Source organism: Paraburkholderia sp. UCT31, assembly GCF_014397655.1.
In the GTDB taxonomy this organism is placed as follows: Bacteria; Pseudomonadota; Gammaproteobacteria; order Burkholderiales; family Burkholderiaceae; genus Paraburkholderia; species Paraburkholderia tuberum.
This window is the reverse complement of record NZ_VZQP01000008.1, coordinates 1-57337: the sequence shown is the minus strand read 5'-3', so window position 1 is coordinate 57337 and position 57337 is coordinate 1. Positions and strand designations below refer to the sequence as shown.

Genomic DNA, 57337 nt, shown 5'->3' with positions numbered 1-57337 from the left:
ACTGGGCGCGGATTTCGATGCGCGACAGCTCGTCGAGACGCTGCAGAGCCGCTACCGCGCCTTGCACGTCCTCGACGATATAGCCGGTCACGCCGTGGTCGATCACCTCAGGCACGGAGCCGCGGTTGAACGCGATAACCGGCGTGCCGCAGGCCATCGACTCGATCATCACGAGGCCGAACGGCTCGGACCAGTCGATCGGGAACAGCAGCGCCTTCGCGCCCGACAGAAACTCGGGTTTCTGCGCCTCGTTGATCTCGCCGACGAACTCGACATGCGCCATCGACAGCAGCGGCTCGATCTCGCGCTTGAAGTACTCCATGTCGACCTTGTCCACCTTGGCGGCGATCTTCAGCGGCAGACCGCTTTGCGCGGCGATCCTGATAGCTGTATCGACGCGTTTTTCCGGGCAGATGCGGCCGAGGAACGCGAGATATTCGGGCTTCTTGTGCGGCTGCGGCGTCAGCAACTGGTCCGGCAGACCGTGATAGATCGTGTTGAGCCAGTTGGCCTGCTGCAGCGGCAGACGCTGCGAATCCGAAATCGACACGACCGGCACGTGCGAGAACGCGTCGAACACCGGCTGTAATTCCGGCAGGTCGAGACGACCGTGCAGCGTGGTCACGAACGGCGTGTCCATCGTCGTGAACAGGGGGAACGGCAGGTAGTCGAGATGGAAGTGCAGCACGTCGAACTCGTGCGCGATCTTGCGGACCTTTTCCATCATCAGCACGTGCGGCGCCAATGCATCGCGAATCGTCGGATCGAGGCGCAGCGCACGCGGCCAGCATGCCTCGAGATTGGCGGACGTGACGGAGTCGCCGCTCGCGAACAGCGTGACGTCATGGCCGAGCTCGACCAGCGCTTCGGTCAGATACGACACGACACGTTCGGTGCCGCCATAGAGTTTCGGTGGGACAGCTTCGTAGAGCGGCGCGACTTGTGCGATTCGCATGCGTTTTCTCCTGTGTCGATCAGAGTTAGCGCTGTGGCGCCGACCCGGATCCCATGCGGATTTTTGATACTTACCGGGGCTTCGTACGACGGCTGAATGGCGCGTGGTACGTCTGCCTAACCGGACGGTTGGGCGCGGCTTGCCCCGCCCGAGGGTGCTCCGAAATAGCTATCGGGTAATCCCTTAGCCTTCATTATCGGGATCGACCGCGGTAATTCGAGTTATTTTTCAAACGCTTAATGTTGTTACAGCGCGAAACATGGACCGTTACAGCTGCCGCGCAAGGTCGAGCAGCCAACAGGTCCCCATAATCGGGAAGCGTAATTCCACCGACTCAATCAAGCTCGACAGGCGAAATGCACCGTAGCAAGCGGCGGACCCGAGGGTCGGATGAGCCGGGAAAGATCTCTAACCGAGCCAGATTGCAGCCGGGTGAAAACGTCTTATAATTCTTTTCCACCGTTTTACGGTGCGGCGGTGAAGTTCTGAAAACTCACCATCCGGTACACGCCGCAGCCGTATAAATTCCCAGCGCGCATCGTCAGTCCCGCCCCGCGCATCAATTCGGCCCAATTCGTGCCTCGCCGCAACCCGGGTTGTAGGAATAATTCCTACACAAATGACGGATTAATCCGTCACCCAGCTGGGGTGTCTCTCCGATTTTCGGCTGTGCCCCCTTTCGAGACAATGCTTGCAAGACCAGAGACGAGCGGATTCGCGCGGATTCAGCGCGCGCGTTCGAGCAAACGTTTCCGCAAAAATCGGCCTGACCAGCCGGGCATACGAACGGGGGAAATCATGAGCACGACTAGCCATATGCTCAGTGAGATCAGGGAAGTCAATCTTTCCTATCTGCTGCTCGCCCAGCGTCTGCTGCGCGAAGACAAGCCGATGGGCATGTTCCGCATGGGTATTTCGGACCAGCTGGCCGACGTGCTCGCCAATCTGTCGTTGGCGCAGACCGTCAAGCTCGCGGCGTCCAACCAGATGCTGTGCCGCTTCCGCTTCGACGATCACGCGGTGCTGACCGCCCTCGCGGACAAGGACAAGTCCAGCGCGATCGCGCAGGCTCATTCGGCGATCCTGATGGCGAGCCAGCCGGTCGAGCAGATCGGCTGATGGCCAGTAAGAGCGTCGTACTCGAAGTCCGGGAAATCACCCTCGCGATCGAGCTGATCGAACTGGGCGCGCGTCTGCAATTGCTGGAGGCGGAAACCAGCCTGTCGCGCGACCGGCTCGTCAAGCTGTACAAGGAATTGAAAGGGGTGTCGCCGCCCAAGGGCATGCTGCCGTTTTCGACCGACTGGTTCATGACCTGGCAGCCGAACTTTCATTCGTCGCTGTTCTACAACATCTACCGTTTCATGGCCGGTCACGGCGGCTGCCGCGCGATCGAATCGATCGTGAAGAGCTACCGGCTGTATCTCGAGCACGTGCAGTTGCACGACGACGAGCCGGTGCTCAGTCTCACGCGCGCCTGGACGCTCGCGCGCTTCTTCGACTCGGGCATGCTGCAGATGAGCGCCTGCCGCCGCTGCGGCGGCCACTTCGTCGCGCACGCGCACGATCCGCAGCACGGGTTCGTTTGCGGGCTGTGTCAGCCGCCGTCGCGCGCGGGCAAGACGAAGAAGGCGGCGCAAACGCGGGCCGAGCGGCAAATCGCCGTCGCCGGAGTCCCGGCCGGGGTGCCGCAAGTGACCGACGCGCGAGCTCACGAGGCCCGCTGCCCCGCCCCCACGTTCGATACCCTCGTCACCGCCGAAGTCTGAGCAGCACGCGTTGAGGCAGCGCAAGCCTCTGGTTTACACCGGACTCGAGCGCCGTCTTTTTCCCCAAAGTTTTCCGCCTCGGTGCCGTAAACCTGACTAACGACGGTAACCGTCGCTTTTTTGTGAGGGCTCGGCAGTGCTGATTTTCGTGGGAACACTCGTGACGCTGTTGTCCGTTTTCGGCGGTTACGCGCTCGAAGGCGGCCATCTCGGCGCGCTGCTGCAACCCGTCGAGGTGCTGATGATCGTCGGCGCCGGAGTCGGCGCATTCATTCTCGGTAACGGGATGAAGACGATCCGGGCGACACTGCGCGTCATTCCGACCCTGTTCAAGGGCGCGAAGTACAACAAGGACGTCTACATGGAGCTGATGGGGCTCCTGTACGTGCTGCTCGCGAAAGCGCGCAAGGAAGGCACGCTGACGCTCGAAGCCGACATCGACGATCCGTCGAAGAGCCCGATCTTCACGCAGTACCCGAAGATCCTCGCCGACAAGCACATCATCGAGTTCCTGACCGACTACCTGCGGCTGATGGTCGGCGGCAACATGAATGCATTCGAGATCGAAAGCCTGATGGACGAGGAGATCGAGACGCACCACCAGGAAGGCGAGGCGCCCGCGCACGCGCTGACCAAGGTCGGCGACGCGATGCCGGCGTTCGGTATCGTCGCCGCGGTGATGGGCGTCGTGCACACGATGGCCTCGGCCGACAAGCCGCCCGCGGTGCTCGGTGAAATGATCGCGCAGGCGCTCGTCGGCACGTTCCTCGGCATTCTGCTTTCGTACGGGCTGATCGGGCCGCTCGCCAGCGTCGCCGAGCAGCGCGTGACCGAGTCGACCAAGATGTTCCAGTGCATCAAGGTGACGATCCTCGCGAGCCTGAACGGCTACGCGCCGGCGATCGCGGTCGAGTTCGGCCGCAAGGTGCTGTTCTCGACCGAGCGCCCGTCGTTCGCCGAGCTCGAAGAGCACGTGCGCCGCGTCAAGGCGAAATAAGCAGGCGACGGGAACCGAACCGATGAGCAGCAAGGACAAAGACCGCGCAATCGTCGTCAAGCGCAGCACGCCGAAAAAGTCCGGTCATCACGGCGGCGCGTGGAAGCTCGCGTACGCGGACTTCATGACCGCGATGATGGCGTTCTTCCTGCTGATGTGGCTGCTGAGTTCGGCCTCCACCGTGCAGCTGAAAGGTATCGCCGACTACTTCAACCAGCCGTTGAAGATCACGCTGTGGGGCGGCGATCGCAGCGCCGAAGACTCGAGCATCCTGAAGGGCGGCGGTCGCGACATCTCGACCGACGCGCAGGGCGTGACCCGCTCGACCGACGGCAGCAGCAGCCGCGCCGAGCGCACCGCGTCGCATAACGACGACGACTCCGTGAAGCAGCTGACGGGCGCGCTCGAACGCCAGGAACAGGTGCGTCTGCACGACCTGCAGGTCAAGCTGATGGCCGCGATCGAGGCGAACCCGGTGCTGCGCCAGTTCAAGCAGCAGATCCGCATCGACTCGACGCTGACCGGCCTGCGCATCGAGATCGTCGACTCGCAGAAGCGGCCGATGTTCGCGACCGCACGCGACGTCGTCGAGCCGTACATGCGCGACATCCTGCGCGAGATCGGCCACACGCTGAACGACGTGCCGAACCGCATCATCGTTCAGGGCCATACCGACGCCGTGCCGTACGCGGGCGGTGAGAAGGGCTATAGCAACTGGGAGCTGTCGGCCGACCGCGCCAACGCATCGCGGCGCGAGCTGGTCGCGGGCGGCATGGACGAAGCGAAGGTAATGCGCGTGCTCGGTCTCGCGTCGACGCAGAACCTGAACAAGGCGGACCCGCTCGATCCGGAAAACCGTCGCATCAGCATCATCGTGTTGAACAGGAAGTCCGAGGAGGCGCTCGATCACGACGACTCCACGACGACGACCCTGTCGGACGACGCAGCGGGCTCGAAGCCGCTGCTGCAAAGACTTGCGCAGCCGGTGACGGCTGCACCGAAGTTGCCGGCGGCGGCGCCGCCGGCCCAGTAACAGACCGCGGCCGCCGGGCCGCGGCCCGCGCCCGACCGGCGCGCACCGCCCGGCGGCCCAGTGTTAAGCGCAGCGAGGTTTTCATGATCAGGCACATCCTGGCAATCGACGATTCGGCATCGATGCGGCAGATCCTCGCCGCGACGCTGACGGGCGCCGGCTATGAAGTCACGCTCGCGGCGGACGGCAACGAAGGGCTCGAAAACGCGCTCGCGATGGCGTTCGATCTCGTGTTGACCGACCAGCACATGCCCGGCAAGACCGGTCTCGATCTGATCACCGCGCTGCGCGGAAATCCGGCCTATCAGGCGACGCCCATCCTCGTCCTCACGACGGAATCGGGCGAACCCTTCAAAGAGGCGGCGCGCGCGGCGGGCGCGACCGGCTGGATCGAAAAGCCGCTCGACCCGGACCTGCTGACCGAGCTGGTGGCGGCGCTGGCCGAACCGGACCCGGCTTGATCCGCGTCATCAGCACCTTTAGACACAGTACAGATAGCTCTCGACGCGCCTCTACGGCGACTCACGCCAGACAGGCACTCTCGCGGTGAACCAGGCATGACACTCGACATCACACAGTTCTATCAGACGTTCTTCGACGAAGCGGACGAACTGCTCGCGCAGATGGAGCAATTGCTGCTCAATCTCGACGTGGCCCACCCGGACCCCGAAGACCTCGCGGCGATCTTTCGCGCCGCGCATTCGATCAAGGGCGGCGCGGCGACGTTCGGTTTCACCGCGCTCACCGAGACCACGCACATTCTCGAGTCGCTGCTCGATCGCGCGCGCAACAACGAGCTGGTGCTGCGCAAGGACATGATCGACACGTTCCTCGAAACCAAGGACGTGCTGTCCGGCCAGCTCGCCGACTATCGCGCGAGCGCCGAGCCCGATGCGGCGGTGGCGCGCGCGATCTGCGCGAAGCTGGAGCAGCTGCACGCGGAAAGCCGCATGGGCGGCGCGCCGGCAGCGGCGGCGAGCGCCGAAACCGCGCCGGCCGTGAGCGCCCCCGCGCCCGCAGCAGCGCAGGCGACGGCAACCCAAACAACAACACAAGCAACCGCGGTACAGCAGCAAGGCGGCACCCCGCCCGAGCACGTCGTCGAACAGGCGGTGCAGGCGGCGGGCGAATGGATCGACGGCGAACCGGCACAGACCGGACAAGCCGCGGGCACGGCCGACAGCGCCGGCCCACATCTGAAAATTACGCTACGGGGCGTGGGAGAGAAAGACCAGGAACTGCTCACCGAAGAGCTGGGCAACCTGGGCAACATCGTCGGGCAGGTCAAGAGCGGCAGCGATCTGACGCTGTGGCTCTCGAGCGACGTATCTTCCGACGACATCATCGCCGTGTGCTGCTTCGTGATCGACGAAAGTCAGATCACGATCGGCCGTGGCACCGCGCCGGTGGACGACGCGCAGCAGGGCGAACCTGGAACGCCCGACGCTGCCGCTCCGACACCGGCGCAATCCGCGCAATCCGCGCAGGTCGCGCCCGCCGCTCCCGCGGCGCAAGCGCAGGCGCAGCCGGTCCTTCACACGGAGTCCGCAGCATCGGCGACCCCGGCGGCCCTCACCGCTGCGCCCGCAAGCGCGCCCGGTCACGCGGACAGCATCGAGCCGCCGCCAGCGGCACCCGCGGCGGCTCAGGCGGCGGCCAAACCGGCTTCGGCCGCGTCCGCCGATCCGGACCGCAAGGCGGCCCGTCCGGCCGCCGCGGCGGCCGGCGGCGAAGGCAGCTCGATTCGCGTCGGCGTCGAGAAGGTCGATCAGCTGATCAATCTGGTCGGCGAGCTGGTGATCACGCAGGCGATGCTCGCGGAGACCACCAGCACGTTCGATCCGGCGCTGCACGACCGGCTCTTCAACGGCATGGCGCAACTCGAGCGCAACGCGCGCGATCTGCAGGAAGCGGTGATGTCGATCCGCATGATGCCGATGGATTACGTGTTCAGCCGCTTCCCGCGTCTGGTGCGCGATCTCGCGGCGAAACTCGGCAAGGAGGTCGAACTCGTCACCTTCGGTCAGGCGACCGAACTCGACAAGAGCCTCATCGAACGGATCATCGACCCGTTGACGCACCTCGTGCGCAACAGTCTCGACCACGGCATCGAAACCGTCGAGGCGCGGCGCGCGGCGGGCAAGGATTCGACCGGTCAGCTGGTGCTGTCGGCGGCGCACCACGGCGGCAACATCGTCATCGAGGTCAGCGACGACGGCGCGGGCCTGCGCCGCGACAAGATTCTCGCGAAGGCGGCCAAGCAGGGCATGCAGGTCAGCGACACGATGAGCGACGAGGAAGTCTGGAACCTGATCTTCCTGCCGGGCTTCTCGACCGCGGAGCAGGTCACCGACGTGTCCGGCCGCGGCGTCGGCATGGACGTGGTGAAGCGCAACATCCAGTCGATGGGCGGTCACGTCGAGATCACGTCGCACGCGGGCAAGGGCAGCACCACGCGGATCGTGCTGCCGCTCACGCTCGCGATCCTCGACGGCATGTCGGTGAAGGTCGGCAACGAGATCTTCATCCTGCCGCTGAACTTCGTGATGGAGTCGCTGCAACCGCGAGCCGAAGACATTTACACGGTCGCCAACGGCGAGCGCGTGGTGCGCGTGCGCGGCGAATACCTGCCGCTCGTCGCGCTGCACGAGGTGTTCAACGTGTCGGATGCGAAGCAGGAGCCGACCCAGGGCATCGTCACGATCATGCAGACCGAGGGACGGCGCTTCGCGATGCTGATCGATGAACTCGTCGGCCAGCAGCAGGTGGTCGTGAAGAATCTGGAAACGAACTACCGCAAGGTGCACGGCATTTCCGCGGCGACCATTCTGGGCGACGGCAGCGTCGCGCTGATCGTGGACGTCGCGGCGCTGAACCGCGAATCGCGTCATGCGCATGGGCATGCGCAGGCGATGAGCCTCGCCTAACGCACGCAGCAAACGCGGCACTGACAGACATCGCAACACAACTTCAACTCAATTCATCCCAACCGTTTGGGGGCTAACGTGGCAGAAGTCCAATCCATCAATTCGAGCGTCGCAAACGCGAGCGGTACGAATGGCCGCCGCGACGCGCAGGCGGACGCCGGCGGTCAGGAATTCCTCGTCTTCACGCTCGGCGCGGAAGAGTACGGCATCGACATCCTGAAGGTGCAGGAAATCCGCGGCTACGACAACGTGACGCGCATCGCCAACGCGCCCGAGTTCATCAAGGGCGTGATCAACCTGCGCGGCATCATCGTGCCGATCGTCGACATGCGGATCAAGTTCCATCTCGGCCGCGTCGAGTACGACCATCAGACCGTCGTGATCATCCTGAACGTCGCGCATCGCGTGGTCGGCATGGTCGTGGACGGCGTGTCGGACGTGCTGACGCTCGCGGTCGATCAGATCATGCCGGCGCCGGAATTCGGCGCGACGCTGACGACCGAATACCTGACCGGTCTCGGCACGGTCGACGGCCGCATGCTGATCCTGATGGACATCGAGAAGCTGATGACCAGCTCCGAGATGTCGCTGACCGAAACGCTCGGCGTCTGAGCGCAGGCAGTAACGGAACCAGGCACAAGGAGCATCGAAATGCTGAGCAGGTGGTCGATCCGCACGTCGCTGACGATGGTGGGGATTCTTCTGGCGACGCTGACCGTGGTGGTCGGCGCGCTCGGGCTGACCGCGCTGAATCGCGCGAGCGGCTCGCTCGATCGCATCGCACGCGGCGAACTGGTCGCGATTCATGCGCTCGACGATGCGTCGGCGTATCTGTTGCGTTCGCGCATCGCGATCGATCGCTTCAACACGCTGACGGCCGCCGGTAACGCGGACGAGGCGAAGAAGGCGCTCGATCGCGCGCAGGAGCTGCTCGGCAAGAGCAAGCAGAGCTGGCAGGCGTATCTCGACGCGCCGAAGCACCGCGTCGAGCAGGCCTTGCTCGACGATGTGCTCGCGAAGCATACGACGGTGATGCACGACGGCGTCGACGTCGAATTCGCCGCGTTGAACGCGAACAATCTCGACGCGTATCACGCGGTCGCGGACACGAAGATCAGCCCGATGTTCATCGCCTACGACGCGGCCGCCGCCGCGGTGATCCAGGCGTTGCGGCAGAGCGTGGCCGATCAGGAAACGAGCGCGCAGTCGAGCGCGTCGCTGATGATCATGCTGATCGGCGTGACCACGGTGCTCGCGCTGCTGGTGGTGGTCGGCATCCGTTTCGCGCTGCGCGGTCTCATCGTGCAGCCGCTGAACGACGCGACCGCGTGCTTCGAGCGGATCGCTGGGGGCGACCTGTCCACCCCCGTCGAGGTGTTCAGCAACAATGAAATCGGCCGCCTGTTCGCGGGCATCAAGCGGATGCAGGAAAGCCTCGCGACGATGGTGCGCGCAGTCCGCAGCGGCACCGAATCGATCGACACCGGCGCGCGCGAAATCGCGATGGGCAACACCGATCTGTCGCAGCGCACCGAGCAGCAAGCGGCGTCGCTACAGGAAACCGCATCGAGCATGGATCAACTGACCGGCACCGTGCGGCAGAACACCGAGAACGCGCGCCAGGCGAGCCAGCTCGCCGTCAACGCGTCGGACATCGCGACGCGCGGCGGCGACGTGGTGAGCCAGGTCGTCACGACGATGCAGCAAATCGCGACCAGTTCGAACAAGGTCGTCGACATTATCGGCGTGATCGAGGGCATCGCGTTCCAGACCAACATCCTCGCGCTGAACGCGGCGGTCGAAGCCGCACGCGCCGGCGAACAGGGCCGCGGCTTCGCGGTCGTCGCGGGCGAAGTGCGCAGCCTCGCGCAGCGCAGCGCGAGCGCCGCCAAGGAGATCAAGGAGCTGATCGGCGATTCGGCCGACAAGGTCAGGAGCGGCTCCGAGCTGGTCGGCCGCGCGGGCACGACGATGGACGAAATCGTGCAGGCGGTGCGTCGCGTGACCGACATCATGGGCGAGATCAGCGCGGCGTCGGAAGAGCAGTCGGGCGGCATCGAGCAGGTCAACCGCGCGGTCGTGCAGATGGATTCGGTCACGCAGCAGAACGCGGCGCTGGTCGAACAGGCGGCGGCCGCGGCGGCGTCGCTCGAAGATCAGACGCGGCAGTTGCAGGCGGTGCTGGGCGGCTGGAAGGTAACCGGCACGCCGGCGCGTCGGAGCGCGCCGCCGACGCGTGCGCAGACGCCCGCGCGGCTCGCCAGGGCTACACCGCAAGCGGCGAGCGCGGCGACTCCGGTGAACCCGGTGGGCGCGAGCAAGGAATCGAAGGCAACCGCGGCGAGCGCCGCGACCCCGACGCAGCACGACGCAGCCGCACGCGTCGAACCGGTATTGAAGCCCCGGCCGGCCGCAGCCGCGGCTCGCGTCACGACCGACACGCCCACGCGCGCCGCTCCGCCGGGCACGGCGAAGGCGAGTTCGGACGCGGACTGGGAAACGTTTTAGGCAACGGCAGGGTGACATGTGGTCAACCGGCATCGCGCCCGCGGATGGGCGAAGCATCGAAGCACGCACAGTACGCGTGTCGCGAGCCGGCCATATGGCGATGGTACTCGCGGGAGGGCGCGACCCCGCGACGACAATTCCTACCTCCCAGGCAGTCCGGCTGGGCGGCGAGCGTGATGGCTCATATCGCAGACAGGAATTTTCATGATGGCAACGCGCGCAACACAACGCCCCGCGCGGGCAGCACCTGACGGCACAGAGCCGGCCAGGTCCGTCGAGACGGGCCGCGATTTCGAATTTACGGCGGCGGATTTCGCCCGCATCCGCGAGCTGATTCATCGCGGGGCGGGCATCTCGCTGTCGGACCACAAGCGCGACATGGCGTATAGCCGCCTCGCGCGCCGCTTGCGGGCGCGCGGCATCGATACGTTCCGGCAGTATCTCGATCTGCTCGAAGCGGAAAACGATCCGGCCGAGTGGGAAGCGTTCACCAATGCCCTGACCACCAACCTCACGGCGTTTTTTCGCGAAGCCCATCACTTTCCGATCCTCGCCGAGTTCGTGCCGCGCCGTGCGCAACCGGTGTCCGTGTGGTGCTCGGCGGCATCGACGGGCGAGGAGCCGTACTCGATCGCGATGACGCTGATCGAAGCGCTCGGCGACAGCGGCGCGCGCCAGGCGTCGGTGCTCGCGACCGACATCGACACCCAGGTGCTCGCGAAGGCCGAGGCCGGCGTCTACCAGTTCGACCAGGTCAAGCACCTGTCGCCCGAGCGGTTGAAGCGCTTCTTCCTGAAGGGCACGGGCGCGCATGGGGGGATGGTCAAGGTGCGTCCCGAAGTGCGCGCGCTCGTGCGCTTCGAGCAACTGAACCTGACCAATCGCGATTACCAGTTGCGCACGCAGTTCGACGCGATCTTCTGCCGCAACGTGATGATCTATTTCGACAAGCCGACGCAGGCGCAGGTGCTGACGCGCTTCGAGCCGCTGATGAAACCGGGCGGCCTGTTGTTCGCCGGCCATTCGGAAAACTTCACGTACGTGACGCAAGCGTTCCGGCTGCGCGGCCAGACCGTCTACGAACTGACCCGCGACGTGGGCGGCATTCGCGCGCCGTCGCGCGCCAACGCGCCTGACGCGCATGACGCGCATCAATCGAGCGGGGTGGCCGCATGAGCAGCACGCTGCCGATCGCTTCGAACCTGTACTACGACAACCACTTCCAGCGCCCCGGCGTGAAGCTGTTGCCCAACGAGTTCTATACGACGAGCGAAGACATGGTGCTCGTAACCGTGCTCGGCTCGTGCGTCGCGGCCTGCATCCAGGACCGCACCGCGGGCATCGGCGGCATGAATCACTTCATGCTGCCCGACGACGGCGCCGACGTCGCGCAGGCCGCGTCGGACTCGATGCGCTACGGCGCGTACGCGATGGAAGTGCTGATCAACGAACTGATCAAGGCGGGCGGGCGGCGCGAGCGCTTCGAGGCCAAGGTGTTCGGCGGCGGCGCGGTGCTCGCGGGCATGACGACGATGAACATCGGCGATCGCAACTCCGAGTTCGTGCGCCGCTATCTGGCCACCGAAAAGATCCGCATCGTCGCCGAGGACCTGCAGGGCTCGCACCCGCGCAAGGTCGCGTTCATGCCGCGCACCGGTCAGGTGATGGTGAAGAAATTGCGCTTGCAACAGGAAGCGGGCGTCGCCGAGCGCGAGCAGGCGCTCGTGCTGCAAAGCGCCGAAGCACGCGCGGAGCGGCTCGCCGCCGCGCGCAAGCGGGTCGAGCTGTTCGCGAAGCCGGCCGCCGCCGCCGCGCGGCCGAGAATCGAACTGTTCGGCGCGAGCCCGCGCCCGACTCATTCCAACAACGCCAGAACCACAGAGGAGGCGTGAGCGCTGTGCAAAAGATCAAGGTATTGTGCGTCGACGATTCGGCGCTGATCCGCAGCCTGATGACCGAAATCATCAATAGCCAGCCGGACATGACGGTGGTCGCGACGGCACCCGATCCGCTCGTCGCGCGCGAGCTCATCAAGCAGCACAACCCGGACGTGTTGACGCTCGACGTCGAAATGCCGCGCATGGACGGCCTCGACTTTCTCGAGAAGCTGATGCGTCTGCGGCCGATGCCGGTCGTGATGGTGTCGTCGCTGACCGAGCGCGGCAACGAAATCACGCTGCGCGCGCTCGAACTCGGCGCGGTCGATTTCGTGACCAAGCCGAAGGTCGGCATTCGCGACGGCATGCTCGACTACGCGGAAAAGCTCGCCGACAAGGTTCGCGCGGCAGCCCGCGCGCGCGTACGCCAGGCGGCGCCGGCGCAGCATGCGGCCACCCAGGCCGCGCAGGCGCCGGCCGGCGCCGCGCCGCTCTTCAACAACCCGCTGCTGAGTACCGAGAAGCTGGTTATCGTCGGCGCCTCGACGGGCGGCACCGAAGCGATCCGCGAAGTGCTGGTGCCGCTGCCGCCCGACGCGCCCGCGGTGCTGATCGCGCAGCACATGCCGCCGGGCTTTACGAAATCTTTCGCGCAACGCCTCAATGGTTTGTGCCGGATTACCGTTAAAGAAGCAGAGCACGGCGAGCGTGTGCTGCCGGGGCACGCGTACATTGCGCCGGGCCATGCGCACCTGTTGCTCGCGAGGAGCGGTGCGAACTATATTGCGCATCTGTCCGACGACCCGCCGGTGAATCGGCATCGTCCGTCGGTCGATGTACTGTTCCGTTCGGCCGCGCAGCATGCGGGCAAGAACGCCGTTGGCGTGATCCTGACCGGCATGGGGCGCGACGGCGCGGTCGGGCTACTGGAGATGAAAAAGGCCGGTGCCTACACGCTGGCGCAGGACGAGGCGAGTTGCATCGTGTTCGGCATGCCGCGCGAGGCGATCGCGCTCGGCGCGGCCGACGAAATCGCCGCGCTGCCGGACATGAGCCGGCGCGTGATGGCGCGTTTGTCGTCGATGGGTGACCGCGTTCAGCGGGTATGATGCGTGCCGGATGGAATGACGCGGCCGAGCGCCGCAACATGGATCAAGCAAAGGGAAAGAAATGGACAAGGGAATGAAGATTCTGGTGGTTGACGATTTTCCGACGATGCGCCGGATCGTCCGCAACCTGCTGAAGGAACTGGGCTACTCGAACGTCGACGAGGCGGAAGACGGCGCGGCCGGTCTCGCGCGTCTGCGCAGCGGCAGCTACGAGTTCGTGATCTCCGACTGGAACATGCCGAACCTCGACGGTCTCGCGATGCTGAAGGAAATCCGCGCCGACGCGAGCCTCGCGCATCTGCCGGTGTTGATGGTGACGGCCGAGTCGAAGAAGGAAAACATCATCGCGGCGGCGCAGGCCGGCGCGAGCGGTTACGTCGTCAAGCCGTTCACGGCCGCGACGCTCGACGAGAAGCTCAACAAGATCCTCGAGAAAATGGCGAAAGCCGGGAGCTGACGTGACGCCGCCGACCCAAACGCCTGGCGCCGAAGCGGGCAACGACAGCGGCGACTTCGCGTCGGACCGCATCCTTGCCCGCATCGGACAACTGACGCGCACGCTGCGCGATTCGATGCGCGAACTCGGGCTCGACAAGCACGTCGAGCGCGCGGCCGAAGCCGTGCCCGATGCGCGCGATCGTCTGAAGTACATCGCCAACATGACCGAGCAGGCCGCCGAGCGCGTGCTGTCGGCGATCGACATCGCGAAGCCGATCCAGGAGCAGCTGCAGAAAGACGCGGGCACGCTCGACGCGCGCTGGGAGCAGTGGTACGCGGCGCCGATCGAGCGCGAGAAAGTGCGCGCGCTGATGAACGACACGCGCACCTTCCTGCGCGGCGTGCCCGAGGCGACCAGCGCGACCAACTCGCAACTGATGGAGATCATGCTCGCGCAGGACTTCCAGGATCTGACCGGCCAGGTGATCAAGAAGATCACCGACGTCGTCTATCTGATCGAGCAGCAGCTGCTCGGCGTGCTGGTCGAGAACATCGCGCTCGAGCGGCGCGAGCAGTTCGCGGCGAACGCCGCGGCTCTCAAGGCGGAGGTGTCGTCGACGGGCAGCCCGGAGCATCTGCTCAACGGTCCGCAGATCAATCCGGAAGGCAAGACGGATGTGGTGCAGGATCAATCGCAGGTCGACGATCTGCTCGCGAGCCTCGGTTTCTGAGCAAGTGACTCGGCCCGGCAAGCGCGCCGGGCCGGTGGTTTCTCCGCGATTTGCGCCAATCACGCGTTCAATGAGTACCGGCTACCCATCTTCCGTACGTTATCCTGCTAGTAATAGTCGGTAAGTCGCGCGCGTGGGCGCGCCTTGCGCCGGCTGAAAGAATCCGCAGGCATACTACGAGGTCAAAGCGGTACGGCACCCGGCCCGCGCAACGCCGGGCAGTCGCCCGGTGAGGCCATCCCTCAGCGTTGTGGCCGCGGCGGTGCCGTATCATCTGCCTATAAGCGGCCGCTTCGCGCAGTCGGCGAAGCGTGCCGCGGCTCGGGAGGAGCTTCTCATGTGGAGTCGTATTGGTCGCGCCGGAGTCACGGCGCTCGTATTGCCATGTTCGTTACTGGCCCTGACGGCCGCGCAATCCGCCCATGCGGCGCTGGGCAGCGCGCCGCTTACCCCCCCGTCCGACGCGTCGGTGTCCTCCCGCGTGGTGCAGCCCGCCAGCGGCACATCGCAAAGTGTCATGCGTTCTGAATCGAGCGCGGCGTCTTCCACATCTTCCATACCCGCTTCCTACACGGTACGCGAGACCACGTTCGGCAACGGCACCGTGGTGCGCGAATACCTGAGCACGAGTGGCGCGGTATTCGGCATTTCGTGGCATGGTCCGCAAATGCCCGATCTCAGTGATCTGCTCGGCAGTTATTTCCCGCAGTACGTGGCCGGCGTGAAGGCCGCGCGGGCCGCGCGCGGCAATGCGCGGGGGCCAGTCGCCGTCGACGAGAGCGGGCTGGTGGTGCGTTCGGGCGGCCACATGGGCGCGTTCAGCGGCGTCGCGTGGCTGCCCTCCGCGCTGCCGGCCGGCGTCAGCGGTTCCGACATCCAGTAACGGCGAGGACCACGATGCGAACCATGCTCACGACCGCGAACCTCAAAAGCTGGATGCAGGCCGCGCTTGCCGTGCTGCTCACGGCGACGCTCGTCGCCTGCGGCGGAGGCGGCGGTAGCGACAACAACTCCAGTTCCAACAATGGCGGCAGCACCTCGAACGGACTGAACGGCGGTTCGCTGCCGGCCAGCCCGACCCAGCAGCCGATCTCCGCGAATGCGTCGAACACGGTGCCGATTACGGTCGGCCGGGGCGTTTCGGGTGTCATCAACATCCCGACCGTCAGCGTGACGATCTGCGCGCCGGGCTCGACCAGCAACTGCCAGACGATCAACAACGTCCAGGTCGACACCGGCTCGTTTGGCCTGCGCGTGGTCAGTTCAGTGCTCAATTCGACGCTGCTCGGCGCGCTGCCGGTCAGCACGATCGGCAGCAACGGCGCGCAGCTCGCCGAGTGCGCGACGTTCGCGGACGGTTACACGTGGGGCTCGGTGCGTACCGCGATCGTGACGCTCGGCGGCGAAACGACGACCGGCAGCATCCCGCTGCAGATCATCGGCGACAAGGCCGCGAGCACGGTACCAAGCGGCTGCGGCAGCGGCCCGGCCGAAAACACGGCCGCCGATCTGGGCGCGAACGGCATCCTCGGCATCGGCACCGCGCCGACCGATTGCGGCGCAACCTGCGCGAACACGACGACCGCGGCGACCTACAGCAACTACTTCGCCTGTCCGAACGGCACGTCGTGCACGCGCACCGCGGTGCCGATTCCGCAACAGATCGCCAATCCGGTCGCGAACTTCCCGCTCGACAACAACGGCGTGATCGTACAGATGGCACCGGTGTCGAACACCGGGCAGGCGTCGGCGACCGGCACGCTGGTGTTCGGCATCGGCACGCAGGGGAACAACCCGCTTGCCGCTGCGCAGGTGTTCACGACCGACCCATACGGCGACCTCAACAACAGCACCTTCAACGGCACGACCGTCCAGGCGTTCCTCGATTCCGGCTCGAACGCCTATTTCTTCGCCGATAGCACGCTCACGCTGTGCGGCAGCCAGTTCGCGGGCTTCTATTGCCCGTCGTCGGCGCAGACCCGCACGGTCACGCTGGTCGGGAAGAACAACGTGTCGGCGGTCGCGAGCATCGGCATCGTGAACGCGCAGACGCTGTTCGCCAACGGCGGCAACTACGCGTTCAACACTCTCGCCGGCCAGATCGGCGGCAGCGCCAGCTTCGACCTCGGTCTGCCGTTCTTCTTCGGCCGCTACGTGTACTACCACCTCGATCAGACCGCGAGCGGCGGTCCCTCCCCCTTCGTCGGCTACTGAAGCCGCACGTCGATCCAATGCCGGACGGCTTGCGTGACAAACGCGCGAGCCGTCCGCTCATCCGTCGAAATACCCCCGTTTCTCCGCCCTTATCCGCCGATCGGCGCTTGCGTCGAGCAGGAATAATCGCTCTCACTGGAAAGAGGCGCCGTGCCTCGGCCGACTGGAGAGCTTTGTGGCAGAGGACAGCGACCTCGAAAAAACCGAATCCGCGACCCCTCGGCGCCTGCAGAAGGCGCGCGAGGAGGGGCAGATCGTGCGTTCGCGGGAGCTGTCGACCTTCGCGCTGCTCGCGGCCGGGTTCTACGGCGTATGGGGCATGTCGGGCAGCATCGGCGAGCATTTGCAGAACATGCTGCGTGCGTCGCTCACCTTCAACCACGCGAGCGCGTTCGACACCAGCCGCATGCTGATCGGCGCGGGCTCAGCGGGTCGCGAAGGACTCTACGCGCTCGTGCCGATACTCGGCGTCACCGGACTTGCCGCGCTGCTCGCACCGATGGCGCTGGGCGGCTGGCAACTGTCCGCGAAAGGGCTCGAGCCGAAGTTCAACCGGCTGAACCCGATCGAGGGCCTCGGCCGCATATTTTCGATCAACGGACCGATCCAGCTCGGCATGTCGCTCGCGAAGACGCTGGTGGTGGGGTTGATCGGCGGCACGGCGATCTGGAATCGCCACGAGCAATTCCTCGCGCTCGCGACGCAGCCGCTCAATCTCGCGCTCGCCAACTCCGTGCATCTGATCGCGGTGTGCTGCGGCATGACGGTGGCCGGCATGTTCGCGGTGGCCGCGCTCGACGTGCCGTACCAGCTGTGGTCGTTCCACAAGAAGCTGCGCATGACGAAGGAAGAAGTGAAGCGTGAGCATCGCGAGAGCGAAGGCGATCCGCACATCAAGGGCAAGATTCGCCAGCAGCAGCGCGCGATCGCGCGGCGCCGCATGATGGCGCAAGTGCCGAAGGCCGACGTGGTCGTGACCAACCCGACCCACTTCGCGGTCGCGCTGCAATACACGGACGGCGAGATGCGCGCGCCGAAGGTGGTCGCGAAGGGCGTGAACCTCGTGGCGGCGCGGATTCGCGAGATCGCCACCGAAAACAACGTGCCGCTGCTCGAAGCGCCGCCGCTCGCGCGTGCGCTCTATCACAACGTCGATCTGAATCGCGAGATTCCGGGGCCGCTCTATGGCGCGGTCGCGGAAGTGCTCGCGTGGGTCTATCAGCTGCGCCGCTTCAAGGCCGAAGGCGGCGACGTGCCGGTCGCGCCGACCGAACTCGACGTGCCGCCCGAACTCGACAAGGGCGGCGTATCGGACGAGGACGCCGCCGAGGAAGCCGCCAACACGCTGAACCCGGCCGACGACAACGCCAACGACGCCACTAGCGACGACAACAACGGAGCCTCCGCATGAACGCTCGCGCCGGTTTCCTCGCCCGACGGCCGGATGCGCTGAGCAGCACCAACCTGCGCGCCCTCGCCGGGCCGGTGCTGATCTGCATGATCCTCGGCATGATGATTCTGCCGTTGCCGCCGTTCCTGCTGGATCTGCTGTTCACGTTCAACATCGCGCTGTCGGTGATGGTGCTGCTCGTCAGCATGTACACGATGAAGCCGCTCGACTTCGCCGCGTTCCCGAGCGTGCTGCTGTTCTCGACGCTGCTGCGGCTGTCGCTGAACGTCGCCTCGACGCGGGTCGTGCTGCTCGAAGGCCATACCGGTCCCGATGCGGCCGGTCAGGTGATCGAGTCGTTCGGCCACTTCCTCGTGGGCGGCAACTTCGCGGTTGGTATCGTCGTGTTCGTGATCCTGATGGTGATCAACTTCATGGTGATCACGAAGGGCGCGGGGCGGATCGCCGAAGTGTCCGCGCGCTTCACGCTCGACGCGATGCCCGGCAAGCAGATGGCGATCGACGCCGATCTGAACGCCGGCCTCATCAACGAAGAGCAGGCTCGCACGCGGCGCAAGGAGATCTCTCAGGAAGCCGAGTTCTACGGCTCGATGGACGGTGCGAGCAAGTTCGTGCGAGGCGATGCGGTCGCCGGCCTCCTGATCATGGTGATCAACATCATCGGCGGGCTGATCGTCGGGATGGTCCAGCACGACATGAGTTTTGCCGCGGCGGGCAAGAACTACACGCTGCTGACGATCGGCGACGGCCTCGTCGCGCAGATTCCGTCGCTGGTGATTTCGACGGCGGCCGGCGTGATCGTGTCGCGCGTCGCGACCAACGAGGACATCGGCACGCAGCTGACCGGCCAGCTGTTCACGAACCCGCGCGTGCTGATGATCACCGGCTGCATTCTCGTGCTGATGGGCCTGATCCCGGGCATGCCGCACTTCGCGTTCCTGATTCTCGGCGGCGGCCTGATCCAGCTCGGCCGCACGATGAAGAAGCGCACCGAGGAGCGCAAGAACGCACCGGCGCTCGTCGACGTCGCGCCGGCCGCGCTGGCGCCGGTCGAAAACGCCGAGGCGAGCTGGGACGACGTGACGATGATCGACACGCTCGGCCTCGAAGTCGGCTACCGGCTGATTCCGCTCGTCGACAAGAACTCGGACGGCGAACTGCTCAAGCGGATCAAGAGCATCCGCAAGAAGTTCGCGCAGGAAATCGGCTTCTTGCCGCCGGTCATTCATATCCGCGACAACCTCGAATTGCGGCCGAACGGCTATCGGATCGCGTTGAAGGGCGTCGAGGTCGGCTCGGGCGAGGCGTATCCGGGCCAGTGGCTCGCGATCAACCCGGGCCAGGTATCGGCCGCGCTGCCGGGCACGCCGACCCAGGACCCGGCGTTCGGCCTGCCCGCCATCTGGATCGACACGAATCTGCGCGAACAGGCGCAGGTATACGGCTACACGGTCGTCGATTCGAGCACGGTGGTCGCGACGCACCTGAATCACCTCGTCGTCACGCACGCGTCGGAGCTGCTCGGCCGCCGCGAGGTGCAGTCGCTGGTCGAGCGGATGCAGAAGGACACGGCGTCGCTCGTCGACGATCTGGTGCCGAAGATGCTGCCGCTCACCACGCTGCAAAAGGTGCTGCAGAACCTGCTCGAAGAAGGCGTGCCGATTCGCGACATGCGCACGATCCTCGAAGCGCTCGCCGAACACGCGACCAAGCTCACCGACCCGCACGACCTCACCGCCGCGGTGCGGCTCGCGCTGGGCCGCGCGATCACGCAGCAGTGGTTCCCCGGGACCGCCGACATGCAGGTGATGGGCCTCGACGCGAACCTCGAACGGGTGCTGTCGCAGGCGCTATCGACCGGACCGAACCCGGGCCTCGAACCGGGCCTCGCGAACACGCTGCTTACCGAAACGCAGAAAGCGATGACGCGTCAGCAGAACCTTGGCCTCGCGCCGGTGCTGCTGGTGCAGCACGCACTGCGGCCGATGCTCGCGCGCTTCCTGCGCCGCAGCCTGCCGCAGCTGAAGGTGCTCTCGTATGCGGAAGTGCCCGATACGCGCAACGTCAAGGTGGTCAATCTGATCGGCGCGCACGGCTGACGAAGGTCGCTCGCCCGCGGCTGTCGATATAACGAACCGGCGCTCCAGTGGGGCGCCGGTTTGCGTTTGCACGGCTCTCCCGGGCTCGTCGAACGATGCGTCCGCCGTGTGTCCATCGCGCGAATTACCCACCTTTAACGGTCTTTATCCATCGATCGTCGCCCGACGCCTTTCGCAATAATTGATCGCAATGGGAAGCGGTGTATTGCCGGTCCGTCAGTCCGTATACCTCATCGGGGGTCCAGCTTGAACATTCGTAAATTTGTCGGTGCTACCAGTCGCGATGCGTTGCGTCTCGTTCGCGAAGCACTTGGCCCCGATGCGGTCGTGCTGTCGAATCGCACGATGGACGACGGCAGCGTCGAAATCGTCGCGCTCGCCGATAGCGATCTCGCCGCGATCACGCCGAAAGCGCGCGAAGGCGCGCAGGCCGCGGCGCTCGGCACGGGCTCAGGTGCGGCATCGACGCGGGCCCCGCGCGGCTTGTTCGCGGCGCCGACGAATCCATACGCGAGCGCAATGCCGGACGTGTTTTCGTCGGTGTTCGGCGCGAGCCCGGAAGCGGGTGGTGAAGCGACGCCGGCGATCGAGCCGGCGAATGCGGCTGCGGATTTCATGGCCGGCTCGGTGAACAGGACGGCGCTCAATTCGGCGGTCAATTCGGCCGTCAGCCAGGCGCTCAGCATGTCCGCGAATCAAGCAGCGTCCGCCGCCGCGTGGCCCGGCAATTCGCCAATCGGCCCGGCGACGCTGGGCGCGACCGGCGCGTCCGCGGCCATCGCGACAGGCCCCGCGCCCGCCGTGAGCCAGTCGGCGTCCAGCGCGGCCACATCGTTCAACGCACCGGCCACGCCCGCCGCTGCCGCCACGCCTTCCGGCGCGAGCGCCCGCGCCGCGGCCGCGCGCCTGTCGAAAGACATCCGCGCGGATTTGCTGAAAGCTGCCGGCGTGCCGGTACCGCCGGCAATCCCATCGAGCGAAGCCGCCGCGCCGCGCACGATGGCCGAGTCGAATCCGTGGCTCATCGATCACGCGCGCCGCCTCGCGGCCGAGCAGCAGCAACAGGGCGGCCAATACAGCGCACGCCCCGCCGCGATGACGCCCGCCGTCGCGACCGCCAAAGGCCTCGGCAGCGCAGTCGACGCGCGGCCGGCCGCCGTGCCGCCGGTGATCGACACGCCCGACTGGGCGCGCGAAGCCGCCGAAGCCGCTGCGCGCCGCGCCGCTCAGAAGATCGCGCCCGTGCCGTCCGCTACTGACGAAAGCCGCACGCCGTCCGCCGTCGCCGAAGCGATCAAGGGGCGCATGGAGCAGGTCGTCAAGGACACCGTGATGAACGAGTTGTCGTCGATGCGCGACATGATGGAAGAGCACTTCGCGGGTCTGCTGTGGGGCGATCGACAGCGCCGCAGTCCCGCACGCGCCGCGCTCACCAAGCACCTGTTCGCCGCCGGCTTTTCCGCGCAGCTCGTGCAGATGCTGGTCGACAAGCTGCCCGAAGATGTCGACACGATGGACGGCGGCATGGACTGGGTGCGCTCGGTGCTCGAGTCGAACCTGCCGGTGATGGAGGACGAAGACGCGCTGATGGAGCGCGGCGGCGTATTCGCGCTGATGGGGCCGACCGGCGTCGGCAAGACGACGACCACCGCGAAGCTCGCAGCGCGCTGCGTGATGCGCTTCGGCGCGAGCAAGGTGGCGCTGTTGACGACCGACAGCTACCGCATCGGCGGTCATGAACAGCTGCGCATCTTCGGCAAGATTCTCGGCGTTTCGGTGCATGCGGTGAAGGACAGCGCCGATCTGCAGCTCGCGCTCTCGGAGTTGCGCAACAAACACATCGTGCTGATCGACACGATCGGTATGAGCCAGCGCGACCGGCTCGTGTCCGACCAGATCGCGATGCTAAGCCGCGCCGGCCAGCCGGTGCAGCGTCTGTTGCTGCTCAACGCGACGAGCCACGGCGACACGTTGAACGAGGTCGTGCAGGCGTATCAGCGCGCGCCGGACCAGCAGCCGCTCGCCGGCTGCATTCTGACCAAGCTCGACGAAGCGACTAACCTCGGCGGCGTGCTCGATACGGTGATCCGCTACAAGCTGCCGGTGCATTACGTATCGACCGGACAGAAGGTGCCGGAGAACCTTTACGTCGCGACGAAGAAATTCCTGATCAAGAGCACCTTCTGCATTCCGCGCGACAGCTCGCCGTTCGTGCCGCACGACGACGACATCCCCGCTTTGCTGTCCTCGCTGTCCGCACGTTCGACGGCCGAGCTGCACGAGGTTCGCTTTGGATAAGTTCGTTTCGGATCAAGCCGAAGGGTTGCGGCGGCTGCTCGGGCGCGGCGGCGCGCGCGTGATCGCGTTGGCGGGTGCGTCGTCGGGCATCGGTAATACGACCGTGGCGGTCAACCTCGCGGCGGCGCTCGCACAGCAGGGCAAGGACGTGCTGGTGATCGACGAATGCGTCGGTGAGAAGTCGGTGAGCGCGATGCTTGGCGGCTTGCGCGGCGCGGGCAACTTCGCGGCGGTGATGCGCGGCGAGAGCCCGGTCGATTTTGCCGCCGCGCGTCACGCGCTCGGTTTTTCGGTGCTGTCCGCCTCGCGCAACAACCGCGAGGGGCATACGGAGGCCGAACTCGGTGTGCTGCTCGGCGGCTCGGCCGATATCGTGCTGATCGACGCGCAGCTCGACGACGAAGGGCATCTGTCGCCGCTCGCCAAGCAGGCGCATGACGTGATGATCGTCGCGCGCATGTCGGGCGAGGCGATCACCGAGGCCTATGCGTGCATCAAGCGTTTGCATTACGCGCACGCGATCGCGCAGTTGCGCGTGCTCGCGAATCACGTGCAAAGCGCCAACGACGCGCAAGCCGCGTTCGCGAATCTCGCCGGCGTGGCCGGCCGTTACCTGACCGTCGCGTTGGAAAACGCCGGCTGCATTGCGGCCGACGTGCGCATCGCCCGGGCACTCGAGCTGTCGCGCTGCGTGGTCGACGCGTTTCCGTCGACACCGGCCGCGCGCGACTTCCGCCATCTCGCCGCCGAATTGCAGTACTGGCCGATGCGGCCAGCGATGTCGTCGCAAACGCCCTGGCGGGCGCCCGCGACAGTTACAGCGGCGCACCACGCCGACCAACCGTCCGCGCATCACGCTTGAAAGGCGTGCACGAAGGACAAGGGGAGCACGATGTACAACGCTCAGGGAAAGATTTCTCAGGCCGAAGTTTTGACGAAGTACGCACCGCTCGTGCGTCGACTCGGCTTGCAGCTTGTCGCGAAAATGCCGGCGAGCGTCGATCTCGACGACCTGATCCAGGCCGGCATGATCGGTTTGCTGGATGCCGCCGGCCGCTACAAGGAAGACCAGGGCGCGCAGTTCGAGACCTATGCCAGCCAGCGGATTCGCGGCGCGATGCTCGACGAGCTGCGCAGCAACGACTGGCTGCCGCGCAGCCTGCGCCGCACGTCGCGCGAAGTGGAATCCGCGGTGCACAAGGTGGAGCAGAACCTCGGCCGCTCGGCGAGCGAGGCGGAGGTCGCCGAGCACCTGCAAATGCCGCTCGACGAATATCAGTCGATGCTGCAGGACCTGCATGGCAGCCAGCTGATCTACTACGAAGACTTCGACCGCTCCGCCGACGACGAACCTTTTCTGGACCGCTACTGCGTCGATCATTCCGATCCGCTCTCGGCGCTGCTCGACGACAGCCTGCGCTCGGCGCTCATCGAAGCGATCGACCGCTTGCCGGAGCGCGAGAAGCTGCTGATGTCGCTGTACTACGAGCGCGGCATGAATCTGCGCGAGATCGGCGCGGTGATGGAAGTCAGCGAATCGCGCGTGTGCCAGTTGCATAGCCAGGCCGTGGCACGCCTGCGCGCCCGACTGCGCGAAATGGCCTGGGCGAACGCCGAAGCGAACTGACGCCACCGCGGCGCCGCACGCCGTATTTCAAACGCTGCCTGCAGATGCGGCGGTGCGCCGATGCCGATGCGCGCCTGTGCCGCCTGCCGTTGCTCAGGCGTTCGCCATCTCATGCTCGGCGGCGAGCGCGAGAAACGCCGAGCGCGACATACCGCGCGCCTGCGCATACGCGTCGATCTCCTGCACCAGCACCTCGGGCAGCGAGATGTTGATGCGAACCGCCTTCTTCAACGCCGGAATATTGCGCGTCGTCACGAATCCCCATGTGAACCCCGCGAACTCGGGATTGCGCCGATGCTCGCCTAGCGTGAGAGGCTCGGGCAGCGGCAGCCCTTCGTCGAGCAAGGTTTCGAGATGCGATTCGATTGCCTCTTTCGCGTTCACATACGCTTGTTCGAGCGTGTCGCCCGCGGAGTAGCAGCCTGGAATATCGGGCACCACGACGCCGAACGCGTGCGTGTTGTCTCCGGGTTCGATGGCGATCGGAAAGATCAGATGCTTCATTTGAGCCCCGCCTGTTTCAGAATGCTGTTCAGGGTGCCGGCCGGCAAATCTTTTTTCGGATGCGGGACGGTCACGAGCCCCCGTTTTCCCGCGTGCCTGAAATGATGGTGACTGCCCGCTATGCGGACGAGCTGCCAGCCATTCGCTTGAATCAATTTGACGACCTCGGCACTGTTCATACATCATACCCTCCATTATACACACGCCTACACAAACTAACGAGCAAGCAAGATTCGGCCCGTCGAATTGCGGCCGCGTCGAAGCCGCGGCGTTGGCGAAAGCTCGAACGAGGTCACCATTTCAACGTGACGAGGTGGACTAGCGCCAGCTAGCCGAACGGCTAACGCAGCGCGGAACGGACAGGGAAGTGGGTGGAAAAGCGGCGGCGGAAAACGAAAAAGCCCGTCGATGACGGGCTTTTTCATTCATTTCGTAGATTGCTCGATTGCAGGCCGGGCAGGCGGGCCGATCAAAGTCCCGAATAAGTCGGAACTCGTCCATCCGGCCCGTACAGATTCGTCTTGCGCGGCACGTTGACTTGCAGCGCCTTTAGCGCGCGCTCGTTGTAGTCCATCCGCACGCGAATCAGCTCGCCGTTGTTGGTGTTGACGCGCCGCGCGCGATCCGCGGCTTTCTGCAGCAGCTTCCATTGCGTCGCGACGCGCGCGTCGGTGCTGGCCGCGAGCTCCATGCCGGACCAGCCGGTCGGAAAGCCGAGTTCAGCCAGATGCGAGTCGCGCGCGGCTTCGAGCCTCGCGAGCACGCCGATCAGCTCGGTTTTCTTCTCGACGATCGCCGGCAACTGCTCCAGCGGCGAGACCGCCGTCAGCGCTTTGGTTTCGAGAGTGAGGATCGAGGCGAATGCCTCGACGGTCGAATATTCTTCGATCAGGGTAGCAACGAGGGCGTCTTTCATATCAACAACTCGCTACGCACACTGGCTCGCGAACGGCGCGCGAACCGGGTTGGTCGGACGCCGCCCGGCAGATCACCGCGCGGCGAAATGCCGATCAGTTGCCGGTCGACGAGGTTTTGTTCTGCAACAGGTCGCGCGCCGTCTGCAGCACGCCGTCGGCGATCTTGCCGGAGTCGATCTGCAGCTTGCCGTCCTTGATCGCCTGCTTGATCGACTCGACGTGCGCGGTGTCGATGTCGGCCGAGCCGGAGGCCGCGAGGCTGCGCAGATGCTGCGACAGACCCGACAGGCTCACGCTCGTGTCGTCCGACGCGCTGCTCGCGGCCGGCGCGGCCGTGCTCGTCGCGCCCTGCGTGGTGCTGGCTGCCGGCGTGGCTTCGTCGCTCTGCGGCGAACGGGACAAAGCGTCTTTCAACGACGGCAGATTTGAAGAGGTGGTGGGATCGACTTTCACGATTGGCTTCCCTAACGATTTGATCCTGATAACGGCAACCGCTGATCAAAACTTTAGCGCAATCGCTCGACACCTGGCTCGCCGCCAGGTGGCCATCTACCGCTTTTAATCCCTGTTCGTCTGCCCTGGCCACCGGGGCGCCGGCCGTTTCGACGGTGCTCGTTGCCGCCAGCCCGCTCACATCGGGATCTCCACCGTGCCGCCGTCCTTGACGATGCCGGAGATGATCTGGCCGTTGGCGGTCTTCACGCGCACCTGCTGGCCCGGCGACGCGTTGTTCATCGCGCTGCCCTCGGACGAGATCGAGAAACCGTCGCCGGCCGCGATGACCCGCACGGTCTGGCCGAACACCACCGCCGACGCGCTCTTCAGCATGTCGCGGCGCAGCGGCATGCCGCCCGCGACGCGCACGAGCGAGACCGAGCCGACCGCTTGCGACGGGTCGGTGACGATCGCCTGCGGCAGGCCGGTCAGGTCGCCTTCGCGCGCGACGAGGTCGGCGGCCGTGAGCACTTCGCCCGGCGCCATCGCGCGGGCGGCGAGGTAGTAGGTCGCATGCAGCGAGATGCGCGCCTGCAGATAGATGGTCCACGGCCGCTCGCCCACGCAGCGCACGCCGACCGTCAGCCGGCCCCACAGGCGCGCGCCGGTCGGCATGAACGGTTCGAGCGACGTGCACGCGGCGAGGCCGCGCGGAAACGCGGACGCGACAGTGATGTCGGCCTTGCCGGGCAGGCCGACGGCCTGCTGTTGCAGGAACGCGAGCGCGCTCGCGTGAATCGCTTCCGGGTCCTGCTGGCCTGGCAGCGGCGCGGCTTGCGCAGCCGTCGCGGCGGTAGCGGTCTGCGGCGTTCTCTGTGCAATGACGGCCGCCGGCTGGCGCGAGCCAGGCGACGTCGCGGGTGTTCTCGCGATCCCGGGATGCGCCGGCTGCGCCGCAGCGGCCGCGATCGGCTTGCCATTCGCGCCGAACTCGGGTGGCTCGCCGCGCGCGGCGAGACTGTCGAAACCGTCGCCTTGCGGCGCATTGGCCGCGACCAGGCGCTGATTCGCGACGCTGGCGGCCGGGCCCGCTTCGACATCGACGCGCGCGACGCCCGACGCCCCAGTGCTGGCCGCCGGCGGAATCGTCACGACGCCGTTGGCGTCCGGTTTGAAGTTGGTGCGGATGATGGCCGGCGCGGCGGCAGCGGGCTCGCCCGCGCCCGGAATGACGATCGCGCCGCTTGCGCTCGCGGCACGCCCGAACGTATCGGTGTCGCGCGACCCGCTCGCGCGGCCGAGCGACTGTGCGGTCGCCGCCGCGAGCGACGCCGCCGACGCGCTGCGCTGCGCCGGCGTCTGAATCCGTTGCGCGAGATCGTTCAGCGCGGCGGGATTTTTCTCGGCGGGCCCGGCAATCACGATCGGGCCGCCCGCATCCTGCGCCTGGGTCGTAGCCGGCAGCAACACGATGCCGCCCGCAACCCATACCGCGACGTTGACGGCCGCCCGCGTCAGGCAATGCGCAAGGCAACGCGAGAAAGAGCGCGGCACCGGCCGGGCGAGCGCGCCCTCCGAACCATCGCCCCGTTCATCGGCCCGGCCACCCCCCACGCGACGCATCGTCGTGCCGCTCGCCGGCTGCGGCAAGGTGTTGGTGGGCTGGTCCATCGCGGGTCTCCATCGAATGCATCGGTACGCCTTGCATTCTAGTGAGCCCCGCTTTCGCGCAAACGTTGAATAGAAGCCCCCTTTCCCGGTTATTCGTCCGATTGCCGCTTGCGCGCGGCCCATAAGATGCATCACATGCAAAAAGGCCTTCGCACCCGCCGCGTGTCTCTCACGATGCGCACACGGGACGGCCTTGGAAACGTTCTCGGGAGATTCCGATGCTGGACAAGCTCGATGCCGAATTCGCATTCGGCCGGCAGGCGATGGATGTGCGCGCATACCGGCAGGAACTGCTGTCGTCGAATATCGCGAACGCCGACACGCCCGGCTACAAGGCGCGCGATATCGACTTCGCGTCGTCGCTCGCCGGCGCGCTGAAGAAGACGGGCGGCAGCACCGCCGGCCAAGGCGCATCGAACAGCTCGACGCTCGCGATGACGCAACCCGCGGGCGTGACGAGCGGCATGTCGATGAACACGACCGAGGCCGGCCACATGAGCGGTAAGGCCACGCTGACGGCGACGGGCGGCAGCCCCGACGATTACGGCAACCTGCAATACCGGATTCCGCTGCAGCCGGCGCTCGACGGCAACACGGTCGACGTCGACACCGAGCGCGTGCAGTTCGCCGACAACACGGTGCACTTCGAGTCGGGTATGACGGTCGTGTCGAACCAGATCAAGACGATGCTGTCGGCCATCACGTCGGGCTCGTCGTAAGCCGGGCACGAGCACGGCACCCAGGCAGGGCGCATAGCAGCTGAACACAGGCAGCATGCACGCACGAACAGAAACGCTACGGGACTTAACGTAAAGCCGGTGCGAACCGGCAGGAGAGGTCAGGAAACATGCCATCCCTGATGAACATTTTTGGTGTCGCGGGTTCCGCGATGTCGGCGCAGTCGGAGCGGCTCAACGTGACGGCGTCGAACCTGGCCAACGCGGACAGCACGACGGGCCCCGACGGTCAGCCGTATAAGGCCAAGCAGGTCGTGTTCGCGGTGAGCCCGCTCGGCGGCGCGCGCACACGCTCCGGCCAGCAGGTCGGCGGCGTGCAGGTGACGGGCGTGGTCGACGATCCGTCGCCGATGAAGACCGCGTACGAGCCCGGCAATCCGGCCGCCGACGCGGACGGCTACGTGACGCTGCCCAACGTCGACCCGGTGCAGGAGATGGTCAACATGATCTCGGCCTCGCGCTCGTACCAGGCCAACGTCGAAACACTGAACACCGCCAAAACCCTGATGCTGAAAACGCTCACGATCGGAACCTGAGGAGAGAGCCTTGACCACCAACACCACGATCGGCGGCAGCGGCACGACCGTTTCGCAGACGCTGCTCGACACGATGAACGGCACGAGCAGCAGCTCGAGCGCAACCAGCTCGACGAGCAGCACGTCGAGCAGCACGTCGGGCACGTCGGCGGCGGACCTGCAGACCACCTTTCTGCAGCTGCTCGTCGCGCAAATGCAGAACCAGGACCCGACCAATCCGATGGACAGCTCGCAGATGACCTCGCAGCTCGCCCAGATCAGCACGGTGCAGGGCATCAGCCAGCTCAATACGTCGCTCTCCTCGCTGTCGACTCAGCTGTCGGCGGGCCAGCAGTCGCAGGCCGCGCTGCTGATCGGTTCGACCGTGCTCGCACCGGGCAACTCGATCACCGTGGCGAGCGGCAAGACGAACGAGTTCGGCGTCACGCTCGCGAACTCCGTCAGCGACCTGCAGATCGTCGTGAAGAACTCGGCCGGCACGATCGTCAACACGCTCGATCTCGGCAAGCAGTCGGCCGGCACGATTCCGGTTGGCTGGACGCCGACCGATTCGGCGGGCAACCCGCTCGCCGACGGCACCTACACGATCACCGCGACAGGCTCGATCAACGGCCAGCAGGCGACGGCTACCACGCTCACCGGCGCGACGGTGCAAAGCGTCGTCCAGCAGAGCAGCGGCACGCCGGGCCTCGTGCTGTCGAACGGCTCGACGGTCGACCTGACCAGCGTCGCAGCGATCCTGTAGTCCGGATCCATTCAGTTACGACTTTACAGATACGGAGTACGTCATGAGTTACCAAACAGGTTTGAGCGGTCTGTCGGCGTCGTCGAGCGATCTCGACGTGATCGGCAACAACATCGCCAACGCCAACACCGTCGGCTTCAAGAGCGGCACCGCGGAATTCGCCGACATGTACGCCAATTCGGTCGCGACCGCGACGAGCCAGCAGATCGGTATCGGTACGCAACTCTCCGAAGTGCAGCAGCAATTCTCGCAAGGCACGCTCACGACGACGAACCAGGCGCTGAACGTCGCGATCAACGGCAACGGCTTCTTCCAGATGTCGAACAACGGCACGCTGACCTATTCGCGCAACGGCGTGTTTCAGCTCGACAAGAACGGCTTCATCACGAACGCGCAGGGCCTCGATCTGATGGGCTACGCGGCCAATAGCTCGGGCATCGTCAACACCGCGCAGACCGTGCCGCTGCAGGTGCCGACCGCGAACATCGCGCCGCAGGCGACCACCTCGATCACCGCGGGCCTGAACCTGAACGCGCAGGACAACATCATGCTCGGCGCGCCGACGGCGACGCCGGGCGGCACCAACGCCGGCACGCTGAGTACGACCGGCGCGACGATCACCAACGCGGCAGCGGGCACCAACACCGACCAGTACACGATCAACTTCACGAGCCCGACCACCTACACGGTCACGGACAACACGCTCGGCACGACCACGGCGTCGCAGCCCTACACGGCCGGCACCGCGATCACGCTCGGCAACGGCGAGAGCATCACGTTCAGCGGCACGCCGGTGGCCAACGACAGCTACACGATCACGCAGAACCCGACCGCGTTCAACCAGAACAGCTCGTCGACCTACAACTACTCGACGAGCACGACGGTCTACGACACGCTCGGCGGCTCGCAGACCGTCAATATGTACTTCGCGAAGACGGGCTCGGGCACATGGAACGTGTACGCGGGCCCGTCGACCGGCACCGCTTCCCTGATCGGCACGGCGAACTTCAATTCGTCGGGCACGCTGGTCAGCACGACCGACGCGACGACCGGCCTCGCGACCGCGACGCTCGGCGCGTTCACCATGTCGCTTCCGACCACCGACGGTTCGGGCACGCCGCAGAACGTCACGCTGAACATGGCCGGCACCACGCAGTACGGCGGCAAGGACGGCGTGAACAGCCTGTCGACCAACGGCTACGCGGCGGGCCAACTGACGAGCTTCACGGTCGGCTCCGACGGCACGCTGACCGGCAACTACTCGAACGGCCAGACCGCGGCGCTCGGCCAGATCGTGCTCGCGAACTTCTCGAACCAGAACGGCCTCGTCGACCTCGGCAACAACGAGTACGGCCAGACGGCTGCCTCGGGCGTCGCGCAGATCTCGACGCCGGGCTCGACCAATCACGGCGTGCTGCAAGGCGGCGCGGTCGAGAACTCGAACGTCGATCTGACGAGCGAGCTGGTCAACCTGATCACCGCGCAACGCAACTATCAGGCGAACGCGCAGACGATCAAGACCCAGCAGGCCGTCGACCAGACCCTGATCAACCTGTAAGCGAACGGGACCTCTTCATGGATCGGCTGATCTACACCGCGATGTCGGGCAGCGCGCAGGCGCTCGAACAGCAGGCGATCGTCGCGAACAACCTCGCGAACGCGTCGACCACGGGCTTTCGCGCGCAGCTCGAAACCTTCCGTGCCGATGTCGTTCGGCGACGGCAGCACGATCAACGGCGACACGACCCGCACCTTCGTGCTGTCGTCGACACCGGGCGCCGACTATACGCCGGGGCCGATCCAGCAGACGGGCAATCCGCTCGACGTCGCGATTCAGGGGCCGGGCTGGCTGTCGGTGCAGACCGCCGACGGCAACGAGGCCTACACGCGCGCGGGCAATCTGCACATCGACGAAAACGGCCAGCTCGTGAACGCGACCAATCAGGTCGTGCTCGGCAACGGCGGGCCGGTATCGGTGCCGCCGGGCGCGCAGATCACGGTCGGCAAGGACGGCACGGTGTCGGCGCTGACGCCTGGCGATCCGCCCACCGCCGTGGTCACCGTCGATCAGCTGAAGCTGGTCAATCCCGATCCGCAGTCGCTCACGCGCGGCGATGACGGTCTGTTTCGCACCGCCGACGGCAATCCCGCCGACGCCGATCCGACCGTGACGCTCGCGCCGGCGTCGCTCGAAGGCAGCAACGTGAATCCGGTCAGCGCGATGGTCTCGATGATCACCAACGCGCGCCAGTTCCAGATGCAGACGCAGTTGTTGGAAAACGCCGACAAGAACGATCAGTCCGCCAACCAGCTGCTCAGCTTCAGCTAACGGATTGCCGCGGGGCGCCCTTCGAGGCGCGCTCCGAGACCGCTTTGCATGGGGCCGGAGCAAGCGCTAAAGCGTCAATTTCGCCCGACATTGGAGAACCATAAGTGAACCGCTCACTGTATATCGCCGCTACCGGCATGAATGCGCAACAGTCGCAGATGGACGTGATCTCGAACAACCTCGCGAACGTCAGCACCAACGGCTTCAAGGGCTCGCGCGCGGTGTTCGAGGATCTGCTGTACCAGACCATCCGCCAGCCGGGCGCGAACTCGACGCAGCAAACCGAACTGCCGTCCGGCATCCAGCTCGGCACCGGCGTGCAACAGGTCGCGACCGAGCGTCTGTACACGCAGGGCAACCTGCAGCAGACCGGCAACTCGAAGGACGTCGCGATCAACGGCGGGGGCTTCTTCCAGGTGCAAATGCCCGACGGCACGACCGCCTACACGCGCGACGGCTCGTTCCAGACCAACGCGCAGGGTCAGCTCGTCACGTCGAGCGGCTACCAGGTGATTCCGGCGATCACGATCCCGACCAATGCCACCTCGCTGACGATCGGCAGCGACGGCGCGGTGTCGATCACCGTGGCCAACTCGAGCAATACGCAGCAGCTCGGCACGATGCAGCTCGCGACCTTCATCAACCCGGCCGGCCTCGACGCCAAGGGCGAGAACCTGTTCTCGGAGACGGCGTCGTCGGGTGCGCCGAACGTGTCGCAGCCGGGTCTGAACGGCGCGGGCACGCTCAACCAGGGTTACGTGGAAGCGTCGAACGTGAATGTCGTGCAGGAACTGGTGAACATGATCCAGACGCAGCGCGCGTACGAAATCAACAGCAAGGCCGTGACGACCTCCGACCAGATGCTGCAGACCTTGAGCCAGATGCAGGTTTGAGGACTGGAAATTTAAGGCGGTAAACGATGATGTCGCACTCCACTCGCACTCCGGTTCATTCGCGCACGGCCGAGGCGCTCGTGCAGCTCACGCTGCTCGCCGCGCTCGGCGGCTGTGCCCAACTGCCGAGGGAACCGATCACCCAGCAGCCGATGAGCGCGGTGCCGCCGCTGCCGCCGCAGACGCAGGCGCCGGGCTCGATCTACAACCCGGGCTACGCGGGTCGGCCGCTGTTCGAAGACCAGCGGCCACGCAACGTAGGCGACATCATCACGATCGTGATCTCCGAGAACATCAACGCGACGAAGAACTCGGGCGCGAATGCGAGCCGCGACGGCAGCACGAAGTTCAGCGTGCCGACTTCGGGCTTTCTCAGCGGCCTGTTCGCCAAGACCAACCTGAACGCGACCGGCTCCAACGGCTTTACCGGCACCGGCGGCGCGAACGCGTCGAATACGTTCAACGGCACGATCACGGTGACCGTGACCGGCGTGCAGGCGAACGGCAACCTGGTCGTGAGCGGTGAGAAGCAGATGCTGATCAATCAGGGCAATGAATTCGTGCGCTTTTCCGGTGTCGTGAATCCCAACACGATTTCGAGTCTGAACGCCGTGTACTCGACCCAGGTCGCCGACGCGAAAATCGAATACTCCGCGAAGGGTTACATCAACGAAGCGGAGACCATGGGCTGGCTGCAGCGGTTCTTCCTCAACGTGGCGCCGTGGTGATCATGGGTACTGTCTTCAACACGCTGTCGCGCGCGGGCCGCGCACTGATGTTCGTCGCGCTGGCCTGCGCGACGCTGCCGGCCGTGACGCCGGCGCACGCGGAGCGCCTGAAGGACCTCGTGCAGATCCAGGGCGTGCGCGACAACCCGCTGATCGGCTACGGCCTCGTGGTCGGCCTCGACGGCACCGGCGACCAGACCACGCAGACACCGTTCACGACGCAGACGCTCGCGAACATGCTCGCGAACCTCGGCATCTCGATCAACAACCAGGCGGCGGGCTCCAGCAACTCGCAGTCGTCGCTGTCGAACATCCAGCTGAAGAACGTCGCCGCGGTGATGGTGACCGCGGTGCTGCCGCCGTTCGCGCGGCCGGGCGAAGCGATCGACATCACGGTGTCGTCGCTCGGCAATGCGAAAAGCCTGCGCGGCGGCACGCTGCTGCTCACGCCGCTGAAGGGCGCCGACGGCCAGGTGTATGCGCTCGGCCAGGGCAACGTCGCCGTGGGCGGCGCGGGCGCGAGCGCGAACGGCAGCAAGGTGCAGGTCAACCAGCTCGCCGCGGGGCGCATCACCAGCGGCGCGATCGTCGAGCGCTCGGTGCCGACGGCGGTGTCGCAGGCGGGCACCATGCAGCTCGACCTGAACGACATGGACTACGACACCACGCAGCGCGTCGTCGCGGCGATCGACAACGCGTTCGGCAGCGGCACCGCGACCGCGCTCGACGGCCGCACGATCCAGCTGCGCGCGCCGGCCGATCCGCAGCAGCAGGTCTCGTTCATGGCGCAATTGCAGAACCTCCAAGTGCGGCCCGGGCAGGCCGCCGCGAAGGTCATCCTGAACGCCCGCACCGGCTCGATCGTGATGAACCAGATGGTCACGCTGCAGAACTGCGCGGTCGCGCACGGCAATCTGTCGGTCGTGATCAATACGCAGCCGGTGGTGAGCCAGCCGGGCGCGTTCTCGAACGGCCGCACGGTGGTCGCGCAGCAGTCGCAGATCCAGATGAAGCAGGACAACGGCTCGCTGAAACTCGTGAACGCCGGTGCGAACCTCGCCGAAGTGGTGAAGGCGCTCAACGCGCTCGGCGCGACGCCCGCGGATCTGATGTCGATCCTGCAGGCCATGAAAGCAGCCGGCGCATTGCGCGCCGACCTTGAAATCATCTAAGGAGCACGCGGGATGAATTCCGATACGACCAATAGCGTCAACTCCGCCAACGATCTGACCAGCCGGTTCGCGCTCGACGTGCAAGGCTTCGGCGCACTCAACGCGCAGGCGAAGGCCTCGCCGCAAGCCGGCATGAAGATGGCCGCGCAGCAGTTCGACGCCGTGTTCACGCAGATGATGTTGAAGAGCATGCGCGATGCAACGCCGCAGGACGGTCCGTTCGATTCGCACGACACGGCGACGTTCACGTCGATGATGGATCAGCAGATGGCGCAGCAGCTGTCGAAGAAGGGCATCGGCGTCGCCGACGCGATGCTCAAGCAGCTGATGCGCAACCAGGGCATGCAGGTGGGTGGCGCGAACGGCGCGGGCGCGGCGGGTGGTCTCGCCGGCATGGCCAACGCGCTCGGCGGCGGTAGCGGCGGCGACGAAGGCCAGAGCGCGGCGCTCAACGCGCTCGCGCGTGCCTACGGCAACGCCCAGGCCAACGGTCAGCTCGGGCTCGGCCGCGCCTACTCGGCCAATAGCGCGCTGACGCCGCCGGTGCGCGGCGACGGCAGCTCGTCGAAGGTCGACGCGTTCGTCGACAAGCTCGCCCTGCCGGCGCAGGCCGCGAGCGCGGCGACCGGCATTCCGGCGCGCTTCATCATCGGTCAGGCCGCGCTCGAATCGGGCTGGGGCAAGAGCGAGATCAAGAAGGCCGACGGCTCGACGAGCCACAACGTGTTCGGCATCAAGGCGGGCAACGACTGGACCGGCAAGACCGTGTCGACGGTCACGACCGAATACGTGAACGGCAAGCCGCAGCGCACGGTCGAGAAATTCCGCGCGTACGACTCGTACGAGGAAGCGATGACCGATTACTCGAGCATGTTGAAGAGCAATCCGCGTTACGCGCAGGTGATCAATTCGTCGCGCGACGTGAACGGTTTTGCGAACGGCATGCAGCGCGCCGGTTATGCAACCGATCCGCATTACGCGAAAAAGCTGCTGTCGATCATGCAGAAAATGGGCTGATTAAAAATAACGCACGCGACGGGCATTAAAGCGGTTTTAAAGGTGTCGGTAAAAGCGGCGATAAAAGCAGCAAAAAAGCGGCATCGGTAAAAAGCTCCGCGAGGTCCGGGGCGAGCAAGGTCGCGGAAAATAGGGCAGATACGCTTTTAACGTTTGCGCGAAATTTTCCGGCGAATATTTAAATTGAGCCCCTAAATTTTGGCTCGATGCTGCCGCTAACGAGTTAGACCCGATACCGGAATAGCGCTGTAAGGTCCGGTCGAACGCGTGTGTTGCGGCTTTGCATGAAGACCCTCAGAGTCCATGGCTAGGCCCTGGCACGTGCCCGCAAGAACATGCTTACCGGCAAGCCCATGGATATGAACCAGTCGAACGGCCTGATTGACACGAACGGTCAGCCGCACGTCCCGCAAAACGAGAGCGCTTCCGATTTCGGCCGCCGCAATCCGCTGGAAATCGGCGTGCAGCTGCGCAATATCGTCAATCGCGGCGATTTCCTCACCGTCGAATATGCGGGCGGGCAGATCGTCACGCGCCTGCTCGACGTCGACGTGCGCGAGCGCACCTTCACCTTCGATTGGGGCGCGCTTGCCGATCAGAACAAGGGGCTGCTCAACGCGCCGCGCTGCCAGTTCCACGCGTCGCCCGACGGCGTGCGCGTCGAGTTCACGACCCCGACGCCACGCGAGACGCGCTTCGAGGGAATGCCGGCGTTCGAGGCCGACTTCCCCGAGGTGCTGTTCTACGTGCAGCGCCGCGAGTACTTCCGCGTCGCCGCGCCGATTCTCGACCCGTTCATGTGTACGGGCCGCCTGCCCGAGGGCGACACGTTTCGCTTCGAGGTGCACGACCTGTCGCTTGGCGGCGTCGGGATGCGCACGACCGACCTGCGCGTCGCCGCGCTGCCGATGGGCGCGCGCCTGATGGACTGCGAGCTCACGCTCGGCGCGCTCGGCCGTCTGTCGCTCGATCTGCAGCTCGTGTCGCATCGCTCGCTCGCGCTGCCGAACGGTACGCAGCGCTATCAGCTCGGCTTCCGTTTCCTGTCGCTGCCGGGCAGCGCGGAAAACACGCTGCAGCGGCTGATCACGCAGCTCGAAATGAAGCGCCGCTCGCTGGCGCGCTGAGCGGCGAGCCAACGCGCGGTGCCGTGCGCGCGACGCCCGGCACCGCGCGAACGCTTTGGCCGACGAAGCAAACGTTGCACTCGCATCGGAGGCAACAGCGCGGCAACGTCGCGCAAACGTCGCGGCGAGCGCAAACGAAGTGGAATGGCCCTCAATTTTTTGCACGTCGGGCCGTTAAAGAGGATGTTCCACTAACGCGGTGGCATGTCTGCGATGCCGCCCTTCAGGATGACGCATGTCCAGCAATCTGTTGAATATCGGCCTTAGCGGACTCAACGCGGCCCAATGGGGTTTGACGACGACTGGTGAGAACATCAGCAACGCGTCGACACCCGGCTATACGATGGAAACCCCGGTGTATTCGGAGACAGGCGGCACGTATACCGGCTCCGGCTACCTGCCGATGGGCGTCTCCACCGACACCGTGACGCGCGCGTACAGCCAGTACCTGACGACCCAGCTGAACAACGCGCAGTCGTCGAGCAGCGCGCTCACCGCGTACAACACGATGATCACCCAGCTCAACAACCTCGTCGGCAGTCCGACCGCCGGGATTGCGAGCGCGATCAGCGGTTACTTCACGGGGCTGCAGAACGTCGCCAACAACGCGTCGAGCGTGTCGGCGCGGCAGACCGCGATCAGCGACGCGCAGACGCTCGCGAACCAGATCAACGCGGCGGGCCAGCAGTACGACCAGTTGCGCTCGAGCGTCAACACGCAGCTGAGCAACTCTGTTGCGCAGATCAACACCTACACCGCGCAGATCGCGTCGCTGAATACGCAGATCACGCAGGCGAGCAACCAGGGCCAGCCGCCGAACCAGCTGCTCGACGCACGCGACCAGGCGGTGTCGAACCTGTCCCAGCTGATCGGCGTGTCGGTCGTGCAGGACAACGGCAGCTATAGCCTGTTCATGTCGAGCGGACAGCCGCTCGTGCTGGCCGGCAACAGCTTCAATCTCGGCACGGCGACTTCGTCGGGTGATCCGAGCGAGCTGTCGGTCCAGTATCTCGGCCAGGCCGGGGCAAAGCCGACACCGACGCCGCAGACGCTGCCCGACACGAGCGTGTCCGGCGGCACGCTGGGCGGACTGCTGCAATTCCGCTCGCAAACGCTCGATCCGGCCGAGGCGCAACTCGGCGCGATCGCGACCAGCTTCGCCGCGCAGGTCAATGCGCAGAACGAACTCGGCCTGACGCTGAACGGCACCGCGGGCGGCGCGCTGTTCACGGTCGGCTCGCCGACCGTGTACGCGAACTCGCAGAACACCGGCAACGCGACGCTCGGCGTCTCGTTCGCCGACGCGACCCAGCCGACCACGGGCGACTACACGCTGTCGTACAACGGCAGCACCTACACGCTGACCGACAACCAGACCGGCAGCATCGTCGGTTCGGCGGCGAACCTGACCAACCCGATCGGCGGCCTGCAGTTCTCGGTCGCGAGCGGCACGATGAAGGCCGGCGACTCGTTCTCGGTCGAACCGACCCGCGGCGCGCTCGACGGCTTCGCGCTGACCACCACGTCGGCGTCGGCAATCGCGGCCGCGGCGCCGGTGCTCGCCTCGGCGTCGACGTCGAACACCGGCACCGGGACGATCACGCAAGGCACGGTATCTGCCGGCTACAGCGCGCCGACCAGCACCTCGACGATCACTTACACCGCGGGCACCGGCCTGACCGGCTTCCCGGTCGGCACGGTGGTGACAGTCGCCGGCTCGCCGTCCACGCAGTACACGATCAGCTCGGCGACGACCGCGGTGCCATACTCGCCGAGCTTGGGCGCGACGCTGACGATCACCAACCCGAGCAATTCGACGAGCGCGGGCGTGATGAACAACGTGACGGTCACGATCAGCGGCACGCCCGCCAACGGCGACTCGTTCACGATCGGACCGAACACCGGCGCGACCAACGACGGCCGCAACGCGCAACTGCTGTCGAACCTGACTTCGGCGCAGGCGCTCGACGGCGGCACCTCGACGCTGACGGGCGCGTACGCGAGCTACGTCAACAACATCGGCAACCAGACCACGCAGATCCAGACCTCGGCGACCGCGCAAAGCACGCTCGTCACGCAGATCACGTCGGCGCAGCAGTCGGTGTCGGGCGTCAATATCAATGAGGAAGCGGCCAACCTGCTTCAGTACCAGCAGCTCTATCAGGCCAACAGCAAGGTCATCCAGACGGCGCAGACGCTGTTCCAGACTTTGCTTGGCATCTTCTCGTAAGGCGGAACCATGCGAATTTCGACCCAGCAGTACTTCAGCATGAACGTCGCGAACATGAGCAATCAGCAGGCTCAGTTGTCGCAGATCTATCAGGAAATCTCGAGCGGCCAGAGCCTGACCACGCCCGCCGACAATCCGCTCGGCGCCGCGCAGGCCGTGCAGCTCAGCTCGACGGCGTCCGCGCTGTCGCAGTACGCGACGAACCAGAACGCGGCGCTCACGTCGTTGCAGGCCGAGGACTCGACGCTCTCCAACGTCATCACGACGTTGCAAAGCGCGAACACGTTAGGCCTGCGCGCCGGCGACGGCAGTTTGAACGACGCCGACCGCACGGCGATCGCTGCGCAGCTGACCGCCCTGCGCGACCAGCTCGTCACCTCCGCGAATGCGACCGACGGCTCGGGCAATGCGCTGTTCGCCGGTTTCCAGAATTCGACCCAGGCCTTCACGACCGATGCGGCCGGCAACGTCACCTATACGGGCGACACGGGCACGCGCACCGTGCAGGTCACCGGCAGCAACGCGGTCTCGACCGGTGACAATGGGCTGTCGGTGTTCATGAGCGTCGGCGCGACCAACGCGCAGCCGATCGCCTCGGGCGACCCGGCCAATACCGGCAGCGGCGTGATCGGCGCGGTGTCGGTCAAGGATCCGACCAACGCGGGGAACGCGGACTCGTACCAGATCCAGTTCAGCGGCAGCGGCAGCTCGCTCACCTACACGGTCACTGACACCACGACCGGCGTCGCGGGTACGGCGCAGCCGTACACGGCGGGCTCGGACATCACGATCGCGGGCCAGACCGTCGAAATCACAGGCACGCCGGCGGCCAACGACACATTCACGGTGCAGCCGGCCAACCAGGCGGGCACCAACGTGTTCGCGAACCTGAACGCGATGATCGCCGCGCTCCAGCAGCCGGTGAGCGGCAACCCCGCGGCCTCGGCGAACCTGCAGAACGCGTTGAATACGGGCCTGTCGCAGCTTGGCAACACGCTGAACAACGTCACCGCGGTGCAGGCATCGGTCGGCGGCCGCGAGCAGGAAGTCAAGGCGCTGCAAACGGTTACGGAGACCAACTCACTGCAAACGCAAAGCGATCTCGCGGACCTGACCCAGACCGACATGGTCTCGACGATCAGCAAGTACTCGATGGAGCAGGCGGCCTTGCAGGCTTCGCAGCAAGCGTTCGTGCAGATCCAGAACATGTCGCTGTTCCAGTACATCAACAGCTGATGCCGCTGCGGCGGCGCAATAAAGAAACCGGCGCGAGCCGGTTTTTTTATGTCCGCGATTTTCGGCGTTATCCCAGCGCCGCCGCGACCCGTCCCATCTCATCGATGCCGTTATCGAACAAGCGCACGAAGAACGGGATCATGTTCGGCAGCATCAGCTGCACGAGCAGCAGGCCGACCAGCATCGTCAGCGGAAAGCCGATCTGGAACACGCCGATCTGCGGCGCCGCGCGATTGAGAATGCCGAGCGCGAGGTTCGCGATCAGCAGTGCGACGACGACCGGCAACGCGAGCAGCAGCCCCGCCGAGAAGATCGAGCCGCCCCAGTGCGCGAGCGTCTGCCAACCGTGCGGCGCGAGCAGGTTCGCCGACACCGGCACCGACTGGAACGTCGTCACGAGCGCGGCGATCATCTGCAGATGACCGTCGACGGCGAGAAACACCAGCGTTGCGATCGTCGTCATGTAGCGTGAGATCACGACGCCCGAGCCGGTCGCCTGCTGGTCGAAGAAGGTCGCGAAGCCAAGGCCCATGCCGAGGCCGATGAAGTAGCCGGTCGCGTCGATCGCCTGGAACACGACCTGCATCGTCACGCCGAGCGCGATGCCGATCAGGAACTGGTTGACGAGAATCCACACGCCGGCCGCGGAAAACACGGTGACTTGCGGCAGCGCGCCGATCGTCGGGGCGACGATGATCGTCGCGAACGCGGCGAGACCGATTTTCACGCGCGAGGGCAGCGACATGTTGCCGAGCACCGGCGCGGTCGCGATCAGCGCGGCGATGCGCGCGAACGGCCACAGGAACGCGGTCAGCCAGACGTTCAGTTGCGCGTAGGTGACCGTGAACATGGAGTGGGGAGGGCAGACGTGCCAGCGGCGCTCAGTTGACGAGCGTCGGAATGCTGGTGATCGTGTGGCGCAGATAGTCGAGCATCGTGGTCAGCATCCATGGTCCGGCGATTACGAGCGTGAGCGCGATCGCGAGCAGCTTCGGGATGAACGACAGCGTGCTTTCGTTGATCTGCGTGGCAGCCTGGAACAGGCTCACGACCAGACCGACGACGAGCGCGACGAGCAGCAGCGGGGCGGCCAGCACGAGGCCGACGTACATGGCCTGGTGGGCCAGCGTCATGACTGCTTCGGGTGTCATCGTGAGTGCCTGAGGAACAAGGAGTCAAAAAATATCAGACGAAGCTCTGCGCGAGCGAGCCGAGCAGCAACTGCCAGCCGTCGACGAGCACGAACAGCATCAGCTTGAACGGCAGTGAAATCGTCGCCGGCGACACCATCATCATGCCCATCGACATCAGCACGCTCGCGACCACCATGTCGATGATCAGGAACGGAATGAAGATCGTGAAGCCGATCGTGAAGCCGGTCTTCAACTCGCTCGTCACGAACGACGGCACCAGCAGCGACAGCGGCACGTCTTCGGGCCCCTGCATCGGCGCCGCGTGGGAGATGCGCGCGAACAGCGCAAGGTCGCTTTCGCGAGTCTGACGCAGCATGAAGGTCTTGAACGGCGCGACGCCGCGCGCCACCGCCTGATCCATCGACATCGTGCCTTCGGAGAACGGCCTGTAACCTTCGTTATAGGCTTTATCGAGCACCGGCGACATCACGAACAGCGTCAGAAACAGCGCGAGACCGACGACCACCTGGTTCGGCGGCGTCGTGGTCGTGCCGAGCGCCTGGCGCAGCAGCGACAACACGATCACGATGCGCGTGAAGCTCGTCATCATCAGCACCATCGCGGGCAGGAACGACAGCATCGTGAGCAGCAGCATCGTCTGCACGCTCAGCGAGTAGGTCGTGCCGCCGTTGGGGCCGGGGCTCGTCGTGAACGCCGGCAGGCCGGCGGTTTGCGCGAAAGACAGCGTCGGCAGCGCGAACAGCAGTGCCGGCAGCGCGAGTTGAAGCGCTGCGGGGAGCGCCCGCCCCGCACGGCGCGTAAGCGTGAAGAACCAGGCTGACTGCCTGAAGCTGACCTGCATTACCGATCCCCGCCGCGGTGCGCGTTGAAACGTTTGCCCACTTCGCCTTTCAGGGCGTCGCGAAAGCGTTGACCAAAAGTGCCGGAAAGCGGTGCTGGCGAAGCGGCAACCGTATCGGCCGCGACGGAACCCGCCGGCATCGTATGCAGCAGTCGCACGTTGCCGGGCGCGGCGCCGAGCACCAGCCACGTATCGCCGATCTCGACGACCGCGACGCGTTCCTTGCCACCGAGCGAAGCGCCGCCGACCGTCTTCACGAGGCCGCCGCGCTGGCCCGGTTGCAGGCCGAAGCGTCGCGCGAGCCACGCGCAGCCGAACACGAGGCCGATCACGACCGCAAGCCCGACGAAGGTTTGCAGGACCGCGCCGACGCCGAGCGCCGGCACTGCGCTGCCCGCGCCGACACCGGAGGCGATCTTCGCGGCGTTGTTGACCGCGTTCATGTCGGCGGCGTGCGCGACGGTGGACGCGACGGTGGACGCGACGGTGGACGCGAAAAACGACGCGAGCAGCACGCCGCGACCTGCCAAACGTTTCATCGATTGAGTTTCCGGATGCGTTCGGACGGCGTGATGATGTCGGTCAGCCGGATACCGAACTTGTCGTTGACGACCACCACCTCGCCCTGCGCGATCAGGCAGCCGTTGACGAGCACGTCCATCGGCTCGCCGGCCATGCCGTCGAGTTCGACGACCGAGCCCTGCGCGAGCTGTAGCAGATTGCGGATCGCGATCTTGGTGCGGCCGAGTTCGACCGTCATCTGGACGGGAATGTCCAGGATCATGTCGATGTCGTTGTGCGTCGAGGTCGGCGCGGCCTTCGACAGCGGCTGGAACACGGCGCCCGCGGCCGGGTTGATTTCGTCGTTGCCGTTCTGCTCGGCGAGCGCGCTTGCCCAGTCGGCCATCGCCGCGTCGTCTTCCACGGCGGACAGCTCGCCGGCGGCGAGTTGCTCGGCTGCCGCGAGATCGGTCTCGGGCTTTGCGTTCAGGTCACTCATATCCACCTTCCTTCATCGTGTCGGCTGCGCTGATCATCTTCTGGACCCGCAACGCGTACTGACCATTGAAAATTCCGTAGCCGCATTCCATCACCGGCACGCCGTCTACTTTCGCGGTGATGTGCTCGGGGATGTTGATCGGCAGAACATCGCCTTTGCGCATGTTCAGGATCTGTTCGAACGTGACCGGCACCTGCGCGAGATCGGCGCTCAGCTGCACTTCGGCGGCCTGCACCTGCTGCGACAGCACGCGCACCCAGCGTCGGTCGACGTCCATCGCCTCGCCCTGGATCGGCGACGAGAGAATGTCGCGGATCGGCTCGATCATCGAGTAGGGCATGCAGATGTGCAGCGTGCCGCCCGTCGAGCCGAACTCGATCGAGAACTGCGTGACGATGACGATTTCGTTCGGCGTCGCGACGTTGGCGAACTGCGTGTGCATTTCCGAGCGCACGTATTCGAACTGCAGCGGACGCACGCTCTTCCATGACGCCGCGTAGTGCTCGAACGTCAGATTGAGCAGCTTCGTGATGATGCGCTGCTCGGTCTGCGTGAAATCGCGTCCTTCGACGCGCGTATGGAAACGGCCGTCGCCGCCGAACAGGTTGTCGACCACGAAGAACACGAGGTTCGGATCGAACACGAACAGCGACGTGCCGCGCAGCGGCTTCACGTGGACCAGGTTCAGGTTGGTCGGGATCGGCAGGTTGCGCGTGAACTCGCTGTACTTCTGCACCTTCACCGGGCCGACGGAAATTTCCGCCGAGCGCCGCATGAAGTTGAAAATGCCGACGCGCAACAGGCGCGCGAAGCGGTCGTTGATGATTTCGAGGCCCGGCATCCGGCCACGGACGATACGTTCCTGCGTCGCGATGTTGTACGGCCGCACGCCCGTGCGGTCGTGTTGCTCGGATTCCGTGTCGGATTCGCCGGTGACGCCCTTCAGAAGGGCATCGACCTCCTCCTGGGACATGAACTCTTCGTGGCCCATTGCTTATTCCTCGTGCGTCCCTTGGCGATTGATGATGGCAGCGCTTGACAACGTCACGTCACTGCACGACGAATTCGGTGAACAGCACGTCCTGCACGCGGATTGGTGCGACGCTCTTGTCGGTCGGCTCGGTGATCAGCGTCTTCAGCTCTTCGGCGAGCGCGCGCTTGCCTTCGAGCGGCGCGAGTTCTTCGGGGTGCTTGTTCGACAGCGCGAGCAGGATGCGGCTGCGCACTTCCGGCATGTGATCGGTGAGCGCCTGCTGGGTGGCGGCATCGCCGAGCTTGAGCGTGAGGCCGATGCGCAGGAAGTGTGGCTGGCCGTCGTCCGATTGCAGGTTGACGGTCATCGATTCGAGCGGGAAGAACAGCGGCACGGCGGATTGCGCCGGCGCGGCTTCGGCCGATACGGCGACGGGTGCGCGCTTCGACATGAAGAACCACACACCGGCACCGGCAGCGCCCGCGGCGATCAGCGCAATGAGGACGATCAGGATGATGCGCTTCATGGGGCCCGGCGAGGCGGGCGCGGCTTGTTGCGGGGCGGTCGTGGTTGCCATTTGGTTTGCCAGCTTGTTGCTGGCCTAGTAAGGGTTAGGGTGATTGTTGTTGATTTGCCTGCGGCGCTATGGGTCGAAAAGAAGGGCTATTTCTGGCTATTTCTCGTTGTTCTGGCTTTGTTGGCCTTTCCTTGCTGACTTATCGGTCTATTAGCGTTGCCCCTGTGCGGGGCGGCACCTACTTTCTTTGCTGCTGCAAAGAAAGTAGGCAAAGAAGACAGCTCAAACCGCCAACTCTTAAGCGGGTCCCTCGGTCTGCATGAGGTAGTGGTGCATCTGGAATCCGTGCCCTCGCACATTCGGCGCCAGTGACAAGGCAGTCATTCTTCCGGCGGCGCTACGCGCGCCGAAACCCCGCTCAAAAACCACCGGTTGTTTCGGCGCATCGCCGAGGCGCAGCCGACGGCCCCCGCTGCGCGGGCCGAACCATTGGTTTCCCTGGCAGACCCGTCCGCGACGCACGTAGTGCGGAGTGGGAGGGATGACGGCTTTGTCACGAACGCGGAATGTGCGGGGGCCCGGATTCCAGATGCACCACTACCCCCTCCAAGCCAGGGGACCCGCTTATGAGCTAGCGGTTTTAGCTGTCTTCTTTGCCTACTTTCTTTGCAGCAGCAAAGAAAGTAGGTGCCGCCCCGCACAGGGGCAACGCTAATAGACCGACAAGACAACAAGGAAAGGCCAACCAAGCCAGAACAACGACAAAAAAGCGCCCGCCTCGCTTCAGGCAAACGTATCGACCAATCCAACCTGCTGCCGCACGGCAACATTCCCGATGGCATCGCTGGAGCTGTCCCCTGCAAGGGCACCGCCACCACCACTACCCCTTTTCCCATTCCCCCCACCCGCGCCAGCGCTCTGCTGTTGTTGCCCGCTCTGCCGCGCAAACCCATCACTCACACTCGCACTGCCGAGCCCAATCCCATTCGACTCCATCGCCTCGCGAAGCTTCGGCAACGCCGCCTCGACCGCCTCCCGCACCGACTGGTGCTGCGAAACGAACAGCGCATGCGCATGGTTATCCGCCACCTGCAACACGACCTGCAACGGCCCCAGATCCTTCGGATTGAGCGTCAGCTCAGCACTCTGCGAATGCGCATTCGACAAAAACACCACCTTCTGGCTCAGCGCGTCTTCCCAGTCGCTCGTGCCGACCTGCGGCGTCAACGCATTCGCGGCGGCGGCCGCGCTCGCATTGCCCGTACTCTGCGCTGCCGCCGTCGTGCTCGCGGCGTTCGCTGCCGCCTGCGTCGCGGCCAGCGCGGCGTTCGCCGCCTCGGACGCGCTGCGCGCCGAGGCGAGGTTGTCCGCCTGGCCGCTCGTCGCGGCCGCGGCGCTCAACGCATCGGCGGCCGACTTCGCTGCCGACGGATCGGCCAGCGCGGTCGCGGCGGCCGTCGCCGTCGACGTCGTGTGGGTCGTCGAGGCGCCCTTGCCGTTGCCGAACAGGCCGCCCGCGAGCGTCTTGTCGTCCGACGTGCCGTTCAGGCCGTTTTTCGTGCTGCCCAAGCCGCCCGCCGCGCTCGACGCGCTCGCGGCTTTTGCGGCCGCGCCGGCAGCAAGCGCGGCCGCGGGCACCGCGCCCTGGCCGCTCGACAGCGCGGACAGCGCACTCTGCAACGCATCCTGCAGCGACTTCGGATCGACCGCGCCTTTCCTGCTTGCCGCGGTGGCCGCGAGCGCGCTCGTGGCCGTGCCGGCCAGCGCGCTCACCGCATCGGCGGCGGAGCTTGCGGCATCGGTCGTGGTGCTGGCGTTCGAGTCGGCGTTGTTGGCGACGACCTGTGCCTGCGCTTGCGCCTGAGCCTGGGCGGCAGCCGCAGCGGCGGCGAGCGCGCCAGCGTCGGTTTGCGCCTTGGTGTCTTTCTGCCTGGCTTGCGTCGCGCTCGCCTGGCTGTTCGATGTCTGCTGCGTTGGTGTCGTCGACGGCGTGGACGACGGCGATGACGCGCTGCTGCTGGCCGCGTTGCTCGCTGTGCCGTTGCCGTTCCGGCTGCCGCTCGCGCTCTGCTGCGAGGAAGCGGGCGGCGGCGCACCGGGCGCGCTCGGCGCCGAGGCTTGCGACGCCGTCGCTGAACTGGTCTGCTGTTGATTCGCGCTGTTCTGCTGGTCGATGCTTTGCTGCAAGGTCTGCGCGAACGGGCTCGAGCCCGCGGCGTTCGCGGACGCGCTGCTCGACCCATTGCCGCTCGTGTCGAGCAGCGTGCTCAGTTGGGAGCCGATCTGTGAAAGAAGCGACATAAAGAATCCTGTGAATCGGTCGAACGGGTGTGCCGTAGGGCGTTAGCCGCGAGGCAAGGCCTCACGCACCGTCGGCTCGCATGCGCAGACTCCGCGCCGCATATTCGTCGGCGTCGCGCTGTTCGCGCCGCGCCGCAACCTTCGCCTCGGCCGCCTCGCCGCGCGCCTGCAGCACTTCGTACGAGCCGAGCTTCTGCTTGTGGCGCTGCCAGTCGGGCTTCGCCGCCTCGAGGCGCGCGCTCGCCGCCGCGAGCAGGCTGCGCTGCTGCTCGATCGCGGCATCGAGCGTGTCGATGAACGCCTGGAAGTTGCGCATGTTGCCGGCCGGCATGCCCGACTGCGCGCTCTCCATGAAGCGTGCGTAGTATTCGTCGCGGTACTGCACGAGCGCATCGAGTTGCGCCTGTACGTCGTTGCGCTCGCGCTGCGCGCGGCCGAGCCGCTGCGCGGCGGCGTCCACGTCGTCCTGCGCGAGACCGATCAGCGTCTTGATCGGAAAATGTTTCGACATCGTCAGCCTCCTCGGCCCCAGGGTCTGTTTACATATGGAACGCACGTGCGTTGCCGCGAGAAGGGCCGCTCGCAAGGACTGCGACGCCGCGAATACTCGACGTATTCGCAAGGAGCATGACGCAGCGAGCGGCCCTTCTCGCGGCAACCCCAGTTCTGAATTTCATTCCAGGGGAATGCCCGCTATCGGCCGCATGGCGGCGTCGCGCGTCGCTCACGTGGCGAGGCCACGCAGCGCTCCTTACTCCTTGCCCTGCGCCCCGAAGGAAGTCCCCTTGGGGGACGCCCCGAAGGAAGTCCCCTTGGGGGACGGCCGATAGCGGGCATTCGCACGTGCGTTCCATATGTAAACAGACCCTAGGCAAACAGCGCGTTCAGCATGTCGATGCTCGGCTGGAAGTTCGCGCACTCGCGAAAGCCTTGCTGCAGGAACGCTTCCATCCGCGGATACAGCGCGATCGCGCGATCGAGCACCGCGTCGCGCCCGCTCGAATACGCGCCGACGTTGATCAGATCGCGGTTGCGCTGATAGCGCGACAGCATCTGCTTGAACATACGCGTTTTATTCAGATGGTTATCGTCGATCAGCGCGGTCATTGCCCGGCTAATCGACGCTTCGATATCGATCGCAGGGTAGTGGCCGGCTTCGGCGAGCGAGCGCGACAGCACGATGTGGCCGTCGAGAATCGCGCGCGCCGAGTCGGCGATCGGGTCCTGCTGGTCGTCGCCTTCGGTGAGCACCGTGTAGAACGCGGTGATCGAGCCGCCGCCCGCCGGTCCGTTGCCGGTGCGCTCGACGAGCGCCGGCAGCTTCGCGAACACCGACGGCGGATACCCCTTGGTCGCGGGCGGCTCGCCGATCGCGAGCGCGATCTCGCGCTGCGCCATCGCGTAACGGGTCAGCGAGTCCATTAGCAGCAGCACGTGCTTGCCCTGGTCGCGGAAGTATTCGGCGAGCGAGGTCGAGTACGCGGCGGCCTGCATCCGTAACAGCGGCGACACGTCGGCCGGCGCGGCGATCACGACCGAGCGCGCCAACCCTTCCTCGCCGAGAATCTGTTCGATGAACTCCTTCACTTCGCGGCCACGTTCGCCGATCAGGCCGATCACGATCACCTCGGCGCTGGTGTAGCGCGCCATCGTGCCGAGCAGCACCGATTTACCGACGCCCGAACCCGCGAACAGCCCCATCCGTTGACCACGACCGACGGTCAACAGCGAGTTGATCGCGCGCACGCCGACGTCGAGCACCTTGTGAATCGGCTCGCGATTGAGCGGATTGATGACCGGCGCGGACAGCGGCGCGTCCTTTTGCGTGCCGAGCGGGCCGAGCCCGTCGAGCGGACGGCCGGATGCGTCGAGCACGCGGCCGAGCAATTCCCAGCCGACCGGTAGACGCTTCGCGCCCGCGAGCGGGTCGGCGATCGGCGCGCTTTCGAGCGGAAAGACCCGCGCGCCGGGCAACAGGCCGATCACTTCGGTGGTCGGCATCAGGAACAGCTTGTCGCCGGAGAAGCCGACCACTTCGGCTTCGGCCATCGGCAGCGAACTGCCGGGCGGCAACTCGATCATCACTTCGGCGCCGACCGACAGACGCAGGCCGACCGCCTCGAGCACGAGACCGGCCGCGCGTGTGAGACGCCCGCACGCGCGCAGCGGCTTCGCGATCGCGTTGCGCGCGCGCAGCGCGTCGAGCTGGCCGCGCCATGCCTGCATGTGGGGATTGATGTCGAGCGCGGGATCGTAGGACGGCGCGTGCGGAGCGTGAGCGGCGCAAGCACTGCGCGCGGCGTGGTCCGTCGCGGCGGACTCGCGGCTCGCCGCCGCGCCTGTCGCCGGATGTGCGCTCGCAGGAGCGTGCCATGCCGCATCCGGGGGCTCCGGAATAGCGGCCGACTCGACATCGGCCAGCGCCTCGGCGCCGAACGACGCCAACGCGAGCTCGCGTTCGAGCGGCGTCAGATCGCTCGCGCGGATCTCGTCGAGCGTCGGCTTCACCACGTGCTCACCTTGCCGAGCGCGGCGGCGACGCGCTGCCAGCGCGTGTCGATGCCCGCGTCGACCTCGCCGGTGCCGGCCTGCGCGCGGCAACCGCCACGCTCCACCGATGCGTCGGTGCGCACGGTCCAGCCGCGCGTTTGCAATTCATCGAGCAGATACGCCTCGACGACCGGCAGATCGGCGGGACTCACGATCAGCGCCGGCGCGCCGGCGAGCGCGGGCTCGGCCGCGAGTACCTCGCGCGCGGCCGCGATCAGCGCGATCGGGTCGTGCTGCACGTGCTGGCGCACGACCTGCTGCGCGATGTCGAGCGCGAGTGCGATCAGCGTTTCGGAGATCGCGTGCTGCGCGCCATCGAGCGCGCTCTTGAAGGTTTCGGCGAGCGCGGCGAGCCGCATCGCTTCCTCGCGCGCCTCGGTCTGGCCTTGCGCGAAACCCTGCGCGTGCCCCTGGTCATAGCCCGCCTGATAGCCGAGCGCCTGGCCGGCCACATGACCGGACGCGACGCCCTGTGCATGCGCGGCTTCGCGGCGGTGCTCGAGTTCGGCTTCGAACGCGCGCTCGTCGAACTCGGGTTCGGCCGGCGGCGGCGCTGGCGGAGCCGGGTCGAACGACGCCATCTCCCAGCGCTGGTAGGCCGAGAGGCTTTCCTTTGCCGGGGCGTTCGGATCAGACATAGGCGTCTTCCGCCTTGCCGCCTAGCGCGATCTGTCCGCTCTCGGCCAGGTTGCGCACGATCTGCAGGATGCGGCGCTGCTGCGTCTCGACTTCGGACACGCGTACCGGGCCGCGCGCGTCGAGGTCTTCGGCGAGCAACTCGGCCGCGCGCTGCGACATGTTCGACAGGAACTTCTGACGCAGCGCGGGCGCCGCGCCCTTCAGCGAGATGATCAGCGCTTCGGATTCGACTTCCTTCAGCAGCAGCTGGATCGCGCGGTCTTCGAGGTCGAGCAGGTTCTCGAACACGAACATCTGGTCGATGATCTTCTGCGCGAGCTCGGCGTCGTACTGGCGCACGTTTTCGATGACGCCTTCCTCGTGGTTGCTCGACATGAAGTTCAGAATCTCGGCGGCCGTGCGGATACCGCCCATCGGGCTGCGCTTCAGGTTGTCGCTGCCGGACAAGAGGCCGGTCAGCACGTCGTCGAGCTCGCGCAGCGCGGCCGGCTGGATGCCGTCGAGCGTCGCGATCCGCAGCAGCACGTCGTTGCGCAGCCGGTCCGTGAAACAGCCGACGATCTCCGAAGCCTGATCGCGGTCCAGATGCACGAGGATCGTCGCGATGATCTGCGGATGCTCGTTCTTGATCAGTTCCGCGACCGCCGCCGAGTCCATCCACTTCAGGCCTTCGATGCCGCTCGTGTCGCTGCCCTGCAGGATCCGGTCGATGATCGCGCCGGCCTTGTCGTCGCCGAGCGCCTTGGTCAGCACGGAGCGGATGTAATCGCTCGAATCGAGCGACATGCCGGTGTGCTGCTCGGCCTCGCGCACGAACTCCTGCAGCACCTCGTCGACCTGCTCGCGGGTGACGTTCTTCAGCGCGGCCATCGCGACGCCGATTTTCTGAACCTCACGGGGGCCCAGAAACTTGAATACCTGCGCCGCCTCTTCCTCGCCGATCGACATCAGCAGCAGCGCGCTCTTCACTACGCCTTCAGCGCTCATCGGACACCCAGTTCTTGACGACGGTTGCTACGACCTTCGGATCCTGACGCGCGATGCTGCGCGCGAACTCCAGGTTCCGCTCGTATTTGTGCTTCGCGTTTTCGAGCGCGAGCTGCTCGCTATCCGCTTCGATTTCGACCACCGCGCCATCGCGCTCCTCGGCCGGGATGCCGTCGAGCAGCACCGGTTCGTCGGGCCCCATCAGCGCGGCAACCGGCTCGGGCGGCGGGAAGGCGCGGCGCAACGCCGGCTTCACCATCACGAAGTAGAGGAACAGGGCCACCGCGCCGATGCCGAGGTACGCCGCGATCTGCTTGTACAGCGCGAGCATGTCGGGCGTGCGCCACCACGGCAGGTCGGCGTTCGGGTCGAGCTCGGTGGTAAACGCGCTGTTGACCACGTTGACCGAGTCGCCGCGCGACGCGTCGAAGCCCATCGCGTCCTTCACGAGCTGGGTGATCTGCGCGAGCTTGTCGGCGCTGACCGGCTGCATCGTCACGTGACCCTTCGGATCGACGACCCGCAGATAATTGACGACCACCGCGACCGACAGCCGGCGGATGCCGCCCATCGGCTGGTCGACGTGGCGCACGGTCTTGTCGAGCTCGTAGTTGGTGGTCGAATCCTTGCGGTCGCTGACCGGCGTCGTGGTGACCGAGCTCGCGCCGTTGCCCGCCACGATCGGCGCGGAGGCCGGCTGCGGCGGCTGGTTCGACAGCGCGCCCGGCACCCCCGAGGCGCCGCCTTGCGACATTTCGGTGGCGCTGCTCGACTGCTGGCTGCGGATCGCGGCCTGCTGCGGATTGCCGTTCGGGCCGTAGTTCTCGGAGGTCTGCTCGCTGTGCGAGAAGTCGATGTCGGCGCTGACCTGCGAGCGCGCGTTGCCGGCGCCGAACAGCGGCGCGAGGATCGTGTCGATGCGCTGCTGGGTGTTGCGCTCGATCTGCTGGCGGAACTTCAGCTGGGTCGCATCGAGTCCGCTGCCATTGGTGGGCTGCGTGAGCAGGTTGCCGTCCTGGTCGAGGATCGTCACGCCGCGCACCGGCATTTCCGGCACCGCCGACGCCACCATGTGCGTAATCGCGACGACCTGCCCTTCGTCGAGCACGCGGCCCGGGTACAGGTTCACGAGCACCGCCGCCGACGGCGCTTCCTTGTCGCGCACGAACACGCTCGGCTTCGGAATCGCGAGATGCACGCGCGCCGATTTGACGCTCGAGATCGCTTCGATCGTGCGTTCGAGTTCGCCTTCGAGCGCGCGCTGATAGTTGATCTGCTCGTCGAACTGGCTGATGCCGAATTTCTGGTTGTCCATCAGCTCGAAGCCGACCGAGCCACTCTTCGGCAGCCCCTGCGATGCGAGGCGCAGGCGCATCTCGTGGACCTGCTCGGCCGGCACGAGGATCGCGCTGCCGCTTTCGGACAGCTTGTACGGAATATTGGCCTGCTGCAGCGCGGTGATGATCGAGCCGCCGTCGCGGTCGGACAGATTGCTGTAGAGCACCTTGTAGCTGGGCGCGCGCGACCACAGGAACAGGCCGGCGACGACCGCCACCAGCAGCGCGACCGCGAACACGAGCGGCGCGCGCGGGTTGCCGCGCATCTGCGCGAGTCCGGACAGACGCTGGCCGAAATTGCCGCCGATACCTCCCAGGCCGCCGAGGCCACCGAGGTCGGCAGTGCCGCCGGCCTGGCCGCTACCGGCCTGACCGGCAGCGGGCTGCGCGCCGGCGAGCCCCATACGGGCGTCGGGGTTGATCAAAGAGTTGGCTGACGAATCCATGCGTCGGGTTTCTCCGGGGAATGCCTTGGCGTTCTGTCGTGATGCCGCGCCGGGGCTCGGCGGACGGACAGAGACTTTCACGTTTGAAATTATCCGCAGCGCCGCTCAACCCGATTGCTTGAATAGAGCCGGGTTTCCCCTCTAGTTTCGGGACTTTCCGCAAGGAGCCGCTGCTATGCTTTCGTCCAGATCGGTACACCGTCCGGCGGTCCGATCGCACATCCAACGGAGAAAACATGACCATGCCCGTGAACGCGCTATCGTCGGCGCTGCAACAGATGCAGGCGATGGCGGCGCAGGCGGCCGGCGACGCGACCCCGGCGGCGGAGCAATCCGGCGCGGCGACGCCCACCAACTTCGCGGCGGCGCTGAAGGCTTCGCTCGACAAGATCAGCGGCGACCAGCAGAAGGCGATCGGCGAGTCGCAGGCGTTCGAGCTCGGTGCGTCGAACGTGTCGCTGAACGACGTGATGGTCGACATGCAGAAGGCCAACATCGGCTTCCAGTTCGGCCTGCAGGTGCGCAACAAGCTGGTCGCCGCGTACAACGACATCGCGCAGATGTCGATCTGAGCGGGATCGCGCGTGTCCGCCTGAAGGACTGCCTGAAGGACCGCCTGAAGGTCCACACAAGTCCCGTCCGACGATCCGGCACGCCGCTGCCGGCGCTTGCGCCGGCGGCTTCGTGCCGTGTTTCCCGGGCCCGCCCAGCGGCGCTTTCGATCCTCCTTACACCGGACTAAAGCTTTGTCGTCGCGCATCCGATAACCCAATTACAGGTCAGCGACCGGCGCGTCGACGCGCCGCGCGGCCACGCCACGACTTAACCGCAGCCAGTATCAGAGGAGGAGCGCCGATGTTTTCCCAAGGGCACGCTGGAGCCAACGCGTATGCGCGTGTCGGTATCGAAACATCCGTGATGGGCGCAAGTCCGCATCGTCTGATCGTGTTGCTGTACCAGGGCGCACGCCAGGCGATCGCGCAAAGCCGCATGCATTTGCAGCAGGGCAACGTGGCCGAGCGTGGCATGGCGATCAGCAAGGCGATCCGGATCATCGAAAGCGGGCTGCAGCTGTCGCTCAACCTCGAGGTGGGCGGCGAAATCGCCGAACGGCTCAATGCTTTGTACGACTATATGGCGCGTCGACTGTTGCAAGCCAATATCAATCAGAGCGAGGCGATGCTCGTGGAGGTGGACCGTCTGCTCGCGACGCTCGAAGAGGCATGGATCGGGATAGCCCCGGAGATCGCGCGGATGGCAGCACAGCCAGCCGCGGAAAGCCTGAGATGACATCGAACGCAGAATATTTTGCCCGCTACGAGGCGATCGCGGCGCTGTCCTGCCGCATGCTGATGGCGGCCCGTCGTGCACTGTGGAACGACCTGGTGCACTTGCAGGAAGAGTATCGGCAACTGGTCGAAGCGCTGCGCGAAGCCGACGTGGGCGTCAAGCTCGACGAGGCCGAACGCCTGCGCAAGTACGCGCTGATCCGCCAGATCCTCGCCGACGACGCCGCGATCCGCGACCTCGCGAATCCGTGCATGGCGCATCTGTCGGCGCTGTTCGCCGGCCGGTCGACGCGCGTGCTGAAGGAGTTGTACGGGGCGCGCTGAGCGCGAGCGGGCGCGCGCGTGAGCTGGCGCCACGCCGCACGCGTCTGAAGGATCGGAGCAATCAGAGCATCGCGCGCGTTGCCGCCGATGCGACCAAGGAACCGGCATGAACGGAATCGATTCGGCCCTCGCTTCGGTGCTGTCGAGCCGGATCGACAGCCTGCTCAGCATCGCGCCGGGAACCGCGACCACCTCGCAGACCGGCGCGGCCGGCGTCGATACCGCGGTTCCCGCGGCGCCTGCGAACGTGACGCCCGCGCCCCAGCCGTCCGCGCAAACCGCGCTGTCGGCCGTCGCGCTGACGCTGAATGCGATTGCGCACTCAGGCGGCGAGGCCACACCGGCGGTGCTCGGCCGCGCGCCGATCTGGGCGACCGCGCCGGCGCTCGACGTCGCCATCGAAAGCTTGCCGCTGACCGATACGGCGGGCGCCGCGACAGTCAATTTCGCTGCCGGCGATTCCGCCGCTGCTGCCAGCACCAATACCAATCCCAACGCTGCCGCCAACGCAACCGCGGCCGCCACCGCGAGCGTGGCGGCGGCCGAAGTGCCGGTCGCGGTGCTCGCGGCCGCGCTGCAACAGACGCTCGCCGACAGCGGCCTGTTCTACGAGGCGCATCTCGCGGCGTGGCTGGTCGGCCAGCGTTCGCCGGCCGAACTGGCGAACGAGGCGCAGAACCAGCTCGTCGCAGATTCTCAATTGCCTCCCGACTGGAGCGCCGACGCTGGCGACGCGAGCGCGCGGTCCGCTGCGGCGAACGGAGCCCCCGAGGCAACGCCACGCGGCACGGCGAACGTTGCCGAGAACAACCCTGCCATGCACGCGATGCCGTCGATCCTGACCGCGCAGGCCGCGCGACTCGTCGCGGGCGAGCTGCTGGCCAGCTCGGTGTCCGACCTGAATGGCCAGTCCACACACGCGGGGCTGCACAGCGCGGTGTCTCAGGCGGCCGATGCCGGCTCGTCGCAGAGCGCGCAGGCGATGGCGGCGGCGGTGCATCCGGTGACGGTGCCGCTCGTGCGCCAGCAGCTCGATCTGCTTGCGACCGGACAGTTCCGCTGGACCGGCGAGGCGTGGCCCGGCGCGCGTCTGGACTGGACGATCGAGCAGGATGGCGACGAATGGGACCGCAGCGGCGGCGGCCTCGCGAGCGAGGACGACCAGCCGTGGCGCACGCGCCTGACGCTGTCGCTGCCGACGCTCGGCACCGTCGATGCCGAACTGACGCTGACCGGCACGCGGCTGACCGCGCGCGTGCAGGCGAGCCCGCGGGGCGCCGCGCGGCTCGCGATGCAGGGGGACGGTTTCCGTCAGCGGCTCGCGGCGGCGGGGCTCGAGTTGCAGGGATTGACGATTCGCGAGATCGGCGGCGGTGTGCCTGGTACTACCGCGGCGGGCACCTCGGCGGCGGGTGCGCAGGCCGCGAGCGCGTATGCACGGTCGGCGTCGGCGGCTGTGGCCACGTCGACGGCGTCGGCGTCGGGCGCCGCATCGCGCGACGACCTCGATTGGGATATCTGATGAGCCGTACCCATCGTCGCAGCGCGGCTGCGCTTGTTTATGACGCTCATGGCGGCGAGCCCGCCCCGCGTCTGGTCGCCAAGGGGTATGGGCTGCTCGCTGAGATGATCGTGCAGCGCGCGAAGGAGGCAGGGCTGTATGTGCATGAGGCGCCCGAGATGGTGTCGCTGCTGATGCAAGTCGATCTGGATGCGCGGATTCCACCGCAGCTTTATCAGGCTGTCGCCGAGTTGCTGGCCTGGTTGCATCGGCTCGAGAGTGGGGTTGATGCTGAGACGGGCAATGGCGCTGGCGCGCCGGATGTGGTTGATGTTGTTGCTACTGATGTGCCTGGCGGCGCTAGTACTGCGGATCACTGAAGGTGTGTGTTTGCCCTTTGGCAGGGCGGGCGCTTTTTGTCCTTGTTCTTTGCGGTGTTGGCCTTTCCTTGTTGTCTTATCGGTCTATTAGCGTTGCCCCTGTGCGGGGCGGCACCTACTTTCTTTGCTGCTGCAAAGAAAGTAGGCAAAGAAGACAGCTCAAACCGCAAGCTCATAAGCGGGTCCCCTGGCTTGGAAGGGGTAGTGGTGCATCTGGAATCCGTGCCCTCGCACGTTCCCCCTTCGTGACAAAGCAGTCATCCCTCCCACTCCGCACTACGTGCGTCGCGGACGGGGCTGCCAGGGAAACCAATGGTTTTGCCCGCGCAGCGGAGCCATCGGCTGCGCCTCGGCGATGCGCCGAAACAACCGGTGGTTTTTGAGCGGGGTTTCGGCGCGCGTAGCGCCGCCGGAAGAATGACTGCCTTGTCACTGGCGCGGAATGTGCGGGAGCACGGATTCCAGATGCACCACTACCTCATGCAGCCCGAGGGACCCGCTTAAGAGTTTGCGGTTTTAGCTGTCTTCTTTGCCTACTTTCTTTGCAGCAGCAAAGAAAGTAGGTGCCGCCCCGCACAGGGGCAACGCTAATAGACCGATAAGACAGCAAGGAAAGGCCAACAAAGCCAGAACAAAGACAAAAAAAGGCCTCCCCCCGCCCAGGGGCAAAATCAAAACCTCATCATCAACTTCAACACCGCGTTCACGCGTCTACCGTATGGTGGCGAAATCAACCCGCGCGCATTCAAGCGCGCCTGCATGAGCACGGGCTTCATCTTGGAAAAAGTAACGAACCCCTCGTACCCGTGGTACGCCCCCATCCCACTC

Annotated in this window: 55 protein-coding genes and 2 pseudogenes (1 of these 57 cut by a window edge); 37 read left to right on the top strand and 20 right to left on the bottom strand. The window is 65.9% G+C overall.

Annotated elements, in window-relative coordinates:
- Positions 1-955, bottom strand: the 5' portion of a protein-coding gene (locus F6X40_RS08375) for a glycosyltransferase family 4 protein (protein WP_090802471.1). Its footprint begins 110 nt before the window's first position; only the first 955 of its 1065 coding nucleotides appear in the window; its start codon is at positions 953-955; its stop codon lies beyond the left edge, outside the window.
- A 798-nt stretch (positions 956-1753) separates the two neighbouring features.
- On the opposite strand from F6X40_RS08375, the gene flhD reads away from it, so the two are divergent.
- The 20 genes from flhD (at position 1754) to F6X40_RS08275 (ending at position 23993) form a co-directional block, all read left to right on the top strand.
- Positions 1754-2074, top strand: a complete 321-nt coding sequence (gene flhD / locus F6X40_RS08370; protein ID WP_260336525.1) for a flagellar transcriptional regulator FlhD — start codon at positions 1754-1756, stop codon at positions 2072-2074.
- Positions 2074-2724: a flagellar transcriptional regulator FlhC gene (gene flhC / locus F6X40_RS08365; protein ID WP_187627413.1), complete on the top strand. Its 651-nt coding sequence runs from the start codon at positions 2074-2076 to the stop codon at positions 2722-2724. The genes flhD and flhC overlap by 1 nt, the downstream gene beginning before the upstream one ends.
- 136 nt (positions 2725-2860) lie before the next feature.
- Positions 2861-3721, top strand: a complete 861-nt coding sequence (motA, locus tag F6X40_RS08360; RefSeq protein ID WP_090802475.1) for a flagellar motor stator protein MotA — start codon at positions 2861-2863, stop codon at positions 3719-3721.
- Between the two features lie 22 nt (positions 3722-3743).
- Positions 3744-4754: a flagellar motor protein MotB gene (gene motB / locus F6X40_RS08355; protein ID WP_187627412.1), complete on the top strand. Its 1011-nt coding sequence runs from the start codon at positions 3744-3746 to the stop codon at positions 4752-4754.
- 83 nt (positions 4755-4837) lie between these two features.
- Positions 4838-5215 carry a response regulator gene (locus tag F6X40_RS08350; protein WP_184035000.1) on the top strand — a complete coding sequence of 126 codons (378 nt, stop codon included), beginning with the start codon at positions 4838-4840 and terminating at the stop codon, positions 5213-5215.
- A gap of 96 nt (positions 5216-5311) precedes the next feature.
- Entirely contained in the window at positions 5312-7681 is a 2370-nt protein-coding gene (gene cheA, locus F6X40_RS08345; RefSeq protein WP_187627411.1) for a chemotaxis protein CheA, read from the top strand.
- A gap of 78 nt (positions 7682-7759) precedes the next feature.
- A complete protein-coding gene (locus tag F6X40_RS08340; protein ID WP_090802480.1) occupies positions 7760-8293 on the top strand; it encodes a chemotaxis protein CheW in 534 nt (177 codons plus the stop codon).
- Between the two features lie 39 nt (positions 8294-8332).
- Positions 8333-10189, top strand: coding sequence for a methyl-accepting chemotaxis protein (locus tag F6X40_RS08335; protein ID WP_187627410.1), 1857 nt, complete (start codon positions 8333-8335; stop codon positions 10187-10189).
- A 204-nt stretch (positions 10190-10393) separates the two neighbouring features.
- On the top strand, positions 10394-11365 hold the full coding sequence (locus F6X40_RS08330) for a CheR family methyltransferase (RefSeq protein ID WP_187627409.1): 972 nt from the start codon (positions 10394-10396) through the stop codon (positions 11363-11365).
- On the top strand, positions 11362-12081 hold the full coding sequence (cheD, locus tag F6X40_RS08325; RefSeq protein ID WP_184069775.1) for a chemoreceptor glutamine deamidase CheD: 720 nt from the start codon (positions 11362-11364) through the stop codon (positions 12079-12081). The genes F6X40_RS08330 and cheD overlap by 4 nt, the downstream gene beginning before the upstream one ends.
- Before the next feature lie 5 nt (positions 12082-12086).
- Positions 12087-13175 carry a chemotaxis response regulator protein-glutamate methylesterase gene (locus tag F6X40_RS08320; RefSeq protein ID WP_184069944.1) on the top strand — a complete coding sequence of 363 codons (1089 nt, stop codon included), beginning with the start codon at positions 12087-12089 and terminating at the stop codon, positions 13173-13175.
- 61 nt (positions 13176-13236) lie between these two features.
- On the top strand, positions 13237-13632 hold the full coding sequence (gene cheY, locus F6X40_RS08315) for a chemotaxis response regulator CheY (protein ID WP_018418782.1): 396 nt from the start codon (positions 13237-13239) through the stop codon (positions 13630-13632).
- 1 nt (position 13633) lies between these two features.
- Positions 13634-14344, top strand: a complete 711-nt coding sequence (gene cheZ, locus F6X40_RS08310) for a protein phosphatase CheZ (protein WP_187627408.1) — start codon at positions 13634-13636, stop codon at positions 14342-14344.
- Positions 14345-14681: 337 nt separating this feature from the next.
- Positions 14682-15227, top strand: coding sequence for a DUF2844 domain-containing protein (locus F6X40_RS08305; RefSeq protein WP_184069771.1), 546 nt, complete (start codon positions 14682-14684; stop codon positions 15225-15227).
- A gap of 14 nt (positions 15228-15241) precedes the next feature.
- Positions 15242-16558 (top strand): DUF3443 domain-containing protein, encoded by a 1317-nt coding sequence (locus F6X40_RS08300; RefSeq protein WP_187627407.1) that lies wholly within the window; start codon positions 15242-15244, stop codon positions 16556-16558.
- Between the two features lie 175 nt (positions 16559-16733).
- Positions 16734-17969 (top strand): flagellar biosynthesis protein FlhB, encoded by a 1236-nt coding sequence (flhB, locus tag F6X40_RS08295; RefSeq protein ID WP_184069767.1) that lies wholly within the window; start codon positions 16734-16736, stop codon positions 17967-17969.
- Positions 17966-20068: a flagellar biosynthesis protein FlhA gene (flhA, locus tag F6X40_RS08290; RefSeq protein ID WP_184065964.1), complete on the top strand. Its 2103-nt coding sequence runs from the start codon at positions 17966-17968 to the stop codon at positions 20066-20068. The genes flhB and flhA overlap by 4 nt, the downstream gene beginning before the upstream one ends.
- A 246-nt stretch (positions 20069-20314) precedes the next feature.
- Positions 20315-22366: a flagellar biosynthesis protein FlhF gene (gene flhF, locus F6X40_RS08285; RefSeq protein ID WP_187627406.1), complete on the top strand. Its 2052-nt coding sequence runs from the start codon at positions 20315-20317 to the stop codon at positions 22364-22366.
- On the top strand, positions 22359-23228 hold the full coding sequence (locus tag F6X40_RS08280; RefSeq protein ID WP_184069763.1) for a MinD/ParA family protein: 870 nt from the start codon (positions 22359-22361) through the stop codon (positions 23226-23228). Before flhF ends, F6X40_RS08280 begins: the two co-directional genes overlap by 8 nt.
- A gap of 30 nt (positions 23229-23258) precedes the next feature.
- A complete protein-coding gene (locus tag F6X40_RS08275; RefSeq protein WP_090802497.1) occupies positions 23259-23993 on the top strand; it encodes an RNA polymerase sigma factor FliA in 735 nt (244 codons plus the stop codon).
- Positions 23994-24086: 93 nt separating this feature from the next.
- Here F6X40_RS08275 and F6X40_RS08270 read toward each other — a convergent pair whose 3' ends face one another.
- The 5 genes from F6X40_RS08270 to flgA form a co-directional block, all read right to left on the bottom strand.
- Positions 24087-24497, bottom strand: coding sequence for a type II toxin-antitoxin system HicB family antitoxin (locus tag F6X40_RS08270; RefSeq protein ID WP_090802498.1), 411 nt, complete (start codon positions 24495-24497; stop codon positions 24087-24089).
- Complete coding sequence (locus tag F6X40_RS08265) at positions 24494-24676, bottom strand: type II toxin-antitoxin system HicA family toxin (protein ID WP_013090886.1); 183 nt, start codon at positions 24674-24676, stop codon at positions 24494-24496. Before F6X40_RS08265 ends, F6X40_RS08270 begins: the two co-directional genes overlap by 4 nt.
- 290 nt (positions 24677-24966) lie before the next feature.
- Positions 24967-25413: a flagella synthesis protein FlgN gene (locus tag F6X40_RS08260; protein WP_187627405.1), complete on the bottom strand. Its 447-nt coding sequence runs from the start codon at positions 25411-25413 to the stop codon at positions 24967-24969.
- Between the two features lie 94 nt (positions 25414-25507).
- Positions 25508-25867 (bottom strand): flagellar biosynthesis anti-sigma factor FlgM, encoded by a 360-nt coding sequence (gene flgM / locus F6X40_RS08255; RefSeq protein WP_184069761.1) that lies wholly within the window; start codon positions 25865-25867, stop codon positions 25508-25510.
- Positions 25868-26044: 177 nt separating this feature from the next.
- On the bottom strand, positions 26045-27520 hold the full coding sequence (gene flgA, locus F6X40_RS08250; protein WP_187627404.1) for a flagellar basal body P-ring formation chaperone FlgA: 1476 nt from the start codon (positions 27518-27520) through the stop codon (positions 26045-26047).
- Positions 27521-27738: 218 nt separating this feature from the next.
- Here flgA and flgB point away from each other — a divergent pair, with 218 nt between their 5' ends.
- The 12 genes and pseudogenes from flgB (at position 27739) to flgL (ending at position 40270) form a co-directional block, all read left to right on the top strand.
- The gene (gene flgB, locus F6X40_RS08245; protein WP_090802505.1) at positions 27739-28239 is read left to right on the top strand and encodes a flagellar basal body rod protein FlgB; all 501 of its coding nucleotides are present in this window, start codon (positions 27739-27741) and stop codon (positions 28237-28239) included.
- Positions 28240-28367: 128 nt separating this feature from the next.
- Positions 28368-28793, top strand: coding sequence for a flagellar basal body rod protein FlgC (flgC, locus tag F6X40_RS08240; RefSeq protein WP_187627403.1), 426 nt, complete (start codon positions 28368-28370; stop codon positions 28791-28793).
- Between the two features lie 10 nt (positions 28794-28803).
- On the top strand, positions 28804-29538 hold the full coding sequence (locus F6X40_RS08235; protein ID WP_184069757.1) for a flagellar hook assembly protein FlgD: 735 nt from the start codon (positions 28804-28806) through the stop codon (positions 29536-29538).
- Positions 29539-29581: 43 nt separating this feature from the next.
- On the top strand, positions 29582-31096 hold the full coding sequence (locus tag F6X40_RS08230; RefSeq protein WP_187627402.1) for a flagellar hook protein FlgE: 1515 nt from the start codon (positions 29582-29584) through the stop codon (positions 31094-31096).
- 17 nt (positions 31097-31113) lie between these two features.
- Positions 31114-31867: pseudogene (flgF, locus tag F6X40_RS08225) on the top strand (flagellar basal-body rod protein FlgF).
- A 104-nt stretch (positions 31868-31971) separates the two neighbouring features.
- A complete protein-coding gene (flgG, locus tag F6X40_RS08220) occupies positions 31972-32760 on the top strand; it encodes a flagellar basal-body rod protein FlgG (RefSeq protein WP_184069751.1) in 789 nt (262 codons plus the stop codon).
- Between the two features lie 29 nt (positions 32761-32789).
- Positions 32790-33488: a flagellar basal body L-ring protein FlgH gene (flgH, locus tag F6X40_RS08215; protein ID WP_184069942.1), complete on the top strand. Its 699-nt coding sequence runs from the start codon at positions 32790-32792 to the stop codon at positions 33486-33488.
- A gap of 2 nt (positions 33489-33490) precedes the next feature.
- Positions 33491-34660, top strand: coding sequence for a flagellar basal body P-ring protein FlgI (locus F6X40_RS08210; protein ID WP_316251797.1), 1170 nt, complete (start codon positions 33491-33493; stop codon positions 34658-34660).
- Between the two features lie 12 nt (positions 34661-34672).
- Positions 34673-35677: a flagellar assembly peptidoglycan hydrolase FlgJ gene (gene flgJ / locus F6X40_RS08205; protein ID WP_187627401.1), complete on the top strand. Its 1005-nt coding sequence runs from the start codon at positions 34673-34675 to the stop codon at positions 35675-35677.
- A 353-nt stretch (positions 35678-36030) separates the two neighbouring features.
- Entirely contained in the window at positions 36031-36804 is a 774-nt protein-coding gene (locus F6X40_RS08200; RefSeq protein WP_184069747.1) for a flagellar brake protein, read from the top strand.
- Between the two features lie 235 nt (positions 36805-37039).
- Positions 37040-39034, top strand: a complete 1995-nt coding sequence (gene flgK / locus F6X40_RS08195; RefSeq protein WP_187627400.1) for a flagellar hook-associated protein FlgK — start codon at positions 37040-37042, stop codon at positions 39032-39034.
- A gap of 9 nt (positions 39035-39043) precedes the next feature.
- Positions 39044-40270 (top strand): flagellar hook-associated protein FlgL, encoded by a 1227-nt coding sequence (gene flgL / locus F6X40_RS08190; RefSeq protein ID WP_187627399.1) that lies wholly within the window; start codon positions 39044-39046, stop codon positions 40268-40270.
- Positions 40271-40337: 67 nt separating this feature from the next.
- Here flgL and fliR read toward each other — a convergent pair whose 3' ends face one another.
- The 13 genes from fliR to fliF form a co-directional block, all read right to left on the bottom strand.
- Positions 40338-41120 (bottom strand): flagellar biosynthetic protein FliR, encoded by a 783-nt coding sequence (fliR, locus tag F6X40_RS08185; protein ID WP_187627398.1) that lies wholly within the window; start codon positions 41118-41120, stop codon positions 40338-40340.
- A gap of 31 nt (positions 41121-41151) precedes the next feature.
- Entirely contained in the window at positions 41152-41421 is a 270-nt protein-coding gene (fliQ, locus tag F6X40_RS08180) for a flagellar biosynthesis protein FliQ (protein WP_090802525.1), read from the bottom strand.
- Between the two features lie 34 nt (positions 41422-41455).
- Complete coding sequence (gene fliP, locus F6X40_RS08175; protein ID WP_187627397.1) at positions 41456-42265, bottom strand: flagellar type III secretion system pore protein FliP; 810 nt, start codon at positions 42263-42265, stop codon at positions 41456-41458.
- Positions 42265-42804 (bottom strand): flagellar biosynthetic protein FliO, encoded by a 540-nt coding sequence (fliO, locus tag F6X40_RS08170; protein ID WP_187627396.1) that lies wholly within the window; start codon positions 42802-42804, stop codon positions 42265-42267. The genes fliP and fliO overlap by 1 nt, the downstream gene beginning before the upstream one ends.
- Entirely contained in the window at positions 42801-43265 is a 465-nt protein-coding gene (gene fliN, locus F6X40_RS08165; RefSeq protein ID WP_090802529.1) for a flagellar motor switch protein FliN, read from the bottom strand. The genes fliO and fliN overlap by 4 nt, the downstream gene beginning before the upstream one ends.
- Positions 43258-44256: a flagellar motor switch protein FliM gene (gene fliM, locus F6X40_RS08160; protein ID WP_184051834.1), complete on the bottom strand. Its 999-nt coding sequence runs from the start codon at positions 44254-44256 to the stop codon at positions 43258-43260. The genes fliN and fliM overlap by 8 nt, the downstream gene beginning before the upstream one ends.
- A 58-nt stretch (positions 44257-44314) precedes the next feature.
- The gene (gene fliL / locus F6X40_RS08155; RefSeq protein ID WP_184069737.1) at positions 44315-44815 is read right to left on the bottom strand and encodes a flagellar basal body-associated protein FliL; all 501 of its coding nucleotides are present in this window, start codon (positions 44813-44815) and stop codon (positions 44315-44317) included.
- Positions 44816-45538: 723 nt separating this feature from the next.
- On the bottom strand, positions 45539-47056 hold the full coding sequence (locus F6X40_RS08150) for a flagellar hook-length control protein FliK (RefSeq protein ID WP_187627395.1): 1518 nt from the start codon (positions 47054-47056) through the stop codon (positions 45539-45541).
- A gap of 61 nt (positions 47057-47117) precedes the next feature.
- Positions 47118-47567, bottom strand: coding sequence for a flagellar export protein FliJ (fliJ, locus tag F6X40_RS08145; RefSeq protein WP_018418748.1), 450 nt, complete (start codon positions 47565-47567; stop codon positions 47118-47120).
- Between the two features lie 356 nt (positions 47568-47923).
- Positions 47924-49567, bottom strand: coding sequence for a flagellar protein export ATPase FliI (gene fliI / locus F6X40_RS08140; RefSeq protein WP_184074513.1), 1644 nt, complete (start codon positions 49565-49567; stop codon positions 47924-47926).
- The gene (fliH, locus tag F6X40_RS08135; protein WP_184074511.1) at positions 49561-50244 is read right to left on the bottom strand and encodes a flagellar assembly protein FliH; all 684 of its coding nucleotides are present in this window, start codon (positions 50242-50244) and stop codon (positions 49561-49563) included. Before fliH ends, fliI begins: the two co-directional genes overlap by 7 nt.
- Entirely contained in the window at positions 50237-51232 is a 996-nt protein-coding gene (gene fliG, locus F6X40_RS08130) for a flagellar motor switch protein FliG (RefSeq protein WP_187627394.1), read from the bottom strand. Before fliG ends, fliH begins: the two co-directional genes overlap by 8 nt.
- A complete protein-coding gene (fliF, locus tag F6X40_RS08125) occupies positions 51222-53015 on the bottom strand; it encodes a flagellar basal-body MS-ring/collar protein FliF (protein ID WP_187627393.1) in 1794 nt (597 codons plus the stop codon). The genes fliG and fliF overlap by 11 nt, the downstream gene beginning before the upstream one ends.
- 236 nt (positions 53016-53251) lie before the next feature.
- Between fliF and fliE the strand changes: the two genes are divergently transcribed.
- The 5 genes from fliE (at position 53252) to F6X40_RS08100 (ending at position 56509) form a co-directional block, all read left to right on the top strand.
- Positions 53252-53587, top strand: coding sequence for a flagellar hook-basal body complex protein FliE (gene fliE, locus F6X40_RS08120; protein WP_184051847.1), 336 nt, complete (start codon positions 53252-53254; stop codon positions 53585-53587).
- Positions 53588-53870: 283 nt separating this feature from the next.
- Entirely contained in the window at positions 53871-54305 is a 435-nt protein-coding gene (gene fliS, locus F6X40_RS08115; protein WP_184074503.1) for a flagellar export chaperone FliS, read from the top strand.
- Positions 54302-54628, top strand: coding sequence for a flagellar protein FliT (locus tag F6X40_RS08110; RefSeq protein ID WP_184074501.1), 327 nt, complete (start codon positions 54302-54304; stop codon positions 54626-54628). Before fliS ends, F6X40_RS08110 begins: the two co-directional genes overlap by 4 nt.
- A gap of 106 nt (positions 54629-54734) precedes the next feature.
- On the top strand, positions 54735-56150 hold the full coding sequence (locus F6X40_RS08105) for a flagellar hook-length control protein FliK (protein ID WP_187627392.1): 1416 nt from the start codon (positions 54735-54737) through the stop codon (positions 56148-56150).
- On the top strand, positions 56150-56509 hold the full coding sequence (locus F6X40_RS08100; RefSeq protein ID WP_184074497.1) for an EscU/YscU/HrcU family type III secretion system export apparatus switch protein: 360 nt from the start codon (positions 56150-56152) through the stop codon (positions 56507-56509). The genes F6X40_RS08105 and F6X40_RS08100 overlap by 1 nt, the downstream gene beginning before the upstream one ends.
- Before the next feature lie 671 nt (positions 56510-57180).
- Here the strand turns inward: F6X40_RS08100 and F6X40_RS08095 are convergent.
- Positions 57181-57337 (bottom strand): annotated as a pseudogene (locus F6X40_RS08095) (coniferyl aldehyde dehydrogenase); the annotation flags it as partial.

Bases quoted from the DNA above. Each gene is read 5' to 3' on its own strand.
- F6X40_RS08200 (WP_184069747.1), top strand. From the start codon at position 36,031: ATGGATATGAACCAGTCGAACGGCCTGATTGACACGAACGGTCAGCCG.
- flgL (WP_187627399.1), top strand. From the start codon at position 39,044: ATGCGAATTTCGACCCAGCAGTACTTCAGCATGAACGTCGCGAACATG.
- fliR (WP_187627398.1), bottom strand. From the start codon at position 41,120: ATGTTCACGGTCACCTACGCGCAACTGAACGTCTGGCTGACCGCGTTC.
- F6X40_RS08100 (WP_184074497.1), top strand. From the start codon at position 56,150: ATGAGCCGTACCCATCGTCGCAGCGCGGCTGCGCTTGTTTATGACGCT.
- F6X40_RS08300 (WP_187627407.1), top strand. From the start codon at position 15,242: ATGCGAACCATGCTCACGACCGCGAACCTCAAAAGCTGGATGCAGGCC.
- fliO (WP_187627396.1), bottom strand. From the start codon at position 42,804: ATGAAACGTTTGGCAGGTCGCGGCGTGCTGCTCGCGTCGTTTTTCGCG.
- fliM (WP_184051834.1), bottom strand. From the start codon at position 44,256: ATGGGCCACGAAGAGTTCATGTCCCAGGAGGAGGTCGATGCCCTTCTG.
- F6X40_RS08265 (WP_013090886.1), bottom strand. From the start codon at position 24,676: ATGAACAGTGCCGAGGTCGTCAAATTGATTCAAGCGAATGGCTGGCAG.
- F6X40_RS08335 (WP_187627410.1), top strand. From the start codon at position 8,333: ATGCTGAGCAGGTGGTCGATCCGCACGTCGCTGACGATGGTGGGGATT.
- F6X40_RS08110 (WP_184074501.1), top strand. From the start codon at position 54,302: ATGACATCGAACGCAGAATATTTTGCCCGCTACGAGGCGATCGCGGCG.
- fliG (WP_187627394.1), bottom strand. From the start codon at position 51,232: ATGAGCGCTGAAGGCGTAGTGAAGAGCGCGCTGCTGCTGATGTCGATC.
- flgC (WP_187627403.1), top strand. From the start codon at position 28,368: ATGCCATCCCTGATGAACATTTTTGGTGTCGCGGGTTCCGCGATGTCG.
- fliF (WP_187627393.1), bottom strand. From the start codon at position 53,015: ATGGATTCGTCAGCCAACTCTTTGATCAACCCCGACGCCCGTATGGGG.
- flgB (WP_090802505.1), top strand. From the start codon at position 27,739: ATGCTGGACAAGCTCGATGCCGAATTCGCATTCGGCCGGCAGGCGATG.
- F6X40_RS08150 (WP_187627395.1), bottom strand. From the start codon at position 47,056: ATGTCGCTTCTTTCACAGATCGGCTCCCAACTGAGCACGCTGCTCGAC.
- flhD (WP_260336525.1), top strand. From the start codon at position 1,754: ATGAGCACGACTAGCCATATGCTCAGTGAGATCAGGGAAGTCAATCTT.
- flgJ (WP_187627401.1), top strand. From the start codon at position 34,673: ATGAATTCCGATACGACCAATAGCGTCAACTCCGCCAACGATCTGACC.
- fliN (WP_090802529.1), bottom strand. From the start codon at position 43,265: ATGAGTGACCTGAACGCAAAGCCCGAGACCGATCTCGCGGCAGCCGAG.
- fliQ (WP_090802525.1), bottom strand. From the start codon at position 41,421: ATGACACCCGAAGCAGTCATGACGCTGGCCCACCAGGCCATGTACGTC.
- fliL (WP_184069737.1), bottom strand. From the start codon at position 44,815: ATGGCAACCACGACCGCCCCGCAACAAGCCGCGCCCGCCTCGCCGGGC.
- cheA (WP_187627411.1), top strand. From the start codon at position 5,312: ATGACACTCGACATCACACAGTTCTATCAGACGTTCTTCGACGAAGCG.
- F6X40_RS08305 (WP_184069771.1), top strand. From the start codon at position 14,682: ATGTGGAGTCGTATTGGTCGCGCCGGAGTCACGGCGCTCGTATTGCCA.
- F6X40_RS08230 (WP_187627402.1), top strand. From the start codon at position 29,582: ATGAGTTACCAAACAGGTTTGAGCGGTCTGTCGGCGTCGTCGAGCGAT.
- fliE (WP_184051847.1), top strand. From the start codon at position 53,252: ATGACCATGCCCGTGAACGCGCTATCGTCGGCGCTGCAACAGATGCAG.
- F6X40_RS08270 (WP_090802498.1), bottom strand. From the start codon at position 24,497: ATGAAGCATCTGATCTTTCCGATCGCCATCGAACCCGGAGACAACACG.
- cheD (WP_184069775.1), top strand. From the start codon at position 11,362: ATGAGCAGCACGCTGCCGATCGCTTCGAACCTGTACTACGACAACCAC.
- fliH (WP_184074511.1), bottom strand. From the start codon at position 50,244: ATGTCTGATCCGAACGCCCCGGCAAAGGAAAGCCTCTCGGCCTACCAG.
- F6X40_RS08260 (WP_187627405.1), bottom strand. From the start codon at position 25,413: ATGAAAGACGCCCTCGTTGCTACCCTGATCGAAGAATATTCGACCGTC.
- F6X40_RS08330 (WP_187627409.1), top strand. From the start codon at position 10,394: ATGATGGCAACGCGCGCAACACAACGCCCCGCGCGGGCAGCACCTGAC.
- flgA (WP_187627404.1), bottom strand. From the start codon at position 27,520: ATGGACCAGCCCACCAACACCTTGCCGCAGCCGGCGAGCGGCACGACG.
- flhC (WP_187627413.1), top strand. From the start codon at position 2,074: ATGGCCAGTAAGAGCGTCGTACTCGAAGTCCGGGAAATCACCCTCGCG.
- F6X40_RS08275 (WP_090802497.1), top strand. From the start codon at position 23,259: ATGTACAACGCTCAGGGAAAGATTTCTCAGGCCGAAGTTTTGACGAAG.
- cheY (WP_018418782.1), top strand. From the start codon at position 13,237: ATGGACAAGGGAATGAAGATTCTGGTGGTTGACGATTTTCCGACGATG.
- F6X40_RS08210 (WP_316251797.1), top strand. From the start codon at position 33,491: ATGGGTACTGTCTTCAACACGCTGTCGCGCGCGGGCCGCGCACTGATG.
- fliS (WP_184074503.1), top strand. From the start codon at position 53,871: ATGTTTTCCCAAGGGCACGCTGGAGCCAACGCGTATGCGCGTGTCGGT.
- motB (WP_187627412.1), top strand. From the start codon at position 3,744: ATGAGCAGCAAGGACAAAGACCGCGCAATCGTCGTCAAGCGCAGCACG.
- fliP (WP_187627397.1), bottom strand. From the start codon at position 42,265: ATGCAGGTCAGCTTCAGGCAGTCAGCCTGGTTCTTCACGCTTACGCGC.
- flgH (WP_184069942.1), top strand. From the start codon at position 32,790: ATGTCGCACTCCACTCGCACTCCGGTTCATTCGCGCACGGCCGAGGCG.
- fliJ (WP_018418748.1), bottom strand. From the start codon at position 47,567: ATGTCGAAACATTTTCCGATCAAGACGCTGATCGGTCTCGCGCAGGAC.
- flhA (WP_184065964.1), top strand. From the start codon at position 17,966: ATGAACGCTCGCGCCGGTTTCCTCGCCCGACGGCCGGATGCGCTGAGC.
- F6X40_RS08350 (WP_184035000.1), top strand. From the start codon at position 4,838: ATGATCAGGCACATCCTGGCAATCGACGATTCGGCATCGATGCGGCAG.
- F6X40_RS08105 (WP_187627392.1), top strand. From the start codon at position 54,735: ATGAACGGAATCGATTCGGCCCTCGCTTCGGTGCTGTCGAGCCGGATC.
- flgK (WP_187627400.1), top strand. From the start codon at position 37,040: ATGTCCAGCAATCTGTTGAATATCGGCCTTAGCGGACTCAACGCGGCC.